The sequence below is a fragment of the Nocardia sp. JCM 34519.1 genome (assembly GCF_020361265.1).
In the GTDB taxonomy this organism is placed as follows: Bacteria; Actinomycetota; Actinomycetes; order Mycobacteriales; family Mycobacteriaceae; genus Nocardia; species Nocardia arthritidis_A.
Genome location: NZ_JAIRBR010000025.1, coordinates 1 through 57,671 on the forward strand (window position 1 = coordinate 1; position 57,671 = coordinate 57,671).

A 57,671-nucleotide genomic window follows, 5' to 3' on the forward strand; every position below is an offset into this window, starting at 1 on the left:
ACCCGACCTCGGCCTACCAGTCCTCACCACCGCCGAATCCTATAATTAGGCAACGAATTTCAGGCGCAGAACACTAGCCCGCCGACTCGTGCCGACGGCCGAGTTCATCCGTGCCGACGCCGCCGCCGTCGACTTCGAACCGGCCTCGTTCGACGCGGTGATCTGCCTCTACGCGCTCATCCACATGCCGCTCGACGAACAGCTCCCATTGCTGACCAAGGTCGCCCGCTGGCTGCGCCCGCGGGGCCTGTTCGTTCTCACCACCGGCCACCGGGCCTGGACCGGCACCGACGACAACTGGCTCGGTGCCGGACAGACCATGTGGTGGAGCCATGCCGACGCCACCACCTACCGAACCTGGCTCGCCCAGGCGGGCCTCGAGGCCCGGCGCGCGGAATTCGTCCCCGAGGGCGCGGTCGGCCACACGCTGTTCTGGGCGGTGAAACCCGATCCGACACAACCGATTACGGACCATTGATGACACGACCCGCGAGCAGTCCGATTGCCAGTTCATAGCCACGTAAAACAGCGGCACGCCGCGAAATCCCGTTGTTCATCCCAGTTACCCGGCACAATATGCCGATGCGGTCATTTGCCGGATTGATGCTGAGCGCCGTCGCCGGAGCACTGCTCGTGACGCCCGCCCCGAGTTCCGCAGATACCCACCTGCCCTTCTGGCCGTCGCCCGAACCGCTGGGCGTGCAGGCGCCGCTGGCGGAATTGGCGGACGGAAACACCGGCGCGGTGCGCTGGTCCCGGCAGCCGGACAGTCCGGCCCCGATCGGCAGCATTACCAAGGTGATGACGGCGCTGGTGGTGATCGGCGCGGGCGACCTCGACCGGAATATCACGGTGCCGCAGGCGATCATCGCCTACGACAACAAGTACGGCGCGAGCACGGCGGGCCTGGCTCCCGGTGAGGTGCTCACCGCCCGGCAGCTGCTGTACGCGCTGCTGCTGCCGTCCGGCTGCGACGCCGCATACGCTCTTGCCGAGGCGTACGGGCCCGGCCAAGCCGGTTTCATCGACAAGATGAACGACACCGCGCGTCAACTCGGCCTGGCGGGAACGCATTTCACCGATCCCAGCGGCCTGCCCAATCCGAGCGACTTTTCCACCTATTCCACGCCGGCGGATCTGGTGCGGCTCGGTTTGCGCGCGATGAGCCTGCCGATCTTCCGCGATATCGTGCGATCGCAGAATTATCACCTGCCCGCGGGACCGAATAATCGCGATCACGTCTGGCAGACCACGAACCTGCTGCTGCACGACTATCCCGGCACCGCAGGCATCAAAACCGGATCCACCGACGCCGCGGGCACCTGCCTGTTGTTCGAGGCAGTCAGGGCGGGGCAGCCGCTGATCGGTGTGGTGCTGCACAGCTCACCGGATAGCGAAACCGTCGCCGAGGATGATGCCGTGCACATGCTGAACTGGGGTTTCGGCCCGATCCTCAGCGCACTGCCGATCGGCTACTCGCCGCCTTCGTACAGGTAGAGGCGACGGCCCGCGAGCACCGACCGAATCCACTCCGTGAAGTCGTCCGGAGTCATGGCGGACCACGGCGGAGTCTCGGTGACCTGAGCCTGCCCGAGGCGCCTGCCGAGTTCCACCAGCGCCGTGCCGGCCGGACATCGTTGCGCGTCGTATGCGGCGAGCAGGTCTGCCCAGTTCTCGTGCTCGCGACACAGGCGGCCCAGCGTCAGCGCGTCCTGCACGGCCTTGACCGCGCCGCTGCCGGTATGCGGCCGTGCGACCGTGCCCGCGTCGCCGATCAGCGCCAGCCGATGCGCGACATAGCTCGAACCGCGGATATCGACAACCGGATGGACAACCGTGCTCGCCGGGCTGGTCTTGGCTATCACCTCGGCCCAATACGGCGGAAAATCGGCGGACAGCACCGCGTCCAATCCGGGCAGCGAATCGCCGGGCGCCTCGTCGGTATCGGATGAAAACGGTTGCGCCGGTTTGTGGTACAGACCCCAATAGACCCGCAGAACACCGGGTCGCGGATCGGGGGTGATCATGATGAGGCAGTGCCCGCCGGTGTAGGCAACGGTCACGATCTGGTCGTGCAGCGCGTCGGGCACCGGTTGCGGAAGTTCGGTGACCGAATACCCGCCCCGCCACACCACATAGCCGGAATTCTCGACCGTCGCCGCCGGGTCGACCAGCGCGCGCACCGCCGACCCGTAGCCATCCGCGCCGAAGACGATATCGAACCGTTCGGCCCTCCCGTCACCGCGGCGCAGCGTGACCGAGTCGGCGGCGGGCTCGATGCGGGTCACCGGTACGCCGTCGCGATAGTCGTTGTCGGCGACGCGCTTTCGCAGGTTCGCCCACAGCATGCCCCAGTTGTGCACGACCGTGGTGAACGACTGCTCCCACAGCAGCCGGCCGAGCGGGGCGTCCCCGTCGCGGACGTACCACGAGCGCTGGGTGATCGAATGTGCGGGCAGGTCGGCGTCGATCAGATCCGCCGCCGCCAGCTCGGCGCGGACCTCGGCCGACAGCCCGACGCCGTGTCCGCGATCACGCAGCCGTCCCGAACTCCGCTCGAAAACCGTGACATCGCAACCCGCTCGCCGCAATACGACGGCGGCGGCGCATCCGGCGATGCTGCCCCCGATGATGCCGACTCGACTTCCGTCCACCCCGTACCGCCTCAGAGATTCCCCAACTACGACGAATCCTAATGCAACCCTGCGGGACTGCCCGACCCCTCATCGGATCGGGCAGTCCCGCAAGGCGTTTCGTGACCCGTTACGCGACGGGGGTGTGCACCGAGGTCACGGGATCCGCCCCCTGCAGCTTGGAATGCGTTCGGGAGTAGGCGAAGTAGATGATCAGGCCGACGACCAGCCAGACCGCGAAGCGCACCCAGGTCTGCCACGGCAGCGACCAGATCAGGTACACCGAGAAGCCGATGCCGACCACCGGAACCACCGGCATCAGCGGCAGCCGGAAGGTGCGCGGCTCGTCGGGCCGGGTGTAGCGCAGCACGATCACCGCGATGCTCACCACGATGAACGCCATCAGGATGCCGATATTGGTGAGTTCGGCGACGGTGTTGATGGGCAGCAGGCCGGCCAGGATCGCCGAGCCGACGCCGACGATCCAGGTGACGCGGGTCGGCACCTTGCGCTGCGGGTGGGTCTTGGCGAACCATTCCGGCAGCAGGCCGTCGCGGCTCATCGCGTACCAGACACGGGTGACGCCGAGCATGAAGGTGAGCACGACGGTGATGATGCCGACGATGGCCCCGACGGCGATGACGTTGGCGATGCCGTTCATGCCGACGGATTTGAAGGCGTGCGAGAAGCCGCCGTTCGGGTCGATGTCCTTGTAGTTCTGCATACCGGTCAGCACCAGCGTGGCCAGCACGTACAGCACCATGGCGATGCTGAGCGAGTAGATGATGGCCTTCGGCAGCTGCTTTTTGGCCTCGGTGGATTCCTCGGCGGCGGTGCTCATCGCGTCGTAGCCGAATACCGCGAAGAAGACGGTGGCCGCACCGGTCCACACCGCGTTGGCGCCGAATGGGAAGTACGGGTGATAGTTCGCGCTGTTGATCTTGAAGACGCCGAGCACGATGATCAGCAACACCAGCGCGACCTTGATGGCGACCGCGACGATCTCGAACCGGCCGACGCTGCGGATGCCACGGGAGAGCAACCACGCCGTGCCGAGGCAGAACAGCATCGCGAACACGTCGATCTTGTGACCGTCACCGGTGCCGAACGCGCCGAGCATCCAGTTCGGTAGGTGGATGCCCACCTGATCGAGCAGGAAGCCGAAGTAGCCGGATACGCCGATCGCGACCACCGCCGCCACCGCGACGTATTCGAGCAGCAGATCCCAGCCGATGAACCAGCCCGCGATCTCCCCCAGCGACACATAGCCGTAGGTGTAGGCCGAACCCGCCTTCGGCACCATGCCGGTGAACTCGGCATAACACAGCGCGGCGCAGGCGCTCGCGACGCCCGCGATCAGGAACGAGATGAGCACCGCCGGGCCGGTGACCTTGTGCGCGACGGAACCGGCGAGGGTGAAAATGCCCGCGCCGATGATGCCGCCGACGCCGATGGCGGTCAGCTGCCACAGACCGAGTTGCTTCGACAGCCGTTCATCCGCCGGCGTGTCGTCGTCCTCGATCTGCCCGATGGGTTTGCGGCGCAGCATTTGGCCGCGCAACTCCGCAATGGACATGGGGCATCCTCTCCGTCCTCCGCGTCACGCGACAATGCGTAACGCAGGTCATACTGTGTAGCCGCAAGAAGCTAATACGACCACAAACACGCTGTGATCAGCGAATTGGCTAAATAAAGTGCGGCGGCACTTGGCCGATCGGACAATCGTGCGCGTCACCATGGCATATGTTGTCCCCGCGCAGGTCATCGGCGTGTCATCGCGACGTCACGACTTGGTCAATCCGGGCCCGCCGGTGATGTGCACCGGCACGTCGTCGGCCCACGGCTGGCGCGTCACCATGTCGGCTACCTCGACGAATCCGCGCTCGAATTCGCCGGTCGCCGCGTCGATGAGGCGATACCGCTGTATGCCCCGCTGGATCGGCTGGGCGTCGAGCGCGACGATGCGGACCTCGCCGGGTTCGAAGCGGCAGCGCCGGTGCAGCGCCGCGATGAGCTGCTCGCTGTGCAGGTGGCCGTCGCCGAAATTCCAGCCGAGCGCGGTGGCGCAGATCCGCTCGCCGTCGGTGAGCGTGTAATCGGCTTCGTCGCCGTCGGCCATGGCCCGGTGCACCAGCGTGAACAGCGCCCGGCCGTGGGTGTTCATGGCGCGGAACGCGTAACCGAGATACATCGACAACTGGCCGCGGTCCTTGCCGTAGAACCGCTCCAGTTGAGCCTGCGGCATAGTCGCGAGCGCGACGACGTGCGCGCCGATCTTCGCCGCGGCCGATGGTGCGACGCACCACATCGTGGTGTCCCAGTTCCCCGCGTAGTAGCGCATGCCCGGCAGGAAGGAAACCTTGCGCGGGAACAGGTTTCCGGCGATGACGATGCTCGCGAGCACGAGGAAGAGCAGCGCCACCGGAACCGGATGGCGCAGGTCGCCGAGCCCGCGATCGGCGTGCGCGACGAACAGGGTGAGCACGCCGAAGATCATGAAGACGTTCCACTCCAGCGGCGCGCCCATCGGAATCGCCGACAGTATCGCCAGGTGGAATCCGATCAGCAGCGCCGCGGCCACCGCTGTCGGCACACCACCGTACGTGCAGAACAACGCGATTGGAACCAGGAGTTCGATCGCGGTCGCGGTGTGCGCGATGATCCGCGACGGCGCGCCGGGCCGCAGGTCGTCCGGAAATCTCTCGAAGAACTTGCGCTTCAACGATTTTTGCCGGATGAGCGGACTGTTCGACATCATCGTCGCGATGACGAACGGGAAGTGCCGATTCAGCTTCGACAGCGCGGCGCCCAGCCAGATCACCAGGAAAACCACCTTCGCGGCGACCAGGAAATCCGCGCCGAACAGGAAGGTCACCGCCAATGTCGCGTATACCTCGCCGCGCGCGGCCAGGAATATCACCTTGTCGCGCAGGCCGATCAGCGCCAGCAGGCCGAGAATCACCGCGACCCGCCACGTGGGCAGCAGGCCGATCGTGGTGTGCAATTCGGGCACCGGGCCGGTGCCGTCGGAGAAGAGCGTCAGCGTGGTCGTCACCAAAAGCGCCGCGTACAAAGCGATATCGACGGGCGTTCGGTCGTCACCCTTCGTCAGCGGGATCAGACGCGGCCACGGCGGCAGCCGAATCGTCTTGGGCCGCAACCAATACAGTATCGAGCCGAACGGCGGGAAATACCTGTTGTTCAACGGGCCGAAACCGCAGCCGAGGCCGATCACCTCGAACAGCAGCGTGTACAGCACCGCCTTCTGGAAGACGATCGGCTCCGACCAGTCGCCGAGACCGCGGATACCGTTGGTGGACAAGGCAATCAGCCAACCGACCAGCAGATACCCGCCGATCTTCGCGACATAGAGCAGATGCAGTGCGACCGGCGTCCCGAACCCGGCCTCCGCCCAGTACCGGGCCATCTGCCGGATGCGGGCGGCGCGCGTGCCGCCACTCCATTCCGCCATATCGACGGCGGGTAGTTCCGGTTGAAGAAATCTCATCGCGTTCCGTCATCCCTGGGTTTCGTCACGGTGACACGCGGTCCGGGGGCTGTCAATCAGCGGTCCCGGCCAGTGAGTTGTGAACGAAGTGTGACGCCAGGGTCGCGCAGGAACTTTCCGCACCCGCGCACTGGTTGTACCGGGTGCCGATATGAGGAGGTCATGTGGCACAGGAATACAACCGCAACCCCGCCGCGGTGGCGGCGCTTTCGCCCGAGCAGTACCACGTCACCCAGGAGAACGGGACGGAGCGGCCGTTCACGGGCGAGTACTGGGACAACCACGAGCCGGGTATCTATGTGGATGTGGTGTCCGGTGAGCCGTTGTTCGCCTCGGTCGACAAATTCGACAGCGGCTCGGGCTGGCCGAGCTTCACCAAGCCGATCGACACCGGGAATGTGGTGGAGAAACGGGATTTCAGCCATCTCATGATCCGCACCGAGGTGCGTTCCGCGCACGGCGACAGCCACCTCGGGCACGTATTCCCCGACGGGCCGTGCGCCGAGGGCGGCCTGCGATACTGCATCAATTCGGCGGCGCTGCGGTTCATCCACCTCGACGACCTCGAGGCGGAAGGCTACGCGCAGTACCGAACCCTGTTCACGAAGGAGGACCTGTGACCGAGCGAAGCGAGGGAACCATGGGCACAGCACCTCGCGGTCGCGGCGCGGCCGAGCGCCAGCGAGGACGCGACGTGACCGACACGCGCACGGCGATTCTCGCGGGCGGCTGCTTCTGGGGTATGGAGGAGCTGATCCGCAAACAGCCCGGGGTGCTTTCGACGCGGGTCGGTTACACCGGTGGCCGCAACGATCACCCGACGTACCGCAACCATCCGGGCCACGCCGAGGCCGTCGAGATCGTCTACGATCCGGCGCGCACCGACTACCGGGCGCTGCTGGAGTTCTTCTTCCAGATCCACGATCCGACGACGAAGGACCGGCAGGGCAACGATATCGGCACCAGCTACCGTTCGGCCATCTTCTACCTCGATGACGAGCAGAAGCGGGTCGCGCTGGACACCATTGTCGATGTCGAGGATTCCGGCCTGTGGCCGGGCAAGGTGGTCACCGAGGTGACCCCGGCGAGCACGTTCTGGGAGGCCGAGCCCGAACACCAGGACTACCTGCAGCGCTACCCCGACGGATACACCTGTCACTTCCCGCGCCCGGGCTGGAAACTGCCGAAGCGGCAGACCACTCGGTGAACGACGCCGCGCCACCCGGTCCCGGGTGGCGCGACCGTCTCGTATGCTCTTGCCGGACGGAACTATTCGGTCCGGGGAGGACGGTATGCGAATTCGCGACGGTGGACCGGGGGATATCCCGGCGGTATTGGCGCTCGGTGACGAGGCCGTTGTCTGGATGAACGCGCGCGGCAACACCCGGCAGTGGGGCACCAGCCCGTGGACCGGCAACGAACGCCGGGAGGCCAAGATACGCAGGAATGCCGAGAGCGGCGGGATGCGCATCATGGAGGACGGCGACGGCTCGGTCGTCGGTGTCCTGGTCGTCACCGAAACCCCGCAGGATTACGTGCCCGCGGTGGACGAGCGCGAACTCTACGTCAACCTGTTGCTCACCTCCCGGCGCCACCGCGGCCTCGGAGCCACGCTGATCGATCGCGCGAAAACCGAAGCCGCACAGCGCGGAATCGATCTCATCCGGGTCGACTGCTATGCCGGTGGCGGCGGCGAACTGGTGAAAGTCTATGAGAATTACGGATTTTCCCGGGTACAGGAATTCACCGTCGGCGAGTGGCCCGGCATGTTGCTCGCGCTGCGTCTGTCGGAGGCGCGGCTGTGAGACTGGTACGAATCGCCATCGTCGCCGCGGTGGTCGGTGCCGCGGTATGTGGTTGTGGGTCCAAGGATTCGGGTGATCAGGTCGCGTATCGCGCTCCCGCCGCGGCCACGAGCACGAGACCGACCAGTTCCGCATCCAGTACCCCGGCCAAGCCCTCGACGCATGTGCCGAACACATCGGGTCCGGTCGAGTCGGATCCCGACCTCGGAGCCAATCCGGTGCTGCGGCGGCAGGGCGTCGGGATCTCCGGGGTGAACTGTCAGCTGCCCGCGTGGAGTGCCGATCCGGCGGCGGCCGAGGCGTTCTACCGGGCCGCGATCGAATGCCACAACTCGGCATGGCGGTCAACGCTGACCGGATTCGGTATCGAATTCACCGGGCCGAAGCTCTGGGCGGGCGCCCGCTCCGCGCAGTACGACGGCGGATGCGGGCACAACGGGACCGGCCGCGAGGCGTTCTACTGCCCCCGCGACCAGACGATCGTCATGCCGTTCGACACCATGCAACCCATCAGCCGCAACGGCGCCGGATACGCGCTCGCGGTGCTGTCCCACGAGTACGGCCACCATATTCAGCAGTTGACCGGAATCTTCAACGCGTTTCAGGCGCGCGGCAACGCGCTCAACTGGGCGGGCGCGGACACCGATCTGCTGAACCGCCGTCTCGAGCTGCAGGCATGGTGCTTCTCCGGAATGTTCTACGGCACCAGCACCGGGCGCGGCTCGGTCAGCAAGGCCATGGCGGATCAGGCCTACGACAACAACAGCGGCGCCGGTGACCGTCCCGGCGAACGCCGCTGGCACGGCACCAGCAAGAATGTGGCCAACTGGTTCGGTTGGGGCGAACACCCCGCCGACAATCCGTCGACACCCGCACAGCCATCCCTGTACGAGTGCAATCCGTGGGCGGCTCGCAGCGCGGCCTGGCTCGAATAGCGCCACGCCCGGTAATCCGGGATGACGCAACATGTTTGCGTCGTGGGCCATGGGCGAGTTGGATATCGGTTCATGGGTGGCAAGAGCGAGCGCAGGCATATCCCGCCTGCGTCTTTGGCCCAGCCGCTCTTCGATGCCGAGATCGAGGTCTGGCTGTCGGGACACTGGGATTGTGTCGAAAAGGAAGGCGGCGATACTCAGGACGCGTGCGGCATGCGCTGGTGGCTGTTGCGGGAACGGGAACGCCGGGGGCTCACGTTCCCGATACCTACCCGCGAGTCACCACCCGGGGCGCCGCCCCCCGATGTTCGCGGCGTCGAACGACGCCGGGCGCGGTTCCGAAGGTAGGACCGTCGCCGCCAGATATTTCCTGATCGCCGCGGCGGATTCGCTGATCGCCCCGATGTACCCGTCCGGACGGACCAGCACGTATGTGCCGGAGGCGACGTCGTAACCCTCGGCCGCCACCGTGGGAACGCCGAAGTCCTCGACGGCGGCGCCGAATGCGAGCACCGTCGCGTGCGCACCCCGGAAAAGATCGAAAAGCCGCTTCCCCGAAGACAATACGCCGTCCGGGGCGCGATCACCCGCCCGCAGCGGTCCGGGCGCCTCGCGATCGTCGAGCGCCAGTGGACCGTGCCGGTAGGTGATATCGAGCTGATCGATCGACGGCGCGGAATCGCCGCCGCGGAAGTCCTGGTGATGCAGCAGCGTGCTCAGCCCGAGCACCTGCGCCGCCACCGGCATCCGTTCGGCCGCATAGGTTTCCAGCAGCGCCGGATCCGCGCCGTCCAGGACGGCGGCGAGCTTCCAGCCGAGGTTGTACGCGTCCTGCACACCGGTATTCAGACCCTGGCCGCCCGCCGAGGAATGCACGTGCGCGGCGTCGCCGGCCAGGAACACTCTTCCGACCCGGAAGCGGTCGACCATACGAACATTCACCTTGTACAGCGAGATCCAGCGCAGGTCATGCAGGTGAATATCGGTACGGCTGGAGCGATCCCGGCACAATTGGCGGACCGCGTCGAGGGTGAGTTCGGGCGTGCGCTCGGCGGGCACCGTCGCGACGAACTGGTAGTAGTCGCTGCCCGGCAGGTTCCACAGCGAAAACCGTTCGCCGACATCGCCTCCGCCCGTCAGCAGATGGCAGCGCCTGCCGTCCAGGCCGTCGGCGCGCACATCGCCGATCAGGGTGCGCTCGGTGTCGAAGGTGTCACCCTCGAAGCCGACGCCGAGCGCCTTGCGGAGGGTGCTGCGTCCGCCGTCGGCCGCGACCACATAGTCGGCGCGCAGGCTCCCATCGCCGGTGTGCAGCCTTACGCCGTCGGAATCCTGTGTGAGGCCGGTGATTTCGGTATTCCACTCGACTCCCCCACCGAATTCGGCGAGCCGGTCGCGCAGGATCCGCTCGGTCCGCCACTGCGGGATGAGCCACGGACCGGGATACGGAATCGACGGTGACGCCGATCGTGCCGGCACACCGAGCAATTCGTCGACGGTCCGCTCCCAAACCACCGTATACCCCTGGTACAGGCGGAATTTCGGGAAGGTTTCGCCGCCGTCGAGTATCCGGTCGATGATGCCGAGATCGTCGAACACCTCCATGGTCCGCGCCTGCAAACCCTTTGCGCGCGAACCGATGAACGGTTCGGCCGCCCTGTCCACGATTCGGTGGGGCACACCCCGTCTGGCCAGGTCGCAGGCCAGGGTGAGCCCGGTCGGCCCGGCGCCGACGATCAGCACGGTCATCTCATTGTCCTTCGTAATGGAGTAGGGCGAGCAGCACATCGTCGACGAGGCGGGTGGTGAACGCCGCGCCGAAGCCGGCGCCGATCTGCAACTGGCGCAGGATCATCGCCTCGGCCACGTCGTGTACCAGCTCGAAATCGGTGTCCGCGGGCAGGTCGCCCCTGGCGACCGCGCGCCGCAGCGCCTCGTGGAACGGCGACAGCTCCTCGCTCTCGATATGCTCGCGCAGCGCGGCGGCCAGTTCCGCGTCGTGCCGCATGGCGGCGGCGAGTCCGCCGACCATCGTGAGATAGCGCTCGGAACTCTTGGCGCCCAACGCCTCCACCACCGCGACCAGGTCACCGCGCAAGGCGCCGGTGTCCGGGATGGCGGCGTTGTGGTCGGCGTCGTACGCGTCCATGGCCGCCTTGACCAGCTCCGCCTTATTGCGCCACCGCCGATAGATGGTCGCCTTGCTGGCCTTGGCCCGCTCGGCCACCGAATCCATGGTGAGCGCGGCATATCCGCGCTCGGCGAGCAGATCGAGCGCGGCCGCCAGTATCGCGTCTACCCGTTGCTGTCCTCGAACCACTACCGAAGTGTACGAAACTGTTTCGTACCGTTCAAGCCTTTTCGGTCGCCGGATCCTCGTGGACGCGGTCGAAAATGATGCCGCTCGCGCGGGCCATGATCTGATCCCGGGTACGGCCGGGATGGTCGGCGGCCAGGAAATGACTGCCGATGGCCATACAGAAGGCGAGCAGGCTGCGGGCCTCGATCTCATCGGGGTCGGAGCAGAAGGAGCCGATCGCCTCGCGGGACAGCCGCATCCGCCGATTGTCTACGCGGCGCAGGCGTTCGGCGACGGCCGGATCGCGGCGGGCCCAGTCGCGAACCGCCAGATCGATCGGCAGCAACCGATCGCTCTCGAAGGTGAGCCGCCCGGCCAGCCGCATCTTGTCCAGCGCGTCACCGCCTTCTTGTTCGACCCGCTCGAGTACATCGTCGACGCTCTCCCGCTCCCAGGTATCGAGCATCGCGGTCAGCAGCGCGTCACGATTGGCGAAGTAGCCGTAGAACCCGCCCCTGGTGACGCCGAGCGTTTTGGCAAGAACGTCGACGCGTACCGCATCCACACCACCCTCCGCCAGCGCCCGCAGTCCGGCCTCCACCCACACCTCACGTGGTGTGCGCAATGCGCCCATCGTGTCGCCCACCTCACTCTCCCAAGCCATTGTACAGCTCTGTATAACGGGTTTAACCTTGCGTTATACAGTCCCGTATAACCATATGGAGTTCACATGATCAAGACCGCAGGGTGGCTTTTAGTGGTGCTCGGCGCCGCGCACACCATCGGAGCCCTGACAATCGACCACGCCGCGCGCTACGCGGGCACCTGGTTCAGCGGTGGGCTGTGGCGGGAGGCGCGGGACGGATTCCTGCCGATGAGCCAGGCGGGCAGCGCCTTCTGGTTCTCCCTGGAAAGCTTCGGCCCACCCATGATCGTGATCGGCCTGATCGTCTTGTGGCTGGATCGGCGCGGAATCACCCCACCACCGTTCATCGCATGGATATTGGGGATCTCGACCGTGCTCGACGCGGTCATCCTCTTCCCGACACCGTGGGCACTCGGCCTCATCGCGCAAATCCTGCTCCTGATCGCGGCCCGCCGCGCCGCGCGCACGCCCCGGACCAGCGCAACGTAGCGGGATTGCCGCGTCGAGCGCCCCTGTGCTCTGATGTAGTGGATTGCGTTTGCGCACAAGGGGACACCATGGACGAACCGGTGATCGGCCACATTCCCGATTCGCTCCGATACCGCGACGGCAATTACGTCCCCGAGCGAATCCGCCGTCGCGGTGGGCCGCCGACGCTGCGTGACACTCGACGGATCACCCGGCCGCTGCACGCTCTGCACACCGTCTGGTTTGCAATTCGGTTTCCGCACGGCATGGGCATTCTCACCACGACCGGCCGCAAAAGCGGTAAACCCCGCAGAACGTTCGTCAAGGCGATGCAGCGAGGCGACAAGGCCTACATGGTGTCGATCGGCGGGGAGAATGCCTTGTGGCTGAAGAACATTCGCGCCGACCCAAGGGTGACTCTCCGGGTCCGCGGCGGCACCTTCGCCGGTATCGCGCGCGATCCGCGCGATGGCGCCGAACGCACCGCCGCCTACGCCGCCCTCTGCGAGACGGTCCATCCAATCGACTACGCGGAGAACGCCTTCCATCGCCGCGGCATCCCGACTCGCACCAAAATCCTGGAGTTGCACCGCGCTTGGTTCGCGGGTGGCACCCCGCTCGTGGTGGATATGCGCCGAATCTAGCCGGTGCGCAGGGTGAGGCCCGGATTCGCGTCGAGGATCGAGCGGATCGGCTGGAAGAAGACCTTGCCGCCGACCACCGCCAGGTCGATGCCCAGCGCTTTGGTTCCGCTGAATAGTGGTGTGCCCGCGTCGCCGGGGAGTGAGCCCGGATCGATCTCCGCCACGGCTATATGTTCGAATATTCGCCCGAATGTGTTGAAGTTCTTTTCGTCGAACTTCTTCCCATCGATTTCATCTATATCCACCGCCGTCACCGTCCCGCAGGCAAAGCCCATGGGCGAGTTGACTTTACAGACCGGCGCGCCCACTACGGGGTCTGTCACGCCATCTATGGCGACGGACGCGCCCCTGTCCAGTCCGACGAGATTGTTCTGGAAGCGGCCCTTGACCGAATCATCGATCCGCACGATCCCGTAGTCGAGACGCACATCGAGCGGCGGGGTACGCAGAATTCCGACCCGCGAACCGAGCGGGGAGGCGAGGAATCGCGGCAGGGCGTTCGGCATTATCCGAACCACATTCGCATCCGAATCGGGTGGCTGCGGCACCGGAATGGCAAGGCCGCTCGGCGGATTCGGCTGGGTCCGGTCGCAATGGGCGCTGGTGATATTGACGGTATTGCCATCGATATCGGTGGCGTTGAATCCCGTTCGGCAGAAACGGGAAATCCCGCCGCGCACGGTGTACAACCAGGTCCCGCCGACGACGTCGAGACCTGCGGCCGCCGGGTTGGACAACTCGGTGCCCACAATCGCGTCGGGGGTACCGGATTCCGCATCGACAAGGGTCGCCTGATCACCGTTTTCGACGGTGAAGCCGACGTATTCGGCGGCTGCGCGTATCGCACCGGCGATCGGGTCGGCGGCCAGCGCGACGATCGGGCGTCCGGTGCGATCGAGACGAACACCACGGATGACCGACGGGTATACGCGGCGCACGGATTTCTCGAAGGCCGCCAGTCGCCGCGCCGTATTCGCGCGATGCACGAATTGCGCGGGGGTGAGCCCGAGATCCTTGGACAGCGCCCGCGCCAGCGCGATCGGAAAAACCGCACCCGGCGTCGCGGCCACCGCCGGAACCGGATCCGCGCCGAGCGCGACCAGCAGCGCACAGCTCGATAGCAGGACAAATCCACGTATCGTCGAGGCCATTTCCGGCATAGCCCTTTCGCGGTCACATACGGCAAAAGCAGGCTCGATACCAACGATCGATGACAGATATCGTGGGCAAAATAGCAATAGCCGACGCGCCGGACAACGATCCCACCATCCATCGCGCGTCGCGCCCGCCGGTACGGGTTCTATTGGAGCCCGACGGAATTCACATGACGAGTGTCAAGAACCGCTCAGGGATCGCAGATAACCGTCCAGCACCGCGGTGAACACCCGCAGCGATGGCCCGTCGTGTTCGGGTTCCGGATATGCGGCATCGGCGATGGCGTCGCCATCGAAACGCTGCAGGACGATCGCACCCAGGTACGGGACGACCTCCGCCGGGATGGAACGCAGGACCGGGATCCGTTCGGCGGCCGCCGCGATGGCCACGCCGTACTCCGCCCGCACCGGAGCGAGTTTGGCGCGCAGCACCGGGTCGGTGCGGGCCGCGATGGTGAGCTCGATCCAGACGACGTTGATCGGTTTGCGCGCGTTGTCGCGCAGTAGTTCCAGCACCGCACCCAGATCTTCCGGATCGGTCAACCGCGCCAAACCGGTTGTGAAGCTTTCGATCTGGCGGCGGCCCACTTCGACGGCCGCGGCGACGACCAGATCGAACAGCGTCTCGAAGCGGCCGAAGAGTCCACCGTGCGAGATACCGGCCCGGCGGCAGATCTCCTTGACCGTGGTTCGGCCATAACCGATTTCGACGATCGAGCCGATGGTGGCCTCGATGAGTTTCGCCTCGGTGTCGGCGCGGCGTTGTGCCTGTGTGCGCCGTGGGGTCGCCACCGCGTGTTCCCTCCTGGTCGATCGGATGCCTTGGAACACTACCGGACGCGGCAACAAATATTTCGAGTGGTCGAAATCTTGTCAGCCCGATGTGAGAGCGGCTACATTCCCTACTCGCCGGTAATTAACGGCGCGGCAACACCACCTGATGCGGGTCATACAAGGGAGTAGGTCGGGATGAGGGCGGGATATCGAGCAAAGTGGCAGGCCCCCAAGGTTTTTGCGGCGGTGGTCGCGGCGGTGGTCGTCACGCCGTCGATGACGCCGACCGCACGGGCGGACGGCGGGTTCACCGGCATCGACGGCGGACAGTACGCGGCGGCCTGGCGGGCGGCGGTCGATGGGGCGCAACCGTATCCGGATATCAGCGCGGACCTGGCGGTGCCCATCACCATGGACGACGGAACCGTACTGAAGGCCGATATCATCCACCCGGCGCGCGGAAACCAAGTGGCACAGGAGAAAACGCCGGTCATCCTGCAAATGCAGGGGTACGGCAAGGTCGCCATGAACTTGGCCCAGGTGCTGCTGCACATTCCTGGCATCGAAAGCGTGCTGCTACCGTGGCTGGCGTCACTGAACTTCCCGGGCAGCGGCCTGGACGGAATCACCGACATCACAAGACAATTGGATTCCGGCGCTATCCAAGCGGCGATCCAGGACTTCGACCTGGCCAAAGCGGGCTACACCCTGGTGCAGGTGGACCTGCGTGGAACGGGAACTTCACAGGGCCAGTGGCAGGTGTTCGGCGAACGGGAGCGGCAGGACACCGCCGAGGTGATCGACTGGATCAATCGGCAACCGTGGGCCAGCGGGAAGGTGGGGACAATGGGCACCTCATTCACCGCCATCACCGCTCTACAGGCCGCGGACCGGAATCCGCCGGGCCTCGACGCCGTATTCGCCTACGAGGGCAGCGCCGACATCATCAACGACATCGTCGGTGTCGGCGGCGGAGTCGGCATCGGCTTCCTGGCCTTCTGGCTGGTCGCCGTGAACCTGGCCAAGATGGCTCCCGACGTGGAGTCGGTCATCGCGGGCAAATTCGATCCGGCACAGCAATTGCAGTGGCTGCGTGATCGTTTGGCCGATCCGGCGACCATGCTGGATGTGGTGGCCAACGCCTACACGGCGCAGTCGGTCGGCCAGCTGACGCCCAAGACGCGGGCAATCCTGGACCCCGACTCCGGATTCCGGAAGGGCCTGAAAACCAACGTCGCGAATATCAAGACGCCGACCTTCATGGTGGGCGCCTGGTTCGACATCTTCGGCACCACACCGACCGATACGTTCAACGGCATTCCATTGCCCGAGACCCAGAAGAAACTCATCATGGGCGACGGCTACCACTCGGGCACCGGCGTCGGCGGCTTCGGTCATCCGGGCATGCCACCGCGTTTGGATGTGCTGCAGCGGGCATGGTTCGACAAGTGGCTCAAGGGAATCGACAACGGCATCGACGAATACAGCCCGCTCACCCTCAAACAGCAGGGCGGCGGCTGGGCCACCGGCGGCACCACCTTCCCCCGCCCCGAGGCCACCTATCGGCGCATGTATCTGAACGACACCCCGTCCGGCACCACCCAAACCTCGCTCTACGACGGCGGTCTCGCGGCGGAGCCCCGGCAGGGTTCGGTGCGTGATCTGACTGTCGCACCCGGGTTGGCCAGTGTGTGCAGCCGTGACACCGCCCGCATCCTCGCGGGCATCCTCTCGATAGTCGTTGCCTGCACCGAGGATTCGCGGATCTGGGAATCCAACGCCCTCACCTTCACCAGCGCGGCGGTAACCGAGCCGACCACCATCTCCGGGCCGATCGCCGTCCACCTGAACACGGTGCTCGACGCGATCGACGGATATTGGGTCGCCACCGTCAACGATGTCGCGCCGGACGGACAGTCGCGGGAGATCGCCACCGGCCAACTGGTGACCTCACTGCGCCAGATCAACGAGGCCGCCAGCGCGAAATCCGCGAACGGCGACTACACCAAACCGGCGTACTACCTGGAACTCGAACGCCGCCAGACGGTTTCACCCGGCGAGCCGGTGACGATGGATATCGCCCTCACCCCCGTTGACGCCGTCCTGCAACCGGGTCACCGCCTCCGGGTCGACGTATACGCGAGCAACTTCCCGAAAGGCGTACCGCCCATGCCGATCCTGGCCGACAGCCAGCTGAAGCCACAGCACCTGCGCCTCGACCCCGACGCACCCAGCTGGGTGAATATTGCTCTGGACAGCGATATTCCGAGCTGATCGTTCCGAAAGCGACGGAAGGCCCCACTCGGCGAGCGGGGCCTTCCCGCTGTCTTGATTCGCGCGATCGAAATGGGCTATCGCCCCGGCGGACCGCGCCGCTGCCGACCCAAACTGGCCGCATGACACCCGTGAAACGCGCCGTGCCCATATTGGGCTCGGTGCTGACCACCGTCTCGGCGCTCAGCGCCTGTGGCGGATTGGGCAGCACCGGGTCCAACGAATCGAACACTCGAACGGCACCGATTCCGGAACTGAAACCGGATCAGCAGGTTTCGATCGTCTTCGAGTCTTACAACTACGGCCTCGCCGGTGCGTGGACCGATACGTTCAACGCCCTGATCGCCGGTTTTCGGGCCGAACATCCGAATATCAAGGTGACGGCGCAGAAGCCGCAGGGCAACAGCCCGAATCCGGCCACCGACACCATATCCAGCATCCAGAACCAGATGGTGGCGGGCAACCCGCCGGATGTGGCGCAGCTCGGGTTCGGCGATCTGGATTTCACGATCCACCAACTCGGCGCGAAGCCGCTGGACACGCGGGTCGGCAAGGCCGAGGTGCAGCGGAATTTCGACGGCGGCGGCCGGGTGATCTCCGAGGACCGCAAGACGCTGCGGTTCGCCGAACCCGCGGCGGTGAATGCCACCAAAATGGCGCAGCAGCTGGTGAACTCGGGGGCGATGCCGAAGCTGAACCAGAAACAGGGTTACGAGGCCTTCGCCCGGGGCGATATCGGCATGATCCTCGAAACCAGCGCCATTCAGGGCACTTTCGTGACAGGCGCCAAGGACAAATGGGACCTGCGCGCCGCCGCCATGCCGAGCTTCCCCGGCAAGCCGACGGTACCGACGAATTCCGGCGCCGCACTGCACATCCTGTCCAACGACCCGGCGAAGCAGCGTGCGTCATGGGAATTGATCAAGTACCTCACCAGCGAGGACGCCTACATCAAGATCTCCGAGGGCATCGGCTACCTGCCGCTGCGCACCGGATTGATGGACGACCCGCACGGGCTGGCGGCCTGGTCCAAGCAGAATCCGCTGCTGGCGCCGAATGTCGCGCAGCCGGCGACTATGGAGCCCTGGGTCTCCATGCCGGGCAAACAACTATCTGCAGATCCGGGACGGCATGATGGACGCGGTCGAATCGATCGTGTTCCAGGGCAAGGACGCCCAGTCCACCCTCACCGCGGCCCGCGTGCAGGCCGCCGCACTCCTGCCGAAATCATGAACGACAGCACCGTCGTTCAGCTGACGGATACTCACATCCGCCCCGCGGGCCAGTCCGTACACGGCGTCGACACCTACGCGAACCTCACCCACGTGCTCGGGCAGCTCCTGGCGGCGGACCAGCCCATCGGCGCGCTCGTGCTCTCCGGTGACCTCACCGACGACGGATCGCCCGAGGCGTATCGACGGCTGCGGGACGCCGTCGCGCCGGTGGCCGCCGAACTCGGCGCGGCCGTGCTGTACGTGATGGGAAACCATGACGAGCGTTGCGCTTTCGCGGTGGAACTGCTCGACGCGGATCCGGCGACGGTGCGGGCCGAGCAACCGCTCGACCAAATCATCGAGGTGGGCGGGCTGCGCGTGATCGCATTGGACAGCACCCGGCCGGGTCGGCACGAGGGGCATCTGGAGCCGACCCAATTGACCTGGCTGGCAGACGAATTGCGCCGTCCGGCTCCGCGAGGGACCCTGCTCGTGCTGCACCATCCGCCGGTCGCCTCACCGTTGGCGGCCACCGAATTCCTCCGGCTGCAGCGGCCCGAACTGCTCGAAACCACCGTCGCCGGAACCGATGTCCGGATGATCGTCTGCGGGCACAACCATCTGACCGCCGGTGCGGCGCTGGCCGGAATCCCGGTCTGGCTCGGACCCGCGCTCGCCTATCGAATCGATCCGATGGCGCCCGCGACCAGGCACCGCGGCCTAGCCGGATTCGGTTACAGCAGAATCGATCTGATCGGTTCGACCGTCATTGCCACCGCGATCGAGGCGACCCCCGCCACGGCGATCTACGACCGGCCCATGGACGAGGTGCTGGCGCAGTTGGCCGCGCTGGCCGAGGAGGCCCGGTGATGGTCGTCGTCGACGGTCGTCGTGGTCGATCCTGTGGACGGTCGTGGTGCCGAATCTGCGCCCGGCCCTTGCCGCACTCGCCATCCTGCTCTTCATCAACGCATGGAACGAATACTTCTGGCCCGCTGTGGTGCTGCGGCGGTCCAACGGCGTATTGCAATTGGGCCTGCGCAGTTTCATGGGCACCGAGGGCGACCAGTGGGGGCCGATGATGGCGCTGGCCGGGCTGGCCTGCCTGCCGGTGCTGCTGCTCTACCTGGTGTTGCAGCGCCAAATCGTCAACGCCTTCGTCCGCTCCGGCCTGAAGTGACGGCCGCGGAACCGGTCAGGCGGTGACCATTTGTCGAAGTTCGTCGGTATCAACACAATCCAGGAACCGTGAAACCGCCGGATTGGTTTCGTCGGCGCGCCACACCGCGTACAGATCCAGCGTCGGCACCGGATCGAACAGCTTCACCGCCACCGGGGTGCCCGCATCGACGCCCATACCCATCGAAATCGCCCGTGGCAGCGAGGCGAATCCCACCAGCGGCCGCACCGAGACCACATGCGCGGTGGCACCGGGATCATCGGCGATCTGCACCACCGACAGGCTGATCGCGGTGTCGGCGGCCGCGCGAAAGATGGTGTCGTACATGGCCGGACACTGTTCGCGCGCGAACAGTACGACGCCCTGCCCCGCCAGCTCCGCGAACGGCATGCCCGGCCGGTCCGCCCAGCGATGTCTGCGCCCGACCACCGCGACCAGCGGAATCCGGTGCAACAGACGGCAATACCGGTATTCCGGGGTGCTCGGACGCCCGTAAACCATTGCCAGATCCAGTGATCCGTCGGACAGCGCCGCCAGCTGCGGCCCGGTTCGCTTCTCCCACAACGACACCATGATGCCGGGGTGCCGTTCGGTCATCCTGGTCAGCGCATCGGGTAGCACATGTCTGCTGGCCGGAAGGTTGTATCCGATATTCAGTGTGCCCGTCCGGCCCGCCGCGGTGGCCTTGGCCGCCTGCGCGGCCCGGTCCATCTGAGCGACGATGAGCCGGGCCTGGCCCTCGAATTCCCTTCCGGCGGGGGTGAGTTCGACCATGTGCGAGTTGCGGGCGACCAACTGCACGCCGAGGGATTTCTCCAGCTTCCGCAGCTGCGCGCTGAGGCTGGGCTGGGTGAGATGCAGGCGCTGCGCCGCGCGACCGAAATGCAACTCCTCGGCGATCGTGATGAACGAGACCAGATGTCGGAACTCCATGCCGCGGCTCCTTCCGCTATGCCGGAAGGCTAACCACGCCGGGTAACCGGCGGTGAATCCGAATCGAACGGCAGGCGGCCGTCCAGAAGGTGCGACGCACAGCAAGTCCACAGCTGATCGACTGAAGAATATTCGGTACCGTTGGCACTGTGCGAAAGAATGAAGCATCGCTCCGCCCGACCGTCGCAGGATCATCGATCAAACCGCGGACGGCCGCGCCGATCGACGATATCGACCGCGTCCTGCTGGATCACCTCGCCCGCGACGGCCGGATGACCAACAACGCGCTCGCCGAGGCGGCGGGCATCGCGCCGTCCACCTGCCTCGGCCGGGTGCGGGCGCTGGTGGAGCGCGGCATCATCCGCGGCTTCCACGCCGATATCGATCCCGCCGCGGTCGGGCGCAACCTACAGGCCATGGTGGCCGTGCGGGTGCGCGCCGACGCGCGGGGACAGCTCGCGGCCTTCGGGGATCAGATGGCCTCCTACGACGAAGTGCTCAATGTCTACTTCATCGCGGGCGCGGACGACTACCTGATCCACGTGGCCATGGCCAACTCCGACGAGCTGCGGGTGTTCGTACTCGACCATCTCAGTGCCCATCCCGCGGTCGCCTCCACCGAGACGATCCTCATCTTCGAGCACACCCGCACCCGCGCCGGAGCGGTCATCGGCGCCTAATTCGCACTGTCGACGAAGTCGTCCACAAACCGCGCATGGCCGGAGCAAAGGCGGAGGTACGCCTAGGCCGCCAAGTGCTGCGCGGCGTATCCGTGTGCGGCGGCGACGGATTCGTTCAGCAGCATACCGCCGTGCGTGCTCAGGCCCGCCGCCAGACCGGAATCCGCGGCGGTCGCCTCGCGCCAGCCCCGCTCGGCCAGCGAAATCACGTACGGCAGTGTGGCATTGGTGAGCGCGATGGTCGAGGTGTTCGGCACCGCGCCGGGCATATTCGCCACGCAGTAGAACACCGAGTCGTGCACCCTGTAGGTGGGTTCGGCATGCGTGGTCGGCCGGGAGTCGGCGAAGCAGCCGCCCTGGTCGATGGCGATGTCCACCAGCACCGAACCCGGCTTCATCTGTGCGACAAGGTCGTTCGAGACGAGCTTGGGCGCCTTGGCGCCGGGCACCAGCACCGCCCCGATCACCAGATCGGCCGCGCGCACGGCGCTTTCGACCTCGTGGACGTTCGAGGTGACGGTGCGCACCCGGCCGCCGTAGAGCGCGTCGATCTCCCGCAGCCGGGCGATGTTCAGGTCGAGCACGGTCACCGAGGCGTGCATGCCGACCGCGACCGCGATGGCATTGCTACCCGCGACACCGGCGCCGATCACCACGACCTCGGCCGGGCGCACGCCGGGCACGCCGCCCATCAGCACGCCGCGGCCGCCCTCGCTGCGCATCAGGTGGTAGGCGCCCGCCTGCGGAGCGAGGCGGCCCGCCACCTCGCTCATCGGCGCGAGCAGCGGCAGCGAACCGTCCTTGCCGGTGACGGTTTCGTAGGCGATGGAGGTGATGCCGGAGGTGAGCAGCGCGTCGGTGCACTCCTTGGACGCGGCCAGGTGCAGGTAGGTGAACAGCAGCTGACCGTCGCGCATACGCGAATACTCTTCGGCGATCGGCTCTTTCACCTTCAGCACCATATCGGCGGCGGCCCACACCTCGTCGGCCGTCTGCAGGATCTGCGCGCCCGCCACCTGGTATGCGGCGTCCTCGAAGGCCGAGCCGGCGCCCGCGCCCGCCTCGACGTAGACGGTGTGGCCGCGGGAGACCAGCTCACGCACGCCCGCGGGGGTTCCCGCGACGCGATACTCGTGGTTCTTGACCTCGCGGGGGATTCCGATCTTCACCTGCACTCCTGTATCCGATGGACCATTCCGGTAGGCGCCAGCGCATGAGCTGGATCACCTTTCGTGAGCGAGTATGAAGAATTAACGGAAATAGATCCAGCCAGCTGAAGATGATTCTTCTGTCGACGAGTTATCGAATCAAATCTTCGGAGCTACGGTTTCGCGAGGACCTCGTTCCGAAGCATCTTCGACGCGTCGGCATCGGCCGCGGAGAACCCCTTCCCGATCGATCGAGGGTGACTGATCCGGCGTCAGAACATGCCGTGCGGATGCGGCAGCGGTTCGGGCACCGGCTGCACCACATCCCAATGTTCGACGATCACACCGTTTTCCACGCGCAGGATGTCCACGACGGCAATATCACCGCCCGCGAGGATCAGCTGCGAGTGGATCGCGGCCAATCCGCCCTCGGCGATGATGCGGTGCACCACGGTCTTGGCCGCGGCCAGTTCCCGGCCCGCGGGCGTCGCGAAGAAGTCGGCGAATGCCGCTTTGCCCGTTCGGGTTTCCGGGTCGTGCGGCACGCGCGGGTTGTGCGAGACGAAGTCCGCGCCGAGCAGTTCGAGCGCGCCATCGATATCGCCCGCGCCGAACCGGCGGAACAGTTCGATCACCAGGGCGCGATCGGTCCCGATTTCGGAGGTGGTCATATCCGTACCTTTCCGTGCATGGTTGACACGGGTGAGACGCACCCGGACCCGTTCGCGTCACACGGCCGCGTGACGCGGGGGCGGGCTCATCCGTCGAATGGATATGGACGTGGATTTCGAAGACCACCGCGCCGAATTGTTCGGCGCGGCATACCGGATGCTCGGCAGCCGCACCGACGCCGACGACGTGCTGCAGGAGGCCTGGTTGCGCACGACGGAGGTCGACTGGTCCGCAGTGCGTGAACCGCGCGCGTACCTGTTCCGGTTGGTGTCGCGGCTGGCCATCGATCGGCTGCGCCGCGTCCGTGCGCGCCGCGAAAGTTATATCGGCCCTTGGCTGCCCGAGCCGCTGATCGCCGGGCCGGACGCCGATGCCGAACTGGCCGAATCGGTTTCGATGGCGCTGCTGGTGGTGCTGGAATCGCTCGACCCGGCCGAGCGCGCGGTTTTCGTGCTGCACGAGGCATTCGGCTTCGAGCACGCGGAGATCGCCGCGATGATCGGGCGCACCGAGCGGGCCACCCGCCAGCTCGGCTACCGTGCGCGCAAACACGTCGAGGCGCGCAGGCCGCGGCACCGGCCCGCGCTCGGCGCCCATCGCGAGGTGACCGAGCGCTTCCTCGCCGCGGCCATCGGCGGCGATTTGTCCTCGCTCACCGAAATTCTCGCACCCGGCGTCACGTTCTCGGCCGATGCGAACGGCCGCAACGAGACTCCGCGCGAACCCGTGCGCGGCCGGGCGGCGGTGGCCGAGTACCTGTGCTCGATCACCTGGGCCTGGCCGCCCGCGCTCGGCATCCGCCCGGTCACCGTCAACGGCGGCCCGGGCGCGATCGTCACCTCACACGACCTGCCATACCTGATCCTGGCGCTGGATGTGGACGGCGACAACCGGATTCACGCCGTGCACGTCCAGCTCAACCGGGACAAATTCGCGGGGCTGCGCTGAATCTCAGGCGTTGGCGGGCAGATTCGTGCCCGCGCCACGTCTGCGGATGGCCACCAGGTCGTGTCTGGCCTCGGGCAGGCTTTGTTCGTCGACGCCCTCGATGACGAATCCGGCGTCGGCGATCATCTGCCTGTCGTCCGCGCCGGGCTGCCCCTCGCTGGTCAGATAGTCGCCGAGGAATATCGAGTTGGCCAGGTGCAGTGCCATGGGTTGCAAAGTGCGCAAATGGATTTCGCGCCCGCCAGCCAGCCGCACCTCCACATCGGGGAAGTAGAACCGCATCAGCGCGAGTATGCGCAGGCAGCGGCCGGGGGTAAGTTCCCAGCGCCCGCCCAGCGGGGTTCCCTCGAACGGGATGAGGAAGTTCACCGGCACCGAATCCGGATCGAGGGCGCGCAGGTCGGTGGCGAGATCGACTATGTCGTCATCGGTTTCGCCCATACCGAAGATGGCGCCCGAGCACGGGGAAAGCCCGGCCGCGGTGGCCCGGCGCAGTGTGTCGGTGCGGTCGGCGAAGGTGTGCGTGGAACAGATTTCGGCGTAACGGGATTCGCTGGTGTTCAGGTTGTGGCTATAGGCGTGCGCACCCGCCGCGGCGAGCCGCTCGGCCTGACCGTCGGCGAGCAGGCCGAGGCAGACGCACACCTCCACCAGCGGGCTGTCCTGTTTGATGGCCGCGATGGTGTGCTCGATCCTGGTGATGTCCCGGTCGCCGGGTCCGCGCCCGCTGGCCACCAGGCATACCCGCTTCACTCCCGCATCGACGGCCTGGCGGGCGACCTCGGCGGCCTTCTCCGGTGCGATCCACGAGTACTTCAGCACATCGGAGGCCGAGCCGAGGCGCTGCGAGCAGTAACCGCAATCCTCCGGACACAGGCCGCTTTTCATATTCACGATGGTGTTCAGCTTCACCCGCTTGCCGAAATGCGCCTGCCGCACCCGGGATCCGGCGGCCACTACCTGCAGCACATCGTGCGAATCGGATAGCAGGTCCAGCGCCTCACTTCTGGACGGCGCTTCCCTGCGGAAAGCCTTGTCCACCAAAACATTCAAAAGATCACTTGCCATGCCAGGCAACATAGCAACCGACTTGAACGCTGTTCAAGTATTTTCATGAACGATGTTCAAGTTGACCCGCCAGCAGCAGGTATGCCAAGGATTAACCGGATTCCCCGGCGGCGCGGTGACCGATGCCACAGCGCCGACGAAGATGCCGGGAACTTTTCCGCCCGCCCAGCCGACCCGTAACCGGAGTGCTGTTCGATTCAGCTGCGAGACGCGAGGTTCCGGTTATCAGGATGGCGGGTACGAACGTGCAGATCAGAGAGTTTTCCCACCGTTCGGTCGGTCTCGCCGCCGCGATCGGGGCACTGGCGCTGGCCATCGGCTCGGCCATCGCGGCGGGCGCTATGCCGTATCACGCGGCGGGTACCGCCTATCCCGGTGTGCTCGATGCCGTCGGCTATGTGCTGCTGCGGGTGGTCGCCGCGCTGGCAGGCGCGTTCACCCTGGGTTCGCTGGTGTACGCGGTGTGCTGTACCGCGATCACCAAACAGGGCCGGGTCGACGTCGACGGATATGCCGGGCTGCGGACGGCCGAGCGGGCGAGCCTGGTGTGGCTGCTCGCGGCGCTGGCGCTGATTCCGGTCGGCGCGGCGCAGGCGGGCGGCATCTCGACCGGCACGCTGCTGCGGCTGGGCGCGCTCGGCGCGCTACTTGATGCCAGCGAAAAACCCCGCGCCTGGATCGTTGTCGCGATATTGGCCGCGGTGATCGCGGTCGCGACCCGGATGACGCTGTCCTGGAACGGATCCGCGATTCTGGTCGGGGTGGCGGGGCTCGCGGTGCTGCCGCCCGCCGTCGTCGGCAACGCCGGTGAGGGGCCGAATCATGACTACGGCACCGGCGCGGTGATCATTTTCCAGATCGCGGTCTCGGTATTGCCCGGCCTGCTGTTCGGTGTCGCGGCGCATCTCCGGCGCGGTGGCGCCAACGCGGACACCGCGATTCGGCGCTGTGTGCGCATCGTGCGACTGTGCCTCGCGGCGGCCGCGGCGAGCGGTGCCGTGCTCGTCGCCGTGCTGCTCCCTGCGTCCGCTGTGCTCGGCACCGGCTACGGTCGGCTGGCCCTGGTGAGCCTGGTTGCGGCGGTTGGTATTTCGTTCCTGGTGCGCCGGACCGCATCCGTGAACCGAATCGCCTGCGCCGGCGCGCTTTCCATGCTCGCGCAGGCGGCGCTGGTGGCCATGGCCGTCCGGCCCGCACCGGCCTTCGCCGACCGCACGTTCACCGCACAGCAGGTTTTCCTCGGCTTCGATCTGCCGCACGCACCGGATCCGCTGCGGCTGATCACCCTGTGGCGCTTCGATATCGTGCTCGGCACCGCCGCCATCGCCGTCATCGGGCTGTACCTCGCCGGTGTGCTGCGCCTGCGCGGGCGCGGTGACACCTGGTCACCGTGGCGCACCCTCTCGTGGCTCACCGGTTGCGTCGTCCTGCTGCTCGCCACCTCGTCCGGGCTCGGCGCATACGGCTACGGCATGTTCAGCATGCACATGATCCAGCACATGACGCTCAATATGTTCGCGCCGGTGCTGCTGGTGCTCGGCGCACCCGTCACCCTGCTGCTGCGCGCGGTGTCGCCCGCGCCGCGCGACGGTGTGCCCGGTGTGCGGGAATGGGTGCTGTCCCTGCTGCATTCGCGTCCGACGGCGATTCTGGCCCATCCGGGCTCCGCCCTCGCGCTGTTCGTGATCTCGCTCTACGGCCTGTATTTCACGCCGCTGTTCGACGGGCTGATCCGGTACCACTGGGGCCATGTCGCGATGAACGTGCACTTCCTCGTCGTCGGATATCTCTTCTACTGGGGCATCATCGGCATCGATCCGGGCCCGCGGCGGCTGCCGCATCTCGGACGGCTCGGAATGCTGTTCGCGGTCATGCCTTTTCACGCCTTCTTCGGTGTCGCGGTGATGTCGATGACCACCGTCATCGGCGAACGCTTCTACAGTCAGCTGCAGTTGTCCTGGCCGTACTCGCTGATGTCCGATCAGCGTATGGGCGGCGGAATCGCTTGGGTCTCCGGCGAAGTCCCGATCCTGCTGGTGGTCGGCGCCCTGCTCACCCAGTGGGTGGCGCAGGACCGCCGCACCGCGGTGCGCACCGACCGCAAAGACGACGAGTACGGCGATTCCGACCTGGCCGCGTACAACGCCATGCTCGAGCAGCTGGCCCGCACCCGGCGCTAGAGCCGAACCCGCCTCAGCCGCAAGCTGTTCGACACCACGAAGAAGGATGAGAAAGCCATGGCCGCGCCCGCGATGAGCGGGTTGAGCCAGCCGAGCGCGGCGATCGGGATGGCGATCACGTTGTAGCCGAAGGCCCACACCAGATTTCCCTTGATGGTGCGCAGCGTGGCGTGCGCGAGCTCGATGGCGTCGGCCACCGCGCCGAGATCCTCGCGCACCAGGATGACATCGGCCGCCGCGATGGCCACATCGGTGCCCGCGCCGATGGCCATGCCGAGGTCGGCGGTGGCCAGCGCGGCACCGTCGTTGATGCCGTCGCCGACCATCACGACGCGCCTGCCCCGCTCCTGCATCCGGGCGATCAGCTCGACCTTGCCCTCCGGAAGCAGTTCGGCGACAACCTCCGTCACGCCGATCTCGTCGGCGACGGATTGGGCGGCGTAGGCGTTGTCACCGGTGAACATCATGGTGCGCAGGCCGAGCGCGTGCAGCCGGGCCACCGCCTCGCGGGCGCTCGGTTTCACCGTGTCGGCCACCGCGAGCACCGCGGCCACCGCGCCGTCCACCACCACGAGCACGGCGGTGCGCCCGGCTCGTTCCTGTTGGCGCACCGCGCGATTCATCTCCTGCGGCACGGCGATCTCGTCGAACAGACGCGTCCTGCCGACGATCACCTCCCGCCCGTCGACCATGCCGCGCGCGCCCAATCCGGGTAGGGCCTTGAAGGATTCGGCCGCTGGAAGCTCGCCCAGCCGCTCGCGCGCATATCCGGCGACGGCGACCGCGACCGCATGTTCCGACGCCGCTTCCACCGCACCGGCCAGCCGCAAAACCTCGTCCTCGCCGAAGGTTTCGGCGACGGTCACCGCGACGAGGCTCATCGCGCCCTCGGTGACCGTTCCGGTCTTGTCCAGGACGACGGTGTCCACGTCCCGGGTGGCCTCCAACGCCTGATGGCCCTTGATGAAGATGCCCAGCTGCGCGCCGCGCCCGGAGGCCACCATCAGCGCCGTCGGGATAGCCAGGCCCAGCGCGCACGGGCAGGCGACCACCAGTACCGCCAGCGCCGCCGACGCGGCCCGGTCGGCACCGGAGCCGGTGGCCAGCCACACACCGAAAGTTGTTGCGGCGACGGCGAAGACGAACGGAACGAAAACCGCCGACACCCGATCGGCGACCCGCTGCATCCGCGCCTTGCCGGTCTGCGCCTGCTCGACCAGCCGGATCATCCCCGACAGCTTGGTATCCGCGCCGACCGCGGCGGCCTCCACGATCAGCCGCCCGGTGAGCGCGGTGGTGCCGCCGATCACCTCCATACCGGGGCCGACGTCGACGGGCAGCGATTCGCCGGTCATCGCGCTGGCGTCGATGCTCGACTCGCCCGATCGGACCAGCCCGTCGGCGGCGACGGTCTCGCCGGGGCGCACCACGAAGCGCTGCCCTTCGACGAGTTCGCCGATGGGGACCCGCATTTCGCGATCGTCGCGGGTGAGCACGGTCACCTCGCGGGCGCCCAGCGCGGCCAGCGCCCGCAGCGCGCTGCCCGCCGACCGCTTCGCCTTGGCTTCGAAATACCGCCCGGCGAGTACGAATGTCGTGACGCCCGCGGCCACCTCGAGGTAGATGGAATCGCTGTGCCAGATCGCCGCCCACACGCCGTCCGACACGGTGGCGGCCCGGTCGGGCTGTAGGAACAAGGTGTTCAGCGATAACAGCGTCGCGCTGAGCACACCCACCGAGACGAGCGTATCCATGCTCGCCGCAAGGTTTTTCGCTCCGGCGAAGGCCTTGCGGTGGAATGGCGCCGCCGCCCACAGCACCACCGGCAGCGCGAGCGCGGTCAGTATCAGCTGCCAGCCGGTGATCCTGGTGGCCGGGACGGTGGCGAACATCACCGAGAGGTCGGCCAGCGGGAAGAACAGCACCAGCGCGACCACCAAGCGGCGGAACAGATCTCGCACCGCCGCATCCTCGGGGGCGGCAGAGCCGAAGGAACCGGTCTCCGGCGAAACCGGTTCCGCGCCATAACCGGCGGCCACCACCTCGGCGCAGAGTTCTTCGGCCGTAAGGCCGTTCGGCGCGTCGATGGTGGCGACGCCGGTCGCGTAGTTCACCGAGGCGGTGACGCCGTCGACCCGGTTGAGCTTGCGCTCGACGCGGTTCGCGCAAGCGGCACAGGTCATTCCGGAGACGGCGAGCGAGATACGGGTGGGTTCGGGGCGCAATGCGAGGTCGGTCATGGGTCCGTTCGATCAGGCGGCGGGATCTTGGGTGGCGCGCAGGTGGGTGGCGCGGCGGCCGAGGCGCGCACCCGGCGGCAACACCAGTTCGACCGGTTCGCCGAGGCCGTCGCGGGCGGGCGGCGAGGTCTGTGGGCGGCGGGTCCGGTGCACGATCGCGACCAGCACCAGCGCGGCGACCAGCACCAGGTGCGAGAGCACCCGGGATACCGGCACCACCCCGGAGCGCAGATCGTTCACCACGAATACGGTCAGTGTGGCGACCAGCACACCGAGCACCGGCAGCACACCCGCGGTGGCATGGGGCCGGATCGCGCAGTAGACGAGCCCGATGCCGATGGCCAGGCTCCACGCGGTGCTCTCGTTGATGAGGTGCCGGGTCATCTCGGCGCCGTGGTGGTGGCTCATCCCGAAATCGACGCCGGCGAGTTGGGCCAGCGCGAGTCCGCACTGCACCGCGCCCAGCACACCGAGCAGCAAACGGGCCGCCCAGAGCCGCGCCGCGATCGCCCGATCACGCAGCCGGGACAGCCGTGACCAGCGCGGACGCTCCAGTTCGGCGGCCGCGAAGATGGCATCGGTCAGGTCCGGCGCGGTGGCCGGGGCGCCGCGCAGATGCTGTGCGAGTTCGACGGCGGCGGCATACCAGGAGCAGCACGCGTCGCACCGCTCCAGGTGTTCGTCCACCCGCGCCGCGGGAACGGTTTCGCGTTCGCCGTCGATGCGGGCCGACAGCGCCGTCCGGCACACTTTGCACTCCACATGTGAATTGTCGGCTACCGGTGCGCCGAAGTTCCCGACGGTTGAACTACTACCGGTTTGCGTAGATGGTCGAGCGACCGGTTATTGTCGTCCTCATGCCGACGCCCGCCGAGGACGACAACACCACTCGGCTCGCCCTCGCCGCGGCACGCGGAGATCGCCGGGCCCTCGAAGCGTTCATCCGAGCCACCCAAGGTGATGTCTGGCGGCTGCTCGCCCACCTCACCGAGGTCGGCCGCGCCGACGACCTCACCCAGGAGACCTATCTGCGCGCCCTCGGCAGCATCAAGCGGTTCGAGGGCCGGGCCAGCGCGCGCACCTGGCTGCTGTCCATCGCCCGCCGGGTGGTGGTCGACCAGGTCAGGATGGCGGTGGCGCGGCCGCGGATCGCCGACGGCGTCGACTGGGTGGCCGCGGCCGACCGGCAGACCACGCGCCGCGACGGTGCGGCCGATATCGTCGAATTGAATTTGCTGCTCGACGATTTGGCGCCGGAACGCCGAGAAGCGTTGGTACTCACCCAGATTCTCGGACTGTCATACGCCGAGGCCGCCGCGGTATGCGGCTGCCCGGTCGGTACCGTGCGCTCCCGCGTCGCACGAGCCCGTGAAGATCTCGTCGCCGCAACACGATTCGGCGGGCAGCGTAAGAGCGGCTGATCAGGCCGTCGCGAGCCGGACGATCTCGGCGCACAGCCGGGGGAAATCCCATCCCGCGGCGCGCGCCGCCAACGGCAGCAGGCTCGTGCCGGTCAATCCCGGCAGCGAGTTGACCTCCAGTACGCACGGCCGCCCCGCCGTATCCAGCATGATGTCCACTCGCGCATAGGATTCGGCGCCGAAGCCGAGCACATCGACCGAGCGTCGCGCGAGCTCGACCAACTCGTCGCGCAGGACATCATCGATCGGCGCGGGACATATTTCGCGCGAACGCCCCGCCTGATACTTCTGTTCGTAGCCGAACCAGCCCTCGCCGGGTTCGATCAGCACCGGCGGCAGCACCCGCGAACCGACAACGCCCACCGTGAATTCCGGGCCCGGCAGCAGCTCCTCGACCAGAACCGGACCGTCGATCTCCTTGACGGCGACCGCGATTTCGTCTGCGGTCGCGCATTTGAACACATTGATGCTCGACCCGCCGAGCGCCGGTTTGACGATGCATCCCGCGGTGGGTTCGGGCCAGCTGAGCTCACCGTTCTCATCGGTCTCCGGCCGCAGCCGCCAGGGCACCCGCACCTGCGCCGCCGCCAACTCCGCGACGGTGTCCTGCTTGTCCCAGGACCGCGCCATCACCGCGGCCGACGCGCCGGTGCCGACAAGGCCACGGAATTCCAGCTCCGCCTTGAGTTCACCGGACTCGCCCATACCGCCGTGCAGGGCAAGGAAGATCACCTCGCCGTCGACGGCGCGCCAGAACGCCTCGTCGCGCAGGTTGGCCCGGAAGGCCGCCGCGAGCCGCACGCCCTCCGCCTCCGACGGTGCGTTTCGGCCCACCTGTGCCGAAAACCGCGCGGGCGCAGGCCAAGTCGCCGGATCGATCGCGGTGACGCTGTGGCCCGAGGCGCGCAACGCCTCGATGACGGCAGCCGCCGAGGCCGCCGAAACGTCTCGCTCATTGCTCTCGCCGCCGCCGAGCACGGTGATCTTCAGTGTTCCGCCCTTTCACCGATCCGTCCGGATCGAGGGTAGCAAGCGCCCGAGTCCCGTTGCCGCAGCCCGATTCGGCCCAGGTCAGAGCTTTACGATGCCGACGCCGGTCAGCAGCGTCAGCGCATCGAACAGCGGCCGGATAGCAGGTTTTTGCCGGATTTCTCCAGCGGCGACGGCGTCGACCCGTGGCTGGCGATACGGGCGGCGGCCGGTGCGCCGGTGATCGACAACAATGGCGGAATGACTACGAACAGCACGACGGCGGGCCAGAACGGCGCGGTGTTGGACGCGCGGCAGGAACTTCGGTTGCGCGAGAGTATCGGGCGGCAGACGCTGTTGACGACGCTCGGGGTGCGGATCGTCAGTTTGGCGGCGGGGCGGGTGGTGCTCGAGCTCCCGTTTCGAGAGGATCTGTGCCAGCAGAACGGGTTCGTACACGCCGGAGCCATCACCACGCTCGCCGATTCCGCATGCGGTTACGCGGCCATGTCGCTGCAGCCGGCCGATCGCGATATCCTCACGGTCGAGTTCAAGGTCAACTTGATGAGTCCCGCTGTCGGGCAGCATTTCCGGGCGACAGCGACGGTAGCGCGGTCCGGACGCAACCTGACCGTCTGTACCGCCGAGGTGGTGGCCGACGACAGCACGCGGACCATCGCGCTCATGCAGGCGACGCTGATGGCCGTGCCGACATCCTGATCCGGTCATTCCGGCGCGGCCAAAGGGTTTGCGGCGTAACGCAATCGGATGACGCCGTCGGGGTGACGGTCGGCGGTCGCGGTGATGCCGAAGACATTTCGGAGCAGCTCCGGCGTGACGACGTCCAGAACCTGCCCCGCGGCGACGACTTTCCCGCGATCCAGGACGACGAGCCGGTCGCAGTAGCGGATGGCGAGATCGAGTTCGTGCAGCACCGCGAGGGTGGTGATGCCGGTGGCCCGCACCAGGTCCAGCAGTTCGAATCGGGCGCGGACGTCCAGGTGGTTCGTCAGCTCGTCGAGCACCAGCAGGTTCGGCTGCTGCGCCAGTGCCCTTGCCAGCAGCACCCTTTGGCGCTCGCCGCCGGACAGGGAACCGATGGGCCGGTCGGCATACGCGGCGACGCCGGTGCGCCGCATCGCGTCGTCGACGGCCGCGCGGTCGGCCGCGCTGTCGCGGCCGAACAGTCCGTGATGCGGATTGCGGCCGAGCGCGACCATTTCCGGCACGGTCGATTCCGGTGCGCCAGCGCCGTTCTGGAGCACGGCCGCGGTGGTGCGGGCCGCGGCCCTGATCGAGATCGCGGCGATATCCTTGCCGTCCACCAGCACCGCGCCGCTGTCGGGGCGCAGCGACCGGTAGATCGTGCGCAGCAGCGTGGTTTTGCCGCTGCCGTTGGGACCGATGACCCCGACGAGCGCGCCGGGCGGCGCATGCAGGGTCACCGCGTCCAGTGCGGCGGTGTCACCGAAGCCGACACTCACTCCGGTGACCGACAATTCGGCCCGGGTCATGCTGGGCTCCCGTTACGGCGCAACAGCCAGAGAAAGAACGGCGCACCGAAGGCTGCGGTGAAGATGCCGATGGGCAGTTCGTTCGGCGGGTCGGCGATGCGTGAAAGCAGGTCCACCGCAATCAGATACGCCGCACCGAGCAGTGTGCACAGCGGCAGCACCCTGCGGTGGTCGGACCCGAACACGAGCCGCACGAGATGCGGAATCATCAAGCCGACGAAGCCGATTCCGCCCGCGACGGCGATCAGCGCACCGGTCAGCAGCGAGGTCAGCACCAGCAGCGTGATCCGCAGCGCGCGCACGTCGACGCCGAGCGCCGTGGCCTGATCGTCACCGGTGACCAGAACGTTCAGCCGCCTGCCGAAGGCGAGCACGACGGCGAGGGTGAACAGCACGACGGCGGTCACCGGGCCGAGCCGCTGCCAGCTGGCGCCCGCGACGCTGCCCATCGTCCAGAACATCACCGAGCGCAGCTCGTTCGGCGTCGCCCGCAGCTGCAGATAGTTGGTCGCCGCGAGCAGCAGATAGCCGATGGCGACACCGGCGAGCACCAGCCGGGCGGGAACCAGCGTGCCGCGCTGCTGCCCGAGCAGGAAGACGACCGCGACGGCCGCCATCGCGCCGAGAAACGCCCCCATCGAGACACCGATACCACCGAGGCCACCGCCCGCCGCGACGATCACCAGCACCGCGCCGAGCGATGCGCCGGAGGACGCGCCGAGCACGTAGGGGTCGGCCAGCGAATTGTTCACCAGCGCTTGCAGAATCACACCGGATACGGACAGACCCGCACCGCACAGCGCGGCGAGTACGACCCGCGGCAGCCGGTAGTTCCACACGATCTGATCGACGGTGAACCCCAGATCCGGTGTGCGGCCGGATAAATGCGCGATGAGTACGCGCCCGGTGTCGGCCAGCGACACCGTGGCCGAGCCGACGCAGACCGCCACCGCCGCGACCGCGAGCAGCAGCACCGCGGACCCGGCGATCGCCACCGGCAACGGCATTCGCGCCAGCGGCGGCCGCCCGGCACGGCTCACCGGAACCGATCCGGGTGCACGAGCCTGGCGATCCGGTCGACGGCGATATCGTTACTCGGGCCCAGGTAGATCGAATCCGCGAGCACCGTGTAGTTGTTCGACTTGCTGGCGGCCCACTGCGGGAACTGATCCAGTATCCGTTTGGCGGCGGCATCGATATCGCGGCTGCGGTAGTTCACCACGATCAATCCGTCGATCGGCGTCACCGCCAGCTGCTCCTTGCTGATGGTGACGAAAGTCGTTCCGTCCGTGCGGTTGAACGGGTTCACCGCGCCCGCCTTCTCGATGATGTCGTTCCAGATGCCGCCGGCGGCGATGGCCGAGAAGTCGGACGAGTCGCCCATGCCCATATCCGGAAACACCAGCAGCACATTCTTTTTCGGCTGCCCCGCCACCTTCGCCGCGATCTCGGCGATGGCGCGGCGGGATTCGGCGATCAAACGGTCCGCCTTACCCGGCGTATCGAAGATCGCGCCGAAATCCCGCAGCATGGCATAGCTGTCCTCGACGGTCGGGATTCCGGTCACCGCGCCGGTGACACCGCAGTTCGCCCGCGGCACATAGGTATTCGCGCCGGCGGCGGCCAACTGGTCGCGGGTGGCGTAGCCGAGGTCGGCGGAGAAGCCGCCACCGCCGGTGGAAATCACCAGATCCGGATGCTGACTCAGCATGGCCTCGCGCGGAATGTCCTGCAGATTGTCCGGTTTGAAGCCGCCCGTCGGCAGCGCGTCGATGACGGCGGCCCGGCCCGGCACATCGGAGACGCCGTACGATTGCGCGTTCGCCACCACCCGGTCGCCGACGCCGAGGGCGACAAGCGTGGACACCTCACCGATCGAGCCGCCGTTCATCACGACCACCCGTTCGGGCGCCCGGTCGAACGTGTATGTCCGGCCGCAGTTGTCCAGCGTCAGCGGATAGTGCGTCGCGCCCTCGGTCGCCGCGACGGATGTCTTTGCGGCCGAACTTGATTCGGGCACCGTGGTGGAACATCCGGCCACGGCGAGCACGCCGAGCGCCATGGCCAGCACACCGGCACGGTTCATCGTCGACCTCTCCTGGGTTGAGCGGGCACCGGGAGGAATCCGGTGCGCAATAGGTGGGAAATCGTGGCGGCCAGCGCGGAACGCGGATCGGGTTGCGCGATCGACGCGTCGGCCAGCGCGGCCATGGTGTTGTCTCGGGCGTAGCGCACCGGATCGACGGGCGCGGTCAGATGCGCGGCGTGGGCCAGCGCGATGGCGGGCGTGTGATCGCCACGGTCGCCGGATATTTCGGCGAGCTCGCGCAGCCGGGTCAGCCAGTCGGACAGCGGCTCCGGGTGCAGCGGGATGTCCTCGGCGTCGAGCAGCCGGATGAGCTCGGCGAACTGGACTTTGTTCTGGCTGGTCAAATGGTATGTGCGACCGGGCTTTTCGAATATGAGCCGGACGATCGCCGCGGCAACCCAGTCCACCGGGGCCAGGTCGATCGTGGCCGTATCGGCCATTTCCGCAGGCACCGAACCGCTCAGGACCATCGCCCTGATCAGGCTCCAGAACGCATCGTCGGAACCGATGACACCCGTGTCCGAATGGCCGCCGATCCGGCCCGGACGATAGACCGCGACAGGTATGCCCCGCTCCCCCGCCGCCAGCACCAGACCCTCTGAAACCCACTTGCTCGCGATATATCCGTTGAGCGGCACCGCGTTCGCGGGCGCACGGTGGTCCTCGCGAAGGATGGGCGGATTGCCCGACACGGCATAGGCGGTATCGGCAGAGGAGACGAAGTGCACCGATTTACCGATGCCCGTCGTCGCCAGCCGCAGAATCCATTCGGTGCCTTGCACATTCGCCGGACGCAGGCGCGTGTACGGTTCGAAGTGGTGCACTCGGGCGCCGTTGTGCAGAATGACGTCCACATCGTCGGCGAGTTTCAGGAACCGTTCGGCCGGAAGACCTAGCCGAGGTTGCGCGAGATCGCCCGCGACGGCGGTGACCCGGGACTCGAATTCGATGGTGCCGAGTCCGTATTCGCGGCGGGCCGCGCGTATCCGGTCCAGTGCCGCGGCATCGTTGTCGGCGCGGACCAGGCAGTGGATGGAAAGTTCGGTGCTCCGCAGCAATTCGTCCAGCAGGAAGCTGCCCAGGAAGCCCGTCGCGCCGGTCAGCAGCACCGTGCGCGGCCGTCCGGGTGCGGCAACGGGGCGGATCGCTTCGTCGAGAAGCACTTCGCTCTCCAGATCTGTTCCCGCCCTGGATGATTCGCTTTCCGCTCCGGTAGCCAACCGCGCAGCGAGCCCGGCGACGGTCGGAGTGTCGAAGAGCACACGCAGATCCCAGCGCACACCGAAGTTTTCGCGGATCCCGGTCAGGACGCGGGCGGCCCGCAGCGAATGCCCGCCGAGCGCGAAGAAGTCGTCATCGATGCCGACCTCGGCGCGGTCGAGTGCGGCCGCGAACAGCCCGGCGACGGTGCGCTCGGTCTCGGTGCGGGCGGGCCGCGATCCCGTCGCCGACGCGGGCGGCGGTGCGAGGGCGGCCCGGTCGAGCTTGCCATTGGCGTTGTGCGGCAACCGATCCAGGAATACGAACGCCGACGGCACCATATAGTCGGGCAGCCGCTCGGCCGCATGCACGCGGAGCTCGGCGGGTTCGGGCCGGTCCGCGCCTGATGCGGCCACCACATAGCCGACCAGTATCTCGTCGTGGATCCGCACGGCCGCAGCGTCTACGACCGGATGGGTGGTGAGCGCGCCCGCTACCTCAGCGGCCTCGATTCGGTACCCGCGCAATGATATTTGGTCGTCGCCGCGGCCGAGGTATTCGAGGTGACCGTCCGGATGCCAGCGCACCAGATCGCCGGTGCGATACAACCGCGTGCCGGGCGTGCCGAACGGATCGGCGACATATCGGGTCGCGGTACTCACCCGGTCGCCGTGATATCCCAGCCCCACCGGAGCACCGCCAATGTACAGCTCACCGACGACACCCGCTGGCACCCGCCGCATCCGGCGGTCCAGCACATGGCAGCGCCCGTTCGTCACCGGAGTTCCGATGGACGGTTCGGGCCGGTCCGGGAGTGGACACCACGTGGCATCGACGGTGCACTCCGTCGGACCGTAAAGATTGTAGGCCACCACTTCGGCTTCGGCCCCCAGCGCCCGCCACAGCTCGGGATCGGCCGCCTCACCGCCGAGCGCGACAATTCCCGGGCGATGCGGTCCGTCGAACAATCCGGCGTTCAGCAGCTCGCGCGCGAAAGTCGGTGTGATATCGAGGAAGTCGATCCGTTCGCGCCGGATGTACTCGACCAGACGCTCCGGATCGCGGCGCAAGTCGTCATCGATCAGATGTAGTTCATGCCCGGCCAGCAGCCAGAACAGGCCCTCCCACGCGGTGTCGAACGACAACGACGCCGTCAACGCGGCTCGCATCCGCCGCCCACGCTCTGCGGGCTCGATCATCGTCGCCCGATGGTGATGGAAGAGGTTGACCACCGAAGCATGGCTTATCGCAACGGCTTTCGGAGTTCCGGTGGTGCCGGAGGTATGCACGAGCCAGGCCACGTCATCGGATCGGATGCGTGGGGTGCGCTTCGGCGACGACCCTTCATCGAGATGGTCCAGCACAATGAGCCGATCACCGAACCGGTCCGGAATCCGCGAAGACATTGCCGCCGTGGTGATCAGGGCGGCAAGACCGAGTTCGCCCAGCTCGATGCCGTCCAGCAGCGCCGCCAGCCGTGCATCCGGCTGGCCCGGATCGAGCGGCAGATACGCCGCGCCGCGTTCGAGCACCGCGAACACCGCCGCGATCGCGTCCGCCGTGCGCGGCAACAGAACTCCCACCACGTGCCCCGGACGCGCACCGAACTCCTCGAGCACACCGGCTATCGCGACAATCCGAGAACCCAAGTCCCCCAGCAGCAGTCCGCGACGCGCCACATCCGGTGCGCCGGTCCCGCGCGCTGACGTGCCGAGTGGCCGTACTCCTCCGGCATCGACTGGCTTCGCCACCGGAGCGGAGTCACCGCCCGCGAAGGCCAGTACACCGGCGGCGTTGCCCCCGGCTGGATCCGGACGTCGCGACACTTGTCCGACGCCGCCTCGACTGCCGGTGCGGCAATCCCGCTCGGCCCAGGCGGAGTCACCACTCGCGAAGGCCAGCACGGCGGCGTTGCCCCCGACCGGACCCGGAAGTCGCGATACTTGTCCGACACCGTCCCGGCAGCCGGTGCGGCTATCCTGCTCGGCCCAGGTCGTATCCGGCACGACGACGGGACTAATCGCCGCCGACGCCAGAGCTCGCGTCGTGCGGCTATCGGCGCTTCCACCGCGTGAACCGTTGTGAGGATTCGGCGTGTTGGCGTCCTCCACCCCGGCGGACGCCTGTGGCGCTCGATCGATGGATTCGACGAAAAGGTCGCGCAGATTCCGTTCCGGCCAATTGCGAACAAGGCCGGTTTCCCACGCCCGCAACGTTTCTCGCTCACCCGGCAGTAGGACGTCGGCATCTCGCACCGGAACCCCGGGCAACTCCAGCACTGCCCGGAGGAAATGCAGGAACCGCCGCAGGTGGGTGTTCAGGGTCTCGGACGAGTAGACGGCGGGGTGACCGTCGAGGTAGAGCATCGGATCCGCGCCGTCGGCACGGTCGTACAGGTTGAATACGAGATCGTCGATCATGCCCGCGGAAATATTGTGAACCACGCTGTCGCACCGCGGAATTCGCAGATCATAGTCGAAGAGCATGAGGTTCACCGACGGCCCGTACATGGCCCGGTCGGTGCCGACCAGTCCGAGGTCGCGGCGCAGGTCCTCGGCGCGGTAGCGGTGATGCCGCCTGCCGCGCACCAGTTGCCGGGCCACCCGGGCCGTCACGTCGACCAGCGCCGGATCGTCGCCGAATTCGATCCACAGCGGAATTCCGTTGAGCGTCATGCACGGAACGCGCAGCGCGGGTGTGCCGGTGCGCAGCATCACCGGCAGTGCGAGGCAAACCTGCGCGGCGCCGGTCATCCGGTGCAGATATCCCGCGACGGCGGCGATCAGCACCTCGGTCCAGTTCGCCCGCGCCGCCGGTGCCGTCGTATGCAGGCCCGCAACGATATCCGGCGGCAGCACCGCGTTCGCCCGCACCGGGCTCGCGGGCGCGGTGGCGCGGGCCGCGCCGGACAGTGTGACGGGTGCGGGCCGGTCCGCGAACTGGTCCAGCCAGAACGCCCGATCCCGTTCGCGGTCCGCCGAGGCGGCGTATGCGCGATCTGCCGCGATCACTGCCGACCAGTCACCGAATGTGCTTGGCGGAGTGGGCAGCCCGTCGACGGCGGCGCGGTACAGTTCGGCCACCCGCCCGGTGAGCAACGCCATCCCGTATCCGTCGAGCAGGATGTGATGTGCCCGGTGATACCAGAGGATCCGCCGGTCACCTACCCGAAACACCCTGTGCGCGAACAGATCACCACCGGTCAACGACCGTGGTGTCGCGACGTCGCGCAGCATCCACGATCGCGCGGCCGCCACCGGATCGGCCTCGTCCAGCAGATCGATCACCGCTACCTCGGCGGTAACCGCGGTCCGTACCTGACCGGTTTCCACGAATCGAACATGCAGCGCCGAGGCCTCCGCCACGGCGGCCTCGATACATGCGACGAGTACGGAAATCTCGACCGGCCCCGAAATATCCACGTACTCGGCGATATTGAACTGTGGTGACTCGGGCGCGAGCTGCTGCCCGAGCCAGACACCCTGTTGGGCGGCGGTCAGCGGCCAGAAATCCACCATTACCTGCCCCGGTCCGGCGCGAGCAGCGCCCACCAGCCGTCCAGTGTCGGCCGCTCGGCCAGGTCGGCGAAACTCACCGCGGCGCCGCGCGTTTTCCAGCGTTCGACGAGGCCGACCAGCCGAACGGAATCCAGTCCGGCGTCGAACAGATCGTCGGTGGCGGCGAGTTCGCCGGGTTCCAGGTACAGCAGCTCGGCGATATCGGCGCGGAGCCGATCGTAGGTCAGCGGCTCTGGCATGGCGTTCAGTTGACCTGTCTTTCGCGATCGGCCCAGAACGGCGCGCGCAACCGCCTGCGCAGGATTTTGCCGCTCGGGTTGCGCGGCAGCTGCTCGGCGAATTCGATGCGGGTGGGAATCTTGAACAGCGCCAACCGTTCTCGGCAGAAGTCCAGCAGATCGCGGGCTCGCACGGATGCGCCGGGCCTGGCGACGACGAAGGCGCATACGGCCTCGCCGAGCGCCTCATCGGGGATGCCGATCACCGCGGCGTCGGCTACCGCGGGATGACGGCTGAGGACGTTCTCGATCTCGGTGGGATAGATGTTCTCACCACCTACGATGATCATATCCTTGACCCGGTCGCGGATGTACAGGTAGCCGTCGGCGTCGAGGTATCCGGCGTCGCCGGTGTGAATCCAGCCGTCCACCAACGTTTCCGCGGTCGCATCCGGCCGGTTCCAATAGCCGAGCATGGCGGCCGGCGTATGCAGGCATACCTCGCCGATCGCGCCGGGCGGCAGCGTCGCGCCGTCCTCGTCGATGATCCGCACGCGCACACCGGGATACGGCCGACCCGCGGCGGCCGTGCGCGGTCCGCCGACCCTATGGTCGGCGGGGGGCAGGCAGATCGCGGTATTGCCGGTCTCGGTGAGGCCGTATATCTGCGCGAAATCGGCGTCGATCACCGAGAACGCTTGCTGCAACGCGGTTTCCGAGATAGGCGCGCCGCCGTACACCACCTTGCGCACCGACGCGAAGGTCTCGGGGCCGACGCCGGGTTCGCCCAGTAACAGCCGCAGCATCGACGGGACGACGCACATGGTGGTGATCCCGAGCCGTTCGATCAGCGCGACGGCCGAGGAACTGTCGAACCGCGGCATCGCGACGTTGGTGATCCCGGCCGCGAAACCCTGTACCGCCCACCAGATTCCGCCGACGTGGAAACCGGGCAGCCCGATGAGGCTGCGGTCGTCCGCGCGGAAATCGATCCAGTCCGATCCGGCGGCGGCCATGGCCTCGGCGATGGCGAAGAAGCTGCGCTGCGCCAGTACAACGCCTTTGGGCAGGCCGGTGGTGCCGCTGGTGTACAGCTGGATCACCGCGTCCGCACGCGATTCGGCTCGCCACTCGAAATCCGCCGGGCCACCGAGCCATTCGCGATAGTCCGGGCCGCCGAGCTCGACCAGCCGCAGTGTCGGCGCCGCGGCGCGCGCGATTTCGGCCGTGCCGTCGTCGACCAGCACCAGCACGCTGCCCGAATCCCGCAGAATATGTTCGACTTCCGGCGCGGTCAGCCGGAAGTTGATCGGCACCAGCACCGCACCGAGCCGGGCGCAGGCGAAGAACATCAGGTAGTAGTCGACCGATTCCTGCGCCAGATAGGCCACGCGATCACCGGCGGCGACGCCGTTCGCGGCCAGCGCACCGGCCAGCCGCAAGCTGTCCGCGCACAACGTCGCGTAGTCGAGTTCCCGTCCGGCGCAGATGATCGCGGCCCGGTCACCCTGGGTGGCGGCGTATTCGTCCAGTATCGAGCCGATGGTCCGCTCGACCAGGCCCACGGTCACCGTGCCGCCGCCAATCGCAGATCCGCGCCGACGACCGCGATCCGCACCGAGCCCGCACACGCACCGCCCGCGTCGTCCCAGCACCGGAAGCCGGTGTCCAGCGCGACATACGCCGCCCCATCGCCCGAAATACGCTGTGCGACACCGTTGATCGTGATCTCGCCGTGAAACCGGCGCGGCTGGATCGGCCGCCGGAACGCGCTCTCGAAGCGGGTGATCAGGATGTCGGGCAGCTGCCGCCGCCGGAATTCATCCATCGTCCACGCGCCGAACACCGCACCCACCCGGTGGTGCACCAGCATCGCGATGCTCTGGTACAGCATCTGGTTGTAGCAGATGTTCACCTCGACGGAGTTCAGATGTCCGGTCGCGTCGATGTAGCAGGATTCCGTGATCTCGAAATCGGCTGTACCGACCGTCTTTTCGCCATCCGACTCGATATGCAGCGCGCGCAGGTACCGGCAGTGCGGCTGGTAACAGCGCAGTACCTCGTCGAGCAGAACCGGATCGTTCCGATACCTCATGCCGGGATTCCCGCGTCGTCGTACACGGTGACCCGGTGCGAAACCGTCGGTTCGTCGGTGCTGGTATGCCGTGCCCGGTGAATCAGGCTGCGGTTGTCCCAGATCAGCAGATCGCCCGCGTCGAAGGTCTGCAACCGGATCGCCGGATGTTCCATGCTTTCGTCGAGTTGCCCGGTGGCGCCGAGCAATTCGTGCAGCAGGTCAGGACGTTCGGTGCCGTCCGGTTCGGTGATCATGGTGGTGAACCCCTCGCTGACGTAGACGATGTCGGCGCCGGTGTGCGGGTGCGGATGGATCGTCGGCATGGTGACCGGCGGTGTCCTGCGCTGGATTTCGGCGAGCACCTCGGAGATCGGCCGATAGACGTCGGCGGGCCGGATCTTGAAATACCGGTGCACGCTGTGCGTCGCCGTCGTTCCCGCGACGGCCGCGCGCAGGCGCGGGTCGATGGTCTCGTGCGCGCGGGCCAGATCGATGAAGTAGGTGCCGCGATCGCGCGACGGCACGGCCACCGGATGGATGAACGTCAGATCGAACGGGCGCGGCATGAACTGATAGTCCGAATGCCAGAACTTCCCCGTCTTCGGCACGCCGACGCGCCGCGACCCACTGTCGACATTCGACGAGACGAACACATCCGGCACCTCCGGATGCGCGTAGATGGGTTCGTAGTAGCGCACCGGCTGCCCGAAAGCGCTTGCCAGCGCCAGCAATTGGTGCGGGTCCAGGTCCAGTCCGCGCACCAGCGCGATCCGTTCCCGATAGATCGCCCGCTTGAGGTCGCGAATATCGTCCCCGTCGGCCGGGTCGAAACCCTCGACCACGACGCCGAAATCTCCCCGCGGCGCGATCCGCATGGCTGTTCGCTGCATGATCAGCTAGTCGCACGATCGGACGCGATAGTTCCCGGGAATTTGCGGCAACCCCGAAAACGCGCCGCCGCAGGTGATCCGGCTCACAATATCGCCGATCGCGGGGAACTTCCGGGCCGTCACCACCGACCTGTCCGCGACGGCACCCGCGTTCCGGTGCCGGACAACAACTTTCACTCCATCCCGGCGCGCGGTCCGCGCGGAGAGGGCATTCGTTCCATGAAGGCAATGACATTCGCGGTGGTTTCGGCATGTGCGGTGGCCGCGGTCACCGGCTCGGCGGCGCGGGCCTCGGCCGAGCCGTCCCCGCCACAGATCGGCTATTCGCTGCGGCTGGACGGCGGTTCGGTCGAAATCACCATCGACAAGGGCACGCTCGCGGCCACCGACGGCAGGCTGGAGGTGCGCAATACCGACGGAAATCCGGTCACCTCCTTTCCGCTCACCTACCGGCGCGACGATCTGATCCATCCGATCGCCGCCGCCGTGCACCCGACCTCGGCGCGGCTCACGCCCGACACCGATCCGCGCAACGCGGTCCCCGCGACCGTCCCGGCTCGCGATATCGCGATCGACCCACAGTCCACAGCGTTCAACACCGCCGTGATGAATTTCGCCACCCAGTCCGCCCTCGGCGTCGCGCTCGGCACGCTGATCGGCACCGCCGTCGGCGCGGCGATCGGGTGTGTCGCGGGCGGTCTGCTGGTGGGCGCCGCGACCACCGTGCCGACCATCGGCGTGCTCGCGGTGCCGGGATTTCTCGGTGGCTGCCTGGTCACCGGCGCGGCGGCCGGCGCGATCGGCGCGGTCTTCGGCACTGTGCTGGTCGGCCTTCCGGTGACCGCCGTCGCCGCGTGGTGGTTCTTCGACGCCCTGCGCGTCCAGGCCACCAGCTGACCGCGCAATTCCGAAACGATCCCGGTTGACACCCGCCGGGAACCGGCGTGTACTCACCAGATCGTGCATCCAGCCCGCCGAGAGGAGCGTCGTGCGAACCATCCCGTCACGCGGTACACAGCGGAATACAGGCGGGGTGGCATGACCGAACTCGCATTCGGCGGCGTCGCCGGGCAGGCGGATGCGGTCCGCGCGGGCCGGATTTCCGCGGTCGAACTCACCGAACAGACCCTGGCCCGCATCGAACGGTGGCAGCCGCGGCTCAACGCGTTCACCCGGGTGCTCGCCGCGGAAGCGCTCGAGCAGGCCCGCGCGCTGGACGCGAAACAGGCGAGCGGGCAGCCGCTCGGCCCGCTGCACGGCGTTCCGATGGCGGTCAAGGACGAGGCCGATATCGCCGGTGTGCCGACCGGCTTCGGTGGTGCGGCGAATACCGTTGCCGCGAAGGATGATTCGGCGTTGGTGGCGCGCCTGCGGGCGGCGGGCGCCGTCTTCGTCGGCAAGACCGCGCTACCGGAATTCGGCACCTGGCCGTTCACCGAATCCTCGGCCAACGGCTACACCCGCAATCCTTGGGATCCGACGCGTTCGCCCGGCGGATCCAGCGGCGGCTCGGCGGCCGCCGTGGCGGCGGGAATCGTCGCCGCGGCCACCGCGGGCGACGGCGGCGGTTCCATCCGCATCCCCGCCGCGTGGTGCGGGTTGTTCGGTCTCAAACCGCAGCGGGCGCGGATCAGCACCGCGCCACACCGGGATCTGTGGCGCGCGCTCGGTGTGCTCGGCGTGCTGACCAGGTCGGTGGCCGACAGCGCGCTGCTGTACGGGGTGCTGGCGGGCGGCGGCGCGACCGATCGCTGGCAGGCACCCGAAATCCGTTTCAGCACAACCGAACCCGAGCGTCCGCTGCGCATCGCGGTGACCACCCGCGCCGCCGTGCCTTTCGTCCGCCCGGCACCGGAATGCGCTGCGGCCGTGCGCGATACCGCGGAGACATTGGCGAAGCTCGGCCACCACGTCGAGGAATTCGATCCGCACTATCCGGACGCCACTGCGGCCTTCCTCCCCCAATTCGTCGGCGGCATAAAGGAGGAGGCCGACCTCGTCGCCCGGCCCGATCTCCTCGAGCGCCGCACCCGCGCCATCGCCGCGTTCGCCAAGGTATTCACCCCCGAACCGGTGCTGCGCTGGGCCGAAGAACGCGGCGAGCGGGTCGCCGCGACCGTCAACCGCCTCTTCGACACCTACGATCTGCTGCTCACCCCGGTATTGCCCCAATTACCGCTGCCGGTAGGCCAATTGGACGGCGTCGGCGTGCCGCGCGCCCTCCTGCGCAGCCTCCCGATGACCGCCTACACCGCCCTCTGGAATGTCACCGGCAATCCGGCCGCCGCCGTCCCCGCCGGATTCGCGCCGAACGGACTACCGCTGAGCATCCAGCTCATCGCCCGCCCGAATGCCGAATCGACGATCCTGTCCGTGGCAGCGCAATTGGAGCAGGCGCGCCCGTGGGCCGAACACTGGCCTCCGCTCACACAAGCGTGATCGCGCCCGCCGGGCCCACGATGACGGCGAGCAGCGCGGCCGTCGCACCGTATTGAACCGGCAGATCCACCGAAAGTGCTTGCAGGCGAGCCGAAATCGCTGCCGGATCCGGATGGGTCGCGGTAAGCGAGCGCAATTCGGCCCGCGGGAGGCCGGTGGAGGGGTGCACGGTCGCGCCCCAATCGATCAGAAACGGCACGACGCGTTCGGGGTTGATATTCGTCAGCCGCCAGCGCAGCACGGTGCCATCCGGGGCGGTGCGCGACATATCGCGTACGCCATCGGGATCCAGGCCGGCCGCCGCGACTGCCGCGTCGATGTCATGCACCTGGACGGCCCAGGTCACCAGTCGCGGTTCGGCGAGCTCATCGATGCCGAACGGGCGTGGCCGCTCGGGCTCCGGCTGATCCGCATCGGCGCCGATGATCTCGAGGTAGCCACCGTCGCCGAGGCCGAGCAGGAAGTTGCGGGTGCCGAGCCCGGAATGTCTGCCGCCCGCGACCGGAACGAGCCCGAGCGCGCGGGCGACGGTATCGACGGTTTCGGCCAACGTCGGCGTCGCCAGTACCAGATGGTCCATACCGCACACGGTAGCGCCGATCGCTTCCGGATTAGCATCCGATCGTGCCATCGTGGTGGGATGGCACGACGCACCGCCGGGCCTGCGGTTCGGCGACCGGGGTGGTAGCGGAAGATGATCATGGATGCGCGGACGGCGCGGAATCGGTGCGAGCGAGGGGATAGCGTTGAAACCAGGTGCTGAGCCGGGCGGCTCACTGCTGGAAATCGTTGCCGCCCAGGGTCCGCTGCCCGCGGACCTGGTGCGCAGGCTCGGCGCGGATGTCGCGCGCAGACTGGCGCGCCTGCACGCGACCCGGCAGGTGCACGGCGGTATGTCGCCCGCGGCCATCAGAATCACCCCGGAGTCCGCCGACCTGGTATCCGCCGCACCGGTATTCGACAATCCGGGCTACCTCTCGCCGGAGGTAGCCGAGGGTAAACCAGCCGGTCCGGCCGCCGACGTCTACGGGCTCGGCGCGGCGCTGGTCTACGCGGCGACGGGCGCTGGACCGTTCGGCGCCGGCTCCCCGATCGAGGTACTGCACCGGATCATCGAGGCCGAACCCGACCTGCGCCGGGTACCGGAACCGCTGCGCGAGGTGGTGCTCGAATGCCTGCGCAAGAATCCGGACGACCGCCCGCTCGCGGCGCAACTGGTGGTCCGGCTCGACCCGCCGATCCCGCAGACCGTGCGCATGACCGTGGCGGAACCTGCTGCGGCACAACGACAACCGGACGCATCCGAGGCGGTGACCGAGCGGCATCGCACCCAAATGCCATCCGGCGCCGAACCGCAACGCTCTCCCACCCGATGGGAGGCGACCACCGAGCCGAACGCGACCACCGTGCCGTCCCCCACATCGGCGAATCCCCAAGCCCCCCAGGGTAATCCGCATGCGACGACGGATCGCGACGCCCGGCCGCAGCCCGGTCCGTCGACCCCGCATCAGGGCTTCCCGACCGTGGCGGGCATCCAGCAACCGCCGCCCCGGCGTCCCGCCGCGCCGCCGACGCTCAGCCCGAAGGCCCGCAGACTCCTCCCCTTCCTCGTCGCGGGCGCCACGGTGATGGTGGCGCTCACCGTGATCGCCGCCGTCCTCGCCTTCGTTCTGCGCGACTCGGATCCGCAGACCGCCGTCACGAGCGGGCTCACCACCTCCGTCGCCGCGGGCCCGCCGCGCATCTACGCGGGTGAGGTGGGCGGCCTTGCGGCGGCGACGGATTCGCGGCACCTGTTCGTCTCGAACCGCAAGGACCGCACGGTGTCGATCATCGACACCGAAACGAACAAGATGTCCGCGTCGATTCCGGTGCCCGGCATCCCGTACGGCCTCGCCGCCTCCGCCGACGGCAAATTCGTCTACACGGTCACCGATATCGCGGTGGCCGCGATCTCCACCACGACCAATTCCGTTGTCCGGCAAAGCGCCCGCGAGGTGCGCGGCCCGGCCGACAGCGTCGCGCTCACACCCGACGGGCGCAGGCTCTACGTCGCCAACGGCGTGAACCCGACGGTGACGGTGTACGACACGCAGGCGATGGCCCCGCTGACCACCATCCCGTTCAGCGCCGGCCAGCTCTACGGGGTGAAGCTGGTGGTCATGGCGCCCGACGGAAAACACGCGTATGTCGGTGACCCGCACGGTATTTCGGTGGTCGATACGGCCGCCGACACGGTCGTCACCCAGATCCCCCGCGAGGCGCAGCCGGTGCGGATGGCCGTGAGCCCGGACAGCAAATACCTCTACCTGCCCAAGCCCTCCGGCGGCATCGACGTCATCGATGCCGCGACCGGCGGTGTCGCCGGCACGGTGAACCTCACCCTGTCCAATGTCAACCTCGCCGTATCACCCAGCGGCCGTTATATTTTCGTCGCCGGTAAGAAGGATCCCACCAGCAGCGTGCTCGCCGTGGTCGACGCGGCCAGCCGTCAGGTGGTCGACACGCTGGACGTGAGCACCGGATTCGAACCGGCGATCGCGGTATCGCCCAACGGCCAACGGGTTTACCTGGGCGCCACCCTGGGCGGCAACGATGTCACGGTACTCGATGTGAGCCGCTACGCCTGATTCCACCGCGCGGTGAGCGCCGCCTCGGCGGCCGGGGTCAGCGCACCGTTGACCCGCAGCCGCGCGATGCCGCCGTCCGGGTAGATGTCGACGTGCACGTGGGTCGCCGGGCGGCGGACGGTCAGGCGGAATTTGTGCGGGGTGTCGGGCTGTAATTGGGTGCGGGGCAGGAGTTCGAACCACGCCGGATCGGTTACCGGCGGCAGCGGACCCCCGCCATCGTGATCGATGCCGAGAACTCTGGCGGCACCCGGCGCGTTGAACAGCAGGTTGCTGGTGTCGAGCTCGAGCACCTCCGGAATCCCTTGGGCGGCAAGCTTGATGGTGGCCCAATCATTTCCGTCGTCACGACGGCGCGCGGTCTCCCAGCCCTCGGACTGATTGCGCGCCAGGCCCGGCGCGAGCATATTGTCCGGCGCCGAGTAGAACCAATTGGAGCACCCCACCGTGCGCGCACCGTGCTCCAGCGCGGCCAGGTCGACCGTGAGCCCGGTGAGCAGCGCCGGGTCCGGCACCGCGTCGCCGTGCACCCGCAGCCGCGCGATTCCGCCGTCGGGCAGCATATTCAGCCGCACATGGGTGAAGATCCGCTCGTCGGATACCGGGAATTCGTGCTTGGCATCACCGCCGATCGCGCTGCGCGGCACCAACTGCGACCATTTCATCGTATTCAGTTGCGCCACGGTGGGATAACCCTGCGCCCGCACCGCGTCGACCGAAATGTGCGGCGGGTAGTTGCCTTTGAACCATGCGGTGTCCACGACGATGCCGCGGATCACGCCCGCGAAACCCAATCGGACAATGGCCCAGTCATTTCCGGGGCCGCGGTGGCGGCGGGTCTCCCAGCCGTCGTACTCCTGCCCCTTGGGGCCGAAGGTTTCCGGAGAGAACTTCGGCTCCCACGGGTTGATGAGATTCTCCCGCTCCTCGAAGGATTCGTCGCTGGCGGCGAGTACGCTGCCCCGGTTGCTGCGCAGCGCCAGGTCGGGCAGGTTGGTGAAATCTGACATATATTCTCCCTCAACGGTTTTCGATGAGCAGATGCCGTCCGGCCTGCGGGTGCCCCGCGCCGGCGACCCGGCCGCGCAGCCAGGTCGAGTGCACGATCCCGGACAGTTCCCGACCGCCGTACGGTGTGATCGGATTCTTGTGCGCCAAGGCGTTCGGCTCGACGGTGAACGAGCCGGCCGGGTCGAAGGCGACCAGATCGGCGTCACAGCCGACCGCGATGCGGCCCTTATCGGTGAGGCCGACCAGTTCCGCCGGTGCGGTGGACATCCAGCGCACCACGTCGGTGAGTCCGAATCCCCTTGCGCGCGCGGCAGTCCAGACCGCGGGCAGGCCGAGCTGCAGCGACGAGATGCCACCCCACGCGGTCGCGAAATCGCCGACCTTCAGATCCGGCGTGCACGGCGAATGATCGGACACCACACAGGACAGCACCCCGGAGCGCAAACCCTCCCACAGCGCGTCCTGGTTTGCCGCGTCCCTGATCGGCGGGCAGCACTTGTACGCCGTCGAATCCGCTTGTGCGGCAGACAGTGTCAGATAGTGCGGGCAGGTCTCGGCGGTGATCCGCACGCCACGCCGCCGTGCCGCGGCCAGCGGTTCCAGACAGTCCGCGGCCGAGACGTGCAGGATGTGGGTGCGGGCGCCGGTCGCCTCGGCCAGCGCGATAACCTGCTGCACCGCAACCATTTCCGCGGCTCCGGGCCGGGAATCCAGGAAGGCGCGGTAGCTTCCGCCGTCCGGTTCCCGCAGCCGCGCCGGATCCTCGGCGTGCACCACGAGCAGCCCGTCGAATTCGGCGATCTCCTTCATCGCCGCACCGACCTCTTCCAGTGTGAGCGGCGGGAATTCGTCGACGCCCGACGGGGAGAGGAAACATTTGAAGCCGACGACGCCCGCCTCGTGCAACGGGCGCAGCGCGGGCAGATTACCCGGAATCGCACCGCCCCAGAACGCGACATCCACATGGCACTGCCCGGCGGCCGCGGCCCGTTTGACACCGAGATCCGGCACGCTCACCGTCGGCGGCAGCGAATTCAGCGGCATATCGACGATGGTCGTCACGCCGCCGGCGGCCGCCGCACTGGTGGCGGTGGCGAACCCCTCCCACTGGGTTCGCCCCGGCTCGTTGACGTGCACGTGCGAATCGACCAGACCGGGCAGCAGCACCAGATCCGCCAGGTCGACGATGGTCGTACCCCGCAGCGCGGTGGCGTGATCGACGACGGCGGCGATCCGCCCGTCGCGCACCGCCACCGTCGCGGCCCGGATGCCGTCCGGCAGCACCACGCGCCGTGAACGGATCACCAGCTCATACATCTGCACCAACCTCGTCCCGAAACACCCTGTCCACCAACGTCATACATGTTGCCGCCGTTCGGCCCGCACCGGGTCGCCCAGCCAGTCGCCTGCGATATCGGCCGCCAGCCGGTCCAGCAGCGGACCTGCCTCGCGCATACACACCGCCGGATCCGGTTCCAGATCGGTGAGCGCGTACGCCGCCGCGATTCCGGCACCGCGCAACTGCTCGTCCGTCAGCTCGCGCCGTCCGGCGACGGCCACCACCGCGACGCCCGCCGCTGCCGCCGCCCGCGCCACCCCGACGGGCGCCTTACCGTGCAGCGTCTGCCGATCGAGGGAGCCCTCGCCGGTGATCACCAGCCGGGCCCCCTCGACCTGTTCGGCGAAACCGAGCTCATCGAGGATCAACTCGATACCCGGCCGGACCGCCGCACCCAGAAAGGCAAGGGCCGCATAACCGACCCCGCCCGCGGCGCCCGCGCCCGGCGTATCCGCGACATCGATACCGAGGTCGCGCCGGACGATATGCGCGAGATGCGCCAAACCGCTTTCGAGTTCGCCGATATCCGCCTCGCTCGCACCCTTCTGCCGCGCGTAGACGTTCGCCGCGCCGCGCACGCCGAGCAGTGGGTTGTCCACATCGGAGGCGACGGTGACCGGCACCCGAAGCAACTCGGTGGTGTCGATGCGGGCCAGCGTCCGCAAACCCGCGCCGCCCGGTGGGATCGGCCAGCCTCGCTCGTCGACGAACCGCGCACCCAGCGCCGACAGCAGGCCGACGCCGCCGTCGGTGCACGCACTTCCGCCGAGGCCCAACACGATTCGCCGCGCACCGCGCGCCGCCGCCGCTCTCATGAGCTCACCGGTACCGAAACTCGTTGCGGCCAACGCCGTTTCGGAAGTAGGTTCGGGCACTCGGCGCAGTCCGGATGCCTCGGCCAGCTCGACGACGGCCGAGTCGCCACGCATCGCGAACGAGGCGACCACCGGATCGCCGAGCGGCCCGGTCACATTCGTTTGGAACCGGGCGAAACCGGACGCAACCACCGCGTCGACGGTGCCGTCGCCGCCGTCGGCCACCGGCGCCGCGACCACCGGGAGGTGCGGCCGGACCCGACGCAGTCCGGCCGCCAGGTGTGCGGCAACCTCCGGCGCCGTCAAAGACCCCTTGAATTTGTCGGGGGCGAGGACGATATGCCCTTCCTGCCACAGCTTGCGCGGTGCGCCCGGTCCGGTCATGCCGGTTCCGGTTCGAAGGTCGCGGTTGGTGCGTCGGCGGGTGTTGTTGCGAGTTCTTCGAATTCGTTGATGTTGTCGATCTCGAGGCCCATGGAGACGTTGGTGATGCGTTCGAGGATGACTTCGACTACGACCGGGACGCGGTGTTCGGTGAGGAGTTTTTTGGCGTCTTCGAAGGCTTGGGCGAGGTGGTCGGGTTCGAATACACGGATTGCTTTGCAGCCGAGCCCTTCGGCGACCTTCACATGATCGACACCGTAGCCGCCCACCTCGGGGCTGTTGATGTTGTCGAAGTCGAGTTGGACGTAATAGTCCATGTCGAACTGGCGTTGGGCTTGGCGGATCAACCCCAGATACGAGTTGTTCACCACCACATGGATATACGGGATATGGAACTGCGCGCCGACAGCCAATTCCTCGATCAGGAACTGGAAATCATAGTCACCCGAGAGCGCGACAACCGTCGCGTCGGGATCGGCGGTCGCCACCCCGAGTGCGGCGGGCAACGTCCACCCGAGTGGCCCGGCTTGTCCGGCGTTGATCCAATGCCGGGGCCGATACACGTGCAACAGTTGGGCGGCTTGGATTTGGGACAGCCCGATGGTGGACACGTAGCGCACGTCGCGGCCGAACGCCCGGTTCATCTCCTCGTACACCCGTTGCGGTTTGATCGGCACATTCGCAAAATGGGTTTTGCGCAGGCCCTGCTGCTTGCGCGCGAGCACCTGTTCGGCCCACTCGCGCCGATCGGTCAGCTTGCCTTGAGCCGCTTGCTCTTCGGCGACCTCGATCAACACGCGCAATGCCGCGCCCGCATCGGAGACGATGCTGTAATCCGGGGCCAGGACCCGCCCGATCTGGGTGGGTTCGATATCGATATGCACGAAAGTGCGCCCACGCGTGTAGGTTTCAAGCCCTCCTGTGTGGCGGTTGGCCCACCGATTCCCGATCCCGAGCACGAAATCACTGGCCAACAACGACGCGTTGCCGTAGCGGTGCGAGGTCTGCAACCCCACCATGCCCGCGTGCAACCGGTGATCATCAGGGATGACACCCCACCCCATCAGGGTCGGCACCACCGGAATCCCGGTCAACTCAGCGAATTCCACCAACAGCTCCGACGCGTCGGCGTTGATAATCCCACCCCCGGCCACGATCAACGGCCGCTCGGCCGCGTTCAATATCGCCAGCACCTTCTCCGCTTGCGCGCGGGTCGCGGCCGGACGCTGCACCGGCAGCGGCTCGTAGGTGTCGATATCGAACTCGATCTCCGCCAGTTGCACATCGATCGGCAGATCGATCAACACCGGCCCGGGACGGCCTTCCCGCATCAACCAGAACGCCTTAGCGAATGCCCCCGGCACCTGCGCGGCCTCCAGCACCGTGACCGCCCACTTGGCCACCGGTCCCGCGATCGCGGCGATATCAACCGCTTGGAAATCTTCCTTGTGCAGTTTGGCGACCGGTGCTTGCCCCGTGATGCACAGAATCGGGATGGAATCCGCACTCGCGGAATACAATCCGGTGATCATATCGGTTCCCGCCGGACCCGACGTCCCGACACAGACACCGATATTCCCCGCCGCCGCCCGCGTGTACCCCTCGGCCATATGCGAGGCCGCCTCCACATGCCGCGCCAACACATGCCTGACCCCACCATGGGCCTTCATCGCACTGTAGAACGGGTTGATCGCTGCCCCCGGCAATCCGAAAGCCTGTGTCGCACCTTCCTTTTCGAGGATCAACACAGCCGCGTCAACGGCACGCATCCGAGCCATCGTCAGTTCCCCTCGCCGCGACCCGACAGCGCCTCGGCCACCAGCAGCAGGCCCGAATGGTCGAGATTGCCGTAGCCCATGGCGCGGGCCGCCTGGATCAGTTGCGCGGTCAGCGCGCCCATCGGGATCGACACCTCGGCCTGGCGCGCCGCGGCCAGGATGATGCCCATATCCTTGTGGTGCAGGTCGATTCGGAATCCGGGTACGAAATTGCGGGCGAGCATCGATTCCCGCTTCAGCTCCAGGATCCGGCTGCCGGCCAGACCACCGGCCAGCACGTCCAGGCCCTTCTTCGCATCCGCGCCCAGGTTCTCCATGAGCAGGATCGCCTCTGCCACAAGGGCGTACGTGCCGCCGACGACGAGCTGGTTGGCGGCCTTGACGCACTGCCCGGAACCATTGCCGCCAACCAGTTCGTACGTCTTCCCGACGGCGGCGAAAATCGGCAGCGCCGCCTGGAAGTCCTCCGCCGACCCGCCGACCATGATCGACAGGGCTGCGTTCACCGCGCCCGCCTCGCCGCCGCTCACCGGCGCGTCCAGCACGCGCAGACCCTTCGCGGCGCCCTCGGTCGCGGTCCACTGCGCGGTTTTCGGCGCGATCGTGGAGAAGTCGATGTACAGCGCACCCTTCTCGGCGTGCCGCAGCACCTCGGTGAAGACGGCCTCCACGTGCTCGTCCTGCGGGAGCATCGTGATCACGATGTCCTTGTCCCGCACCGCCTCCGCGACGCTGCCCGCCGTCGCGCCGCCCGCCGCCTTCAGCTTCTCCAGCCCGGCCGGGGCAACGTCGTAACCGGTGACCTCGTATCCGGCCGCGACGAGGTGGCCCGCCATCGGGCTCCCCATGATCCCCAGCCCGATAAAACCAATCTTCTTCACTTGATCCAAGTCCAATCCAGTTCGGGGTCTTTGTATTCCAGACCGATCCAGCCGCCGTAACCCACCTCGTCGAGGGTGGCGAACAGTTCGGCGAAGTCGAGTTCACCGCTGCCGGGGCGGCCCCGGTTCGGCGCATCGGCGATCTGCACGTGGCCGAGATGCGCTGCGTGCGTTCGGATCACCCGATTCAGATCGGCGCCCATCCGGGCCAGATGGTAGAGATCGAGCAGGAAGCGGATATTCGGCGCACCGGTCTGCTCGATGACGCGCACGGCGTGATCGGCGTCGACGATCGGATAGTGCGGCGATTCAATGGAATTCAGTGCCTCGACCAGAACCACGGCATCGATGCCCGCGGCCGCCTGGGCGGCCAGACGCAGGTTCTCCAGCGCCAGCTCATCCTGTTTCGCCGGATCCTCACCCTCGATCCTGTTGCCGTACAGCGCGTTCAACGCCTTGCAGCCGGTGCGCTCGGCGATGCCGACGGCGACGTCGATATTGTCGCGGAAGCGGGTGACCTCGCCCGGCACCGACACCAGACCGCGGCCGCCGAGCGGAATGAGATCGATGAAATTCAGGCCCACGAGTCGCACCCCGGCGTCGGCGAGCGCACCGACGAACGCGTCGATTTCCCGGTCGCCCGGCACCGGATCCGCCCCGAACGGCCACCAGAATTCGACCGCGTCGAATCCGGCGGCCTTGGCCGCGGCCGGTCGTTCCAGCAGGGGCAGTTCGGTGAAGAGTATCGAACAGTTCACGTCGAACCGTGGCATCATGCTCCTTCGTTCAATTTGCCGCACTCCCGGGTCCCTCCGTGGTCACGCTCCGCTACCGCCTCCGGGCCCGTCGCTCGCGCGGCGGCGCGGTATTTCTGCCAACTCCCGATTTCGGTGATATCGATGAGTTGCGGATAGGAAACCGGCGGGCGGCGCAGCACCATCGAAAGCACCGACCGCTCGTCGTCCAGCTCGATTACGCCCAATTCCAATTCCGGCGGTTCGGCCGGCAATAACCGGGTGCGCAGCACGTCGAGGGAAACATCGAATAGCTCGCCCTGAATCGCGGCCCCGCCGTCCGATACCGGATGCAGTCCGGGAAAACGGTCACCGACCGAATAGAACCGGTATTGCGGCGCGGTCCGTACGGTGCCCGCGAACGGCGCGCCGTCGAGCAGATGGTTGAGCGGACCGCCGCGCATGGCGCCGCCGTTCAGGAAAATCAGGGGCATTATCGGGTCCTTCCTTTCCGTCGATCGAAATTATGTCGGCGGTCACACCGCCGCGAAAGCCGCGATCAGCACAATCCTGCGAATCGATCGGGAGCCGATTTCGTAGGTTCGTCCAGCCCCGGCGGCTCAGTCCCTGATGTCGTCGTCGATCCGGTCGCCGAAACCGTCCCGTTCGTCCGCGGCGGCGGTGAATACCGACGCGCCGGATCGATTTCCGATGGTCAATTCGTTGAACAACAGGTTCAGCACGATCGCGACCAGCGCGGTCACGCTGATTCCGGAATGGGCCACCACCGCGAACGATCGCGGAAAGGCATCCCAAAAGGTCGGCGCGGCAATGGGAATGAGACCCGCGGCCAGTGATACGGCCACGATCACCATATTCAGGTTGTCCTGGAACCGCACCCGCGCCAGCGTCCGGATACCGCTCGCCGCAACCGATCCGAACAATATGATGCCCGCGCCGCCGAGCACCGGATACGGAATACCGGCCACGATCGCACCGATCGCGGGCACCAAACCCAGCAGCAGGAGGACCGAGCCGCCCGCGGCCATCGCGAACCGGCTCCTGATACCGGTCAGCGCGACCAATCCGACGTTTTGCGCGAAGGCGCTGCACGGGAAGGCCCCGAACAGCGGCGCCACCGCGGTGGCCGCCATATCCGCGCGCAGACCGTCCGCGACGCGCCCGGAATCGACCGTGGTGCCGACGATTTCGCCGATGGCGAGGATATCGGCGGTGGTCTCGGTCATGATCACCAGGATCACGATCGTCATCGAGACGATCGCCCCGATCTCGAAGGTCGGTGCGCCGGACGGCAGAAACTGCGGTAGTGCAACAACTTTCGTGTGGGCAACGGCGCCGAAGTCGGTCTTGCCCGCCAGTGCGGCCGCCGCCGTGCCGAGCACCAGCCCGATCAGAATGGACAGCCGCGAGATCGCACCCTGGAACACCCGGCTGACCACCAGAATGATCAACAGGGTGAGGGCGGCGAAGCCGATATTGCCCATCGACCCGTATCCGGGTCGGCGCGCATCGTTGCCCATCGCCCACTGGAATGCGACCGGCAGCAGCGACAATCCGATCGCGGTGATGATCGTTCCGGTCACCACGGCCGGGAACAGCCGAACCAGTTTCGCGAAGAACGAGGAGAGCACCAGGCCGATGAGCCCGGCGACGATGATCGCCCCGTAGACCTCCCGCAGCCCGCCGGAATGCGCGATGGTCACCATCGTCGATACACTCGCGAACGAAATCCCTTGCACGATAGGCAATCTGCTGCCGATGCGGCCGACCCCGACGGTCTGCAGCAGGGTGGCGATACCCGAGACGAACAGTCCCGCGGTGACCAGCAGCGCCATATCCGCGCCGGACAGTCCCGCCGCCCCGCCGACGATGAGCGGCGGAGCGATCACCCCGCCGTACATGGTCAGGATGTGCTGTGTGCCGTAGACGACGAGCTTCGGCAGCGGATAGCGTTCATCTTCGGGGCCCGGATGTCTTTGTCGCCCAGTGAGTTTCATGGTATTTCCTCAACAGAATCCGGGCACTCCGAGCCAGGCGTTGCCCGCCGGGGTCGCATCGTCGCGGTGCACGCTCGCCTCGATCAGACCGTAAGGACGGTCGGCGGCGATGAACACTTCGCCCGGATTCTTCACCTGGAATGGGCTCAGATCGACCAGGAAGTGATGCTTGTTCGGGGCGGAGAATTTGATCTCGGCGACCTCCCGATGCTGTTCCAGCACAGCGCGACCCATGCTGTAGAGGGTCTGCTGCAACGCCATCGAATGCACCACCGCGAACTGGCGCAGCAGGGTCGCGCGAATCGAGGCATAGGACTTGTCCCAGTCCACCTCCGTATGGTCG

50 protein-coding genes and 3 pseudogenes (1 of these 53 running past the window's edge) are annotated in these 57,671 nt (G+C 67.2%); 20 read left to right on the plus strand and 33 right to left on the minus strand.

Annotated elements, in window-relative coordinates; genetic code table 11:
* The first annotated feature begins 88 nt into the window (after positions 1-88).
* Both LGY53_RS37420 and LGY53_RS37425 read left to right on the plus strand, forming a co-directional pair.
* Positions 89-478 carry a class I SAM-dependent methyltransferase gene (locus LGY53_RS37420; protein WP_225731431.1) on the plus strand — a complete coding sequence of 130 codons (390 nt, stop codon included), beginning with the start codon at positions 89-91 and terminating at the stop codon, positions 476-478.
* Positions 479-582: 104 nt separating this feature from the next.
* Positions 583-1,497 (plus strand): D-alanyl-D-alanine carboxypeptidase family protein, encoded by a 915-nt coding sequence (locus tag LGY53_RS37425; RefSeq protein WP_225731432.1) that lies wholly within the window; start codon positions 583-585, stop codon positions 1,495-1,497.
* On the opposite strand, the gene LGY53_RS37430 is transcribed toward LGY53_RS37425, so the two are convergent.
* From LGY53_RS37430 to LGY53_RS37440, 3 genes are all read right to left on the minus strand, one after another.
* Positions 1,473-2,654: an FAD-dependent monooxygenase gene (locus LGY53_RS37430; protein ID WP_225731433.1), complete on the minus strand. Its 1,182-nt coding sequence runs from the start codon at positions 2,652-2,654 to the stop codon at positions 1,473-1,475. The genes LGY53_RS37425 and LGY53_RS37430 overlap by 25 nt on opposite strands.
* A 109-nt stretch (positions 2,655-2,763) precedes the next feature.
* A complete protein-coding gene (locus tag LGY53_RS37435) occupies positions 2,764-4,209 on the minus strand; it encodes an amino acid permease (protein ID WP_225731434.1) in 1,446 nt (481 codons plus the stop codon).
* Positions 4,210-4,416: 207 nt separating this feature from the next.
* Positions 4,417-6,141 (minus strand): DUF3556 domain-containing protein, encoded by a 1,725-nt coding sequence (locus LGY53_RS37440; RefSeq protein WP_225731435.1) that lies wholly within the window; start codon positions 6,139-6,141, stop codon positions 4,417-4,419.
* A gap of 164 nt (positions 6,142-6,305) precedes the next feature.
* On the opposite strand from LGY53_RS37440, the gene msrB reads away from it, so the two are divergent.
* The 4 genes from msrB to LGY53_RS37460 all read left to right on the plus strand — a co-directional run bounded on the left by msrB (position 6,306) and on the right by LGY53_RS37460 (position 8,881).
* Positions 6,306-6,761: a peptide-methionine (R)-S-oxide reductase MsrB gene (msrB, locus tag LGY53_RS37445; protein ID WP_225731436.1), complete on the plus strand. Its 456-nt coding sequence runs from the start codon at positions 6,306-6,308 to the stop codon at positions 6,759-6,761.
* 74 nt (positions 6,762-6,835) lie between these two features.
* Positions 6,836-7,348: a peptide-methionine (S)-S-oxide reductase MsrA gene (gene msrA / locus LGY53_RS37450; protein ID WP_225731437.1), complete on the plus strand. Its 513-nt coding sequence runs from the start codon at positions 6,836-6,838 to the stop codon at positions 7,346-7,348.
* A gap of 85 nt (positions 7,349-7,433) precedes the next feature.
* A complete protein-coding gene (locus LGY53_RS37455; RefSeq protein ID WP_225731438.1) occupies positions 7,434-7,946 on the plus strand; it encodes a GNAT family N-acetyltransferase in 513 nt (170 codons plus the stop codon).
* Positions 7,943-8,881, plus strand: coding sequence for a neutral zinc metallopeptidase (locus LGY53_RS37460; protein ID WP_225731439.1), 939 nt, complete (start codon positions 7,943-7,945; stop codon positions 8,879-8,881). Before LGY53_RS37455 ends, LGY53_RS37460 begins: the two co-directional genes overlap by 4 nt.
* Positions 8,882-9,160: 279 nt before the next feature.
* On the opposite strand, the gene LGY53_RS37465 is transcribed toward LGY53_RS37460, so the two are convergent.
* Genes LGY53_RS37465 through LGY53_RS37475 form a run of 3 tightly spaced genes read right to left on the minus strand, consistent with a single transcriptional unit; the run spans position 9,161 to position 11,844 of the window.
* Positions 9,161-10,630 (minus strand): FAD-dependent monooxygenase, encoded by a 1,470-nt coding sequence (locus LGY53_RS37465; protein WP_225731440.1) that lies wholly within the window; start codon positions 10,628-10,630, stop codon positions 9,161-9,163.
* Between the two features lies 1 nt (position 10,631).
* Positions 10,632-11,201, minus strand: coding sequence for a TetR/AcrR family transcriptional regulator (locus LGY53_RS37470; RefSeq protein WP_225731441.1), 570 nt, complete (start codon positions 11,199-11,201; stop codon positions 10,632-10,634).
* A 31-nt stretch (positions 11,202-11,232) separates the two neighbouring features.
* Positions 11,233-11,844: a TetR/AcrR family transcriptional regulator gene (locus tag LGY53_RS37475; RefSeq protein WP_225731442.1), complete on the minus strand. Its 612-nt coding sequence runs from the start codon at positions 11,842-11,844 to the stop codon at positions 11,233-11,235.
* Between the two features lie 66 nt (positions 11,845-11,910).
* Between LGY53_RS37475 and LGY53_RS37480 the strand changes: the two genes are divergently transcribed.
* A complete protein-coding gene (locus tag LGY53_RS37480; RefSeq protein WP_225731443.1) occupies positions 11,911-12,315 on the plus strand; it encodes a DUF6463 family protein in 405 nt (134 codons plus the stop codon).
* A gap of 68 nt (positions 12,316-12,383) precedes the next feature.
* Entirely contained in the window at positions 12,384-12,938 is a 555-nt protein-coding gene (locus LGY53_RS37485) for a nitroreductase family deazaflavin-dependent oxidoreductase (RefSeq protein ID WP_225731444.1), read from the plus strand.
* On the opposite strand, the gene LGY53_RS37490 is transcribed toward LGY53_RS37485, so the two are convergent.
* A complete protein-coding gene (locus LGY53_RS37490) occupies positions 12,935-14,089 on the minus strand; it encodes a S1 family peptidase (RefSeq protein WP_225731445.1) in 1,155 nt (384 codons plus the stop codon). The two genes, LGY53_RS37485 and LGY53_RS37490, sit on opposite strands and share 4 nt — an antisense overlap.
* Positions 14,090-14,272: 183 nt before the next feature.
* Complete coding sequence (locus tag LGY53_RS37495; protein ID WP_225731446.1) at positions 14,273-14,884, minus strand: TetR/AcrR family transcriptional regulator; 612 nt, start codon at positions 14,882-14,884, stop codon at positions 14,273-14,275.
* A gap of 177 nt (positions 14,885-15,061) precedes the next feature.
* On the opposite strand from LGY53_RS37495, the gene LGY53_RS37500 reads away from it, so the two are divergent.
* From LGY53_RS37500 to LGY53_RS37515, 4 genes and pseudogenes are all read left to right on the plus strand, one after another.
* A complete protein-coding gene (locus LGY53_RS37500; protein WP_225731447.1) occupies positions 15,062-17,140 on the plus strand; it encodes a CocE/NonD family hydrolase in 2,079 nt (692 codons plus the stop codon).
* A 131-nt stretch (positions 17,141-17,271) separates the two neighbouring features.
* Positions 17,272-18,373, plus strand: a pseudogene (locus LGY53_RS37505) (extracellular solute-binding protein).
* A gap of 20 nt (positions 18,374-18,393) precedes the next feature.
* Positions 18,394-19,224, plus strand: a pseudogene (locus LGY53_RS37510) (metallophosphoesterase); the annotation flags it as partial.
* Positions 19,225-19,237: 13 nt separating this feature from the next.
* Positions 19,238-19,534, plus strand: a pseudogene (locus LGY53_RS37515) (ABC transporter permease subunit); the annotation flags it as partial.
* 15 nt (positions 19,535-19,549) lie between these two features.
* Here the strand turns inward: LGY53_RS37515 and LGY53_RS37520 are convergent.
* Positions 19,550-20,467, minus strand: coding sequence for a LysR family transcriptional regulator (locus tag LGY53_RS37520; protein WP_225731449.1), 918 nt, complete (start codon positions 20,465-20,467; stop codon positions 19,550-19,552).
* Positions 20,468-20,616: 149 nt separating this feature from the next.
* Here LGY53_RS37520 and LGY53_RS37525 point away from each other — a divergent pair, with 149 nt between their 5' ends.
* Positions 20,617-21,147, plus strand: coding sequence for an Lrp/AsnC family transcriptional regulator (locus LGY53_RS37525; RefSeq protein WP_374111292.1), 531 nt, complete (start codon positions 20,617-20,619; stop codon positions 21,145-21,147).
* 62 nt (positions 21,148-21,209) lie between these two features.
* On the opposite strand, the gene ald is transcribed toward LGY53_RS37525, so the two are convergent.
* Complete coding sequence (gene ald / locus LGY53_RS37530; protein ID WP_225731450.1) at positions 21,210-22,316, minus strand: alanine dehydrogenase; 1,107 nt, start codon at positions 22,314-22,316, stop codon at positions 21,210-21,212.
* Between the two features lie 251 nt (positions 22,317-22,567).
* Entirely contained in the window at positions 22,568-22,966 is a 399-nt protein-coding gene (locus LGY53_RS37535) for a nuclear transport factor 2 family protein (protein ID WP_225731451.1), read from the minus strand.
* A 109-nt stretch (positions 22,967-23,075) separates the two neighbouring features.
* Here LGY53_RS37535 and sigJ point away from each other — a divergent pair, with 109 nt between their 5' ends.
* Positions 23,076-23,915 carry an RNA polymerase sigma factor SigJ gene (gene sigJ, locus LGY53_RS37540; protein ID WP_308103058.1) on the plus strand — a complete coding sequence of 280 codons (840 nt, stop codon included), beginning with the start codon at positions 23,076-23,078 and terminating at the stop codon, positions 23,913-23,915.
* A gap of 3 nt (positions 23,916-23,918) precedes the next feature.
* Here the strand turns inward: sigJ and bioB are convergent, their stop codons facing one another.
* On the minus strand, positions 23,919-24,983 hold the full coding sequence (gene bioB / locus LGY53_RS37545; RefSeq protein WP_255665129.1) for a biotin synthase BioB: 1,065 nt from the start codon (positions 24,981-24,983) through the stop codon (positions 23,919-23,921).
* Between the two features lie 230 nt (positions 24,984-25,213).
* Here bioB and LGY53_RS37550 point away from each other — a divergent pair, with 230 nt between their 5' ends.
* Positions 25,214-27,163, plus strand: coding sequence for a cytochrome c oxidase assembly protein (locus tag LGY53_RS37550; RefSeq protein ID WP_225731452.1), 1,950 nt, complete (start codon positions 25,214-25,216; stop codon positions 27,161-27,163).
* On the opposite strand, the gene LGY53_RS37555 is transcribed toward LGY53_RS37550, so the two are convergent.
* Both LGY53_RS37555 and LGY53_RS37560 read right to left on the minus strand, forming a co-directional pair.
* Positions 27,160-29,403 (minus strand): cation-translocating P-type ATPase, encoded by a 2,244-nt coding sequence (locus LGY53_RS37555; protein WP_225731453.1) that lies wholly within the window; start codon positions 29,401-29,403, stop codon positions 27,160-27,162. The two genes, LGY53_RS37550 and LGY53_RS37555, sit on opposite strands and share 4 nt — an antisense overlap.
* Positions 29,404-29,415: 12 nt before the next feature.
* On the minus strand, positions 29,416-30,165 hold the full coding sequence (locus LGY53_RS37560; protein WP_225731454.1) for a zf-HC2 domain-containing protein: 750 nt from the start codon (positions 30,163-30,165) through the stop codon (positions 29,416-29,418).
* 95 nt (positions 30,166-30,260) lie between these two features.
* Here LGY53_RS37560 and sigC point away from each other — a divergent pair, with 95 nt between their 5' ends.
* Positions 30,261-30,824, plus strand: a complete 564-nt coding sequence (gene sigC / locus LGY53_RS37565; RefSeq protein ID WP_225731455.1) for an RNA polymerase sigma factor SigC — start codon at positions 30,261-30,263, stop codon at positions 30,822-30,824.
* Here sigC and LGY53_RS37570 read toward each other — a convergent pair whose 3' ends face one another.
* Positions 30,825-31,802 carry an ATP-grasp domain-containing protein gene (locus tag LGY53_RS37570; protein ID WP_225731456.1) on the minus strand — a complete coding sequence of 326 codons (978 nt, stop codon included), beginning with the start codon at positions 31,800-31,802 and terminating at the stop codon, positions 30,825-30,827. It abuts the gene before it with no gap.
* A 252-nt stretch (positions 31,803-32,054) separates the two neighbouring features.
* Here LGY53_RS37570 and LGY53_RS37575 point away from each other — a divergent pair, with 252 nt between their 5' ends.
* Positions 32,055-32,513, plus strand: coding sequence for a PaaI family thioesterase (locus LGY53_RS37575; protein WP_225731457.1), 459 nt, complete (start codon positions 32,055-32,057; stop codon positions 32,511-32,513).
* Between the two features lie 5 nt (positions 32,514-32,518).
* Here LGY53_RS37575 and LGY53_RS37580 read toward each other — a convergent pair whose 3' ends face one another.
* Genes LGY53_RS37580 through LGY53_RS37615 form a run of 8 tightly spaced genes read right to left on the minus strand, consistent with a single transcriptional unit; the run spans position 32,519 to position 43,299 of the window.
* Positions 32,519-33,307 carry an ABC transporter ATP-binding protein gene (locus LGY53_RS37580; protein ID WP_225731458.1) on the minus strand — a complete coding sequence of 263 codons (789 nt, stop codon included), beginning with the start codon at positions 33,305-33,307 and terminating at the stop codon, positions 32,519-32,521.
* Entirely contained in the window at positions 33,304-34,347 is a 1,044-nt protein-coding gene (locus tag LGY53_RS37585) for an iron ABC transporter permease (protein ID WP_225731459.1), read from the minus strand. Before LGY53_RS37585 ends, LGY53_RS37580 begins: the two co-directional genes overlap by 4 nt.
* On the minus strand, positions 34,344-35,393 hold the full coding sequence (locus LGY53_RS37590) for an ABC transporter substrate-binding protein (RefSeq protein WP_225731460.1): 1,050 nt from the start codon (positions 35,391-35,393) through the stop codon (positions 34,344-34,346). Before LGY53_RS37590 ends, LGY53_RS37585 begins: the two co-directional genes overlap by 4 nt.
* Positions 35,390-40,147, minus strand: coding sequence for a non-ribosomal peptide synthetase (locus LGY53_RS37595; protein WP_225731461.1), 4,758 nt, complete (start codon positions 40,145-40,147; stop codon positions 35,390-35,392). The genes LGY53_RS37590 and LGY53_RS37595 overlap by 4 nt, the downstream gene beginning before the upstream one ends.
* Positions 40,114-40,353: a phosphopantetheine-binding protein gene (locus LGY53_RS37600; protein ID WP_225731462.1), complete on the minus strand. Its 240-nt coding sequence runs from the start codon at positions 40,351-40,353 to the stop codon at positions 40,114-40,116. The genes LGY53_RS37595 and LGY53_RS37600 overlap by 34 nt, the downstream gene beginning before the upstream one ends.
* Before the next feature lie 5 nt (positions 40,354-40,358).
* Positions 40,359-41,903, minus strand: a complete 1,545-nt coding sequence (locus LGY53_RS37605; protein ID WP_225731463.1) for a long-chain-fatty-acid--CoA ligase — start codon at positions 41,901-41,903, stop codon at positions 40,359-40,361.
* Complete coding sequence (locus LGY53_RS37610; protein ID WP_225731464.1) at positions 41,900-42,427, minus strand: FcoT family thioesterase; 528 nt, start codon at positions 42,425-42,427, stop codon at positions 41,900-41,902. Before LGY53_RS37610 ends, LGY53_RS37605 begins: the two co-directional genes overlap by 4 nt.
* Entirely contained in the window at positions 42,424-43,299 is an 876-nt protein-coding gene (locus tag LGY53_RS37615; protein ID WP_225731465.1) for a TauD/TfdA family dioxygenase, read from the minus strand. Before LGY53_RS37615 ends, LGY53_RS37610 begins: the two co-directional genes overlap by 4 nt.
* Before the next feature lie 228 nt (positions 43,300-43,527).
* On the opposite strand from LGY53_RS37615, the gene LGY53_RS37620 reads away from it, so the two are divergent.
* Complete coding sequence (locus tag LGY53_RS37620; RefSeq protein ID WP_225731466.1) at positions 43,528-44,196, plus strand: hypothetical protein; 669 nt, start codon at positions 43,528-43,530, stop codon at positions 44,194-44,196.
* Between the two features lie 141 nt (positions 44,197-44,337).
* Entirely contained in the window at positions 44,338-45,738 is a 1,401-nt protein-coding gene (locus tag LGY53_RS37625; protein ID WP_225731467.1) for an amidase, read from the plus strand.
* Here the strand turns inward: LGY53_RS37625 and LGY53_RS37630 are convergent.
* The gene (locus tag LGY53_RS37630) at positions 45,725-46,318 is read right to left on the minus strand and encodes a VOC family protein (RefSeq protein ID WP_225731468.1); all 594 of its coding nucleotides are present in this window, start codon (positions 46,316-46,318) and stop codon (positions 45,725-45,727) included. The genes LGY53_RS37625 and LGY53_RS37630 overlap by 14 nt on opposite strands.
* A gap of 166 nt (positions 46,319-46,484) precedes the next feature.
* On the opposite strand from LGY53_RS37630, the gene LGY53_RS37635 reads away from it, so the two are divergent.
* Positions 46,485-48,368, plus strand: coding sequence for a hypothetical protein (locus tag LGY53_RS37635; RefSeq protein ID WP_225731469.1), 1,884 nt, complete (start codon positions 46,485-46,487; stop codon positions 48,366-48,368).
* Here LGY53_RS37635 and alc read toward each other — a convergent pair.
* The 9 genes from alc to pucL form a co-directional block, all read right to left on the minus strand.
* Complete coding sequence (gene alc / locus LGY53_RS37640) at positions 48,359-49,378, minus strand: allantoicase (protein ID WP_225731470.1); 1,020 nt, start codon at positions 49,376-49,378, stop codon at positions 48,359-48,361. The genes LGY53_RS37635 and alc overlap by 10 nt on opposite strands.
* A 10-nt stretch (positions 49,379-49,388) precedes the next feature.
* On the minus strand, positions 49,389-50,696 hold the full coding sequence (allB, locus tag LGY53_RS37645) for an allantoinase AllB (protein ID WP_225731471.1): 1,308 nt from the start codon (positions 50,694-50,696) through the stop codon (positions 49,389-49,391).
* Between the two features lie 39 nt (positions 50,697-50,735).
* A complete protein-coding gene (locus LGY53_RS37650) occupies positions 50,736-51,917 on the minus strand; it encodes a glycerate kinase (protein ID WP_225731472.1) in 1,182 nt (393 codons plus the stop codon).
* Positions 51,914-53,695, minus strand: coding sequence for a glyoxylate carboligase (gcl, locus tag LGY53_RS37655; RefSeq protein WP_225731473.1), 1,782 nt, complete (start codon positions 53,693-53,695; stop codon positions 51,914-51,916). The genes LGY53_RS37650 and gcl overlap by 4 nt, the downstream gene beginning before the upstream one ends.
* Positions 53,696-53,697: 2 nt before the next feature.
* Positions 53,698-54,576 (minus strand): NAD(P)-dependent oxidoreductase, encoded by an 879-nt coding sequence (locus tag LGY53_RS37660; protein WP_225731474.1) that lies wholly within the window; start codon positions 54,574-54,576, stop codon positions 53,698-53,700.
* The gene (locus LGY53_RS37665) at positions 54,573-55,349 is read right to left on the minus strand and encodes a hydroxypyruvate isomerase family protein (RefSeq protein WP_225731475.1); all 777 of its coding nucleotides are present in this window, start codon (positions 55,347-55,349) and stop codon (positions 54,573-54,575) included. Before LGY53_RS37665 ends, LGY53_RS37660 begins: the two co-directional genes overlap by 4 nt.
* Complete coding sequence (locus tag LGY53_RS37670) at positions 55,349-55,804, minus strand: gamma-glutamylcyclotransferase (protein ID WP_225731476.1); 456 nt, start codon at positions 55,802-55,804, stop codon at positions 55,349-55,351. The genes LGY53_RS37665 and LGY53_RS37670 overlap by 1 nt, the downstream gene beginning before the upstream one ends.
* A gap of 126 nt (positions 55,805-55,930) precedes the next feature.
* Complete coding sequence (locus tag LGY53_RS37675) at positions 55,931-57,328, minus strand: nucleobase:cation symporter-2 family protein (protein WP_225731477.1); 1,398 nt, start codon at positions 57,326-57,328, stop codon at positions 55,931-55,933.
* A gap of 9 nt (positions 57,329-57,337) precedes the next feature.
* Positions 57,338-57,671 carry the final stretch of a factor-independent urate hydroxylase gene (pucL, locus tag LGY53_RS37680; protein ID WP_225731478.1) on the minus strand. The gene runs 572 nt beyond the window's last position, so 334 of the gene's 906 nt are visible here — the last part of the coding sequence; its start codon lies beyond the right edge, outside the window — the gene reads right to left on this strand; the stop codon is at positions 57,338-57,340.

Excerpts from the sequence above, each read along its gene's own strand:
- LGY53_RS37600 (WP_225731462.1), bottom strand. The coding sequence starts at position 40,353 with ATGCCAGAGCCGCTGACCTACGATCGGCTCCGCGCCGATATCGCCGAG.
- LGY53_RS37575 (WP_225731457.1), top strand. The coding sequence starts at position 32,055 with ATGACTACGAACAGCACGACGGCGGGCCAGAACGGCGCGGTGTTGGAC.
- LGY53_RS37620 (WP_225731466.1), top strand. The coding sequence starts at position 43,528 with ATGACATTCGCGGTGGTTTCGGCATGTGCGGTGGCCGCGGTCACCGGC.
- gcl (WP_225731473.1), bottom strand. The coding sequence starts at position 53,695 with ATGGCTCGGATGCGTGCCGTTGACGCGGCTGTGTTGATCCTCGAAAAG.
- LGY53_RS37480 (WP_225731443.1), top strand. The coding sequence starts at position 11,911 with ATGATCAAGACCGCAGGGTGGCTTTTAGTGGTGCTCGGCGCCGCGCAC.
- sigC (WP_225731455.1), top strand. The coding sequence starts at position 30,261 with ATGCCGACGCCCGCCGAGGACGACAACACCACTCGGCTCGCCCTCGCC.
- LGY53_RS37650 (WP_225731472.1), bottom strand. The coding sequence starts at position 51,917 with ATGACCGGACCGGGCGCACCGCGCAAGCTGTGGCAGGAAGGGCATATC.
- LGY53_RS37485 (WP_225731444.1), top strand. The coding sequence starts at position 12,384 with ATGGACGAACCGGTGATCGGCCACATTCCCGATTCGCTCCGATACCGC.
- LGY53_RS37670 (WP_225731476.1), bottom strand. The coding sequence starts at position 55,804 with ATGCCCCTGATTTTCCTGAACGGCGGCGCCATGCGCGGCGGTCCGCTC.
- LGY53_RS37455 (WP_225731438.1), top strand. The coding sequence starts at position 7,434 with ATGCGAATTCGCGACGGTGGACCGGGGGATATCCCGGCGGTATTGGCG.
- LGY53_RS37435 (WP_225731434.1), bottom strand. The coding sequence starts at position 4,209 with ATGTCCATTGCGGAGTTGCGCGGCCAAATGCTGCGCCGCAAACCCATC.
- bioB (WP_255665129.1), bottom strand. The coding sequence starts at position 24,983 with ATGGCAAGTGATCTTTTGAATGTTTTGGTGGACAAGGCTTTCCGCAGG.
- allB (WP_225731471.1), bottom strand. The coding sequence starts at position 50,696 with ATGTATGAGCTGGTGATCCGTTCACGGCGCGTGGTGCTGCCGGACGGC.
- LGY53_RS37630 (WP_225731468.1), bottom strand. The coding sequence starts at position 46,318 with ATGGACCATCTGGTACTGGCGACGCCGACGTTGGCCGAAACCGTCGAT.
- alc (WP_225731470.1), bottom strand. The coding sequence starts at position 49,378 with ATGTCAGATTTCACCAACCTGCCCGACCTGGCGCTGCGCAGCAACCGG.
- LGY53_RS37590 (WP_225731460.1), bottom strand. The coding sequence starts at position 35,393 with ATGAACCGTGCCGGTGTGCTGGCCATGGCGCTCGGCGTGCTCGCCGTG.
- LGY53_RS37500 (WP_225731447.1), top strand. The coding sequence starts at position 15,062 with ATGAGGGCGGGATATCGAGCAAAGTGGCAGGCCCCCAAGGTTTTTGCG.
- LGY53_RS37440 (WP_225731435.1), bottom strand. The coding sequence starts at position 6,141 with ATGAGATTTCTTCAACCGGAACTACCCGCCGTCGATATGGCGGAATGG.
- LGY53_RS37425 (WP_225731432.1), top strand. The coding sequence starts at position 583 with ATGCGGTCATTTGCCGGATTGATGCTGAGCGCCGTCGCCGGAGCACTG.
- LGY53_RS37475 (WP_225731442.1), bottom strand. The coding sequence starts at position 11,844 with ATGGCTTGGGAGAGTGAGGTGGGCGACACGATGGGCGCATTGCGCACA.
- LGY53_RS37665 (WP_225731475.1), bottom strand. The coding sequence starts at position 55,349 with ATGCCACGGTTCGACGTGAACTGTTCGATACTCTTCACCGAACTGCCC.
- LGY53_RS37490 (WP_225731445.1), bottom strand. The coding sequence starts at position 14,089 with ATGGCCTCGACGATACGTGGATTTGTCCTGCTATCGAGCTGTGCGCTG.
- LGY53_RS37465 (WP_225731440.1), bottom strand. The coding sequence starts at position 10,630 with ATGACCGTGCTGATCGTCGGCGCCGGGCCGACCGGGCTCACCCTGGCC.
- LGY53_RS37555 (WP_225731453.1), bottom strand. The coding sequence starts at position 29,403 with ATGACCGACCTCGCATTGCGCCCCGAACCCACCCGTATCTCGCTCGCC.
- LGY53_RS37520 (WP_225731449.1), bottom strand. The coding sequence starts at position 20,467 with ATGGAGTTCCGACATCTGGTCTCGTTCATCACGATCGCCGAGGAGTTG.
- LGY53_RS37675 (WP_225731477.1), bottom strand. The coding sequence starts at position 57,328 with ATGAAACTCACTGGGCGACAAAGACATCCGGGCCCCGAAGATGAACGC.
- LGY53_RS37615 (WP_225731465.1), bottom strand. The coding sequence starts at position 43,299 with ATGCAGCGAACAGCCATGCGGATCGCGCCGCGGGGAGATTTCGGCGTC.
- LGY53_RS37625 (WP_225731467.1), top strand. The coding sequence starts at position 44,338 with ATGACCGAACTCGCATTCGGCGGCGTCGCCGGGCAGGCGGATGCGGTC.
- LGY53_RS37550 (WP_225731452.1), top strand. The coding sequence starts at position 25,214 with ATGGCGGGTACGAACGTGCAGATCAGAGAGTTTTCCCACCGTTCGGTC.
- LGY53_RS37535 (WP_225731451.1), bottom strand. The coding sequence starts at position 22,966 with ATGACCACCTCCGAAATCGGGACCGATCGCGCCCTGGTGATCGAACTG.
- LGY53_RS37610 (WP_225731464.1), bottom strand. The coding sequence starts at position 42,427 with ATGAGGTATCGGAACGATCCGGTTCTGCTCGACGAGGTACTGCGCTGT.
- LGY53_RS37580 (WP_225731458.1), bottom strand. The coding sequence starts at position 33,307 with ATGACCCGGGCCGAATTGTCGGTCACCGGAGTGAGTGTCGGCTTCGGT.